The organism is Paenibacillus antibioticophila (assembly GCF_000455265.1).
In the GTDB taxonomy this organism is placed as follows: domain Bacteria; phylum Bacillota; class Bacilli; order Paenibacillales; family Paenibacillaceae; genus Fontibacillus; species Fontibacillus antibioticophila.
In genome coordinates, this window is record NZ_HG005139.1 from 948,676 (window position 1) to 996,663 (window position 47,988).

General features: G+C 43.7%; 45 protein-coding genes, 1 tRNA gene and 3 pseudogenes. 35 read left to right on the plus strand and 14 right to left on the minus strand.

What is annotated here, in order from left to right:
- The coding region (locus tag TX85_RS26225) for a HAMP domain-containing protein (protein ID WP_044477862.1) at positions 1–762 on the minus strand (762 nt) is incomplete at its 3' end.
- A complete protein-coding gene (locus TX85_RS04195) occupies positions 747–1,430 on the minus strand; it encodes a response regulator transcription factor (protein WP_044477863.1) in 684 nt (227 codons plus the stop codon). The genes TX85_RS04195 and TX85_RS26225, both read right to left, overlap by 16 nt.
- A gap of 196 nt (positions 1,431–1,626) precedes the next feature.
- Here TX85_RS04195 and TX85_RS04200 point away from each other — a divergent pair, with 196 nt between their 5' ends.
- The 3 genes and pseudogenes from TX85_RS04200 to TX85_RS04210 form a co-directional block, all read left to right on the plus strand.
- The gene (locus TX85_RS04200; RefSeq protein WP_044477864.1) at positions 1,627–2,337 is read left to right on the plus strand and encodes a YceI family protein; all 711 of its coding nucleotides are present in this window, start codon (positions 1,627–1,629) and stop codon (positions 2,335–2,337) included.
- Between the two features lie 572 nt (positions 2,338–2,909).
- The gene (locus TX85_RS25730) at positions 2,910–3,278 is read left to right on the plus strand and encodes a DUF554 domain-containing protein (RefSeq protein ID WP_262362611.1); all 369 of its coding nucleotides are present in this window, start codon (positions 2,910–2,912) and stop codon (positions 3,276–3,278) included.
- Between the two features lie 255 nt (positions 3,279–3,533).
- Positions 3,534–3,662: pseudogene (locus TX85_RS04210) on the plus strand (transposase); the annotation flags it as partial.
- A 14-nt stretch (positions 3,663–3,676) separates the two neighbouring features.
- Here TX85_RS04210 and TX85_RS04215 read toward each other — a convergent pair.
- Positions 3,677–4,339: an ArsR/SmtB family transcription factor gene (locus tag TX85_RS04215; RefSeq protein ID WP_044477867.1), complete on the minus strand. Its 663-nt coding sequence runs from the start codon at positions 4,337–4,339 to the stop codon at positions 3,677–3,679.
- A gap of 57 nt (positions 4,340–4,396) precedes the next feature.
- Positions 4,397–4,735: a bacillithiol system redox-active protein YtxJ gene (ytxJ, locus tag TX85_RS04220; RefSeq protein ID WP_044477868.1), complete on the minus strand. Its 339-nt coding sequence runs from the start codon at positions 4,733–4,735 to the stop codon at positions 4,397–4,399.
- A 203-nt stretch (positions 4,736–4,938) separates the two neighbouring features.
- Here ytxJ and trxA point away from each other — a divergent pair, with 203 nt between their 5' ends.
- From trxA to TX85_RS04240, 4 genes are all read left to right on the plus strand, one after another.
- Complete coding sequence (gene trxA / locus TX85_RS04225) at positions 4,939–5,259, plus strand: thioredoxin (protein WP_044477869.1); 321 nt, start codon at positions 4,939–4,941, stop codon at positions 5,257–5,259.
- Positions 5,260–5,455: 196 nt separating this feature from the next.
- Positions 5,456–6,136 (plus strand): hypothetical protein, encoded by a 681-nt coding sequence (locus TX85_RS04230; protein WP_044477870.1) that lies wholly within the window; start codon positions 5,456–5,458, stop codon positions 6,134–6,136.
- Positions 6,137–6,178: 42 nt separating this feature from the next.
- On the plus strand, positions 6,179–6,730 hold the full coding sequence (locus TX85_RS04235) for a peroxiredoxin family protein (RefSeq protein ID WP_044477871.1): 552 nt from the start codon (positions 6,179–6,181) through the stop codon (positions 6,728–6,730).
- 97 nt (positions 6,731–6,827) lie between these two features.
- Complete coding sequence (locus TX85_RS04240; RefSeq protein WP_044477872.1) at positions 6,828–7,313, plus strand: PTS sugar transporter subunit IIA; 486 nt, start codon at positions 6,828–6,830, stop codon at positions 7,311–7,313.
- Between the two features lie 70 nt (positions 7,314–7,383).
- Here the strand turns inward: TX85_RS04240 and TX85_RS04245 are convergent, their stop codons facing one another.
- The gene (locus TX85_RS04245; RefSeq protein ID WP_049894785.1) at positions 7,384–8,043 is read right to left on the minus strand and encodes a helix-turn-helix transcriptional regulator; all 660 of its coding nucleotides are present in this window, start codon (positions 8,041–8,043) and stop codon (positions 7,384–7,386) included.
- A gap of 223 nt (positions 8,044–8,266) precedes the next feature.
- Here TX85_RS04245 and TX85_RS04250 point away from each other — a divergent pair, with 223 nt between their 5' ends.
- From TX85_RS04250 to TX85_RS25240, 18 genes are all read left to right on the plus strand, one after another.
- A complete protein-coding gene (locus tag TX85_RS04250) occupies positions 8,267–9,652 on the plus strand; it encodes a PTS transporter subunit EIIC (RefSeq protein ID WP_044477874.1) in 1,386 nt (461 codons plus the stop codon).
- 31 nt (positions 9,653–9,683) lie between these two features.
- The gene (locus TX85_RS04255) at positions 9,684–11,129 is read left to right on the plus strand and encodes a glycoside hydrolase family 1 protein (RefSeq protein WP_044477875.1); all 1,446 of its coding nucleotides are present in this window, start codon (positions 9,684–9,686) and stop codon (positions 11,127–11,129) included.
- A 239-nt stretch (positions 11,130–11,368) separates the two neighbouring features.
- Positions 11,369–12,124 carry an MBL fold metallo-hydrolase gene (locus tag TX85_RS04260; RefSeq protein WP_044477877.1) on the plus strand — a complete coding sequence of 252 codons (756 nt, stop codon included), beginning with the start codon at positions 11,369–11,371 and terminating at the stop codon, positions 12,122–12,124.
- Positions 12,102–12,680: a TetR-like C-terminal domain-containing protein gene (locus TX85_RS04265; protein WP_044477878.1), complete on the plus strand. Its 579-nt coding sequence runs from the start codon at positions 12,102–12,104 to the stop codon at positions 12,678–12,680. Before TX85_RS04260 ends, TX85_RS04265 begins: the two co-directional genes overlap by 23 nt.
- A gap of 917 nt (positions 12,681–13,597) precedes the next feature.
- Positions 13,598–15,178, plus strand: a complete 1,581-nt coding sequence (locus tag TX85_RS04270) for a methyl-accepting chemotaxis protein (RefSeq protein ID WP_158297298.1) — start codon at positions 13,598–13,600, stop codon at positions 15,176–15,178.
- An 81-nt stretch (positions 15,179–15,259) separates the two neighbouring features.
- Positions 15,260–15,970: a LytR/AlgR family response regulator transcription factor gene (locus TX85_RS04275; protein WP_044477880.1), complete on the plus strand. Its 711-nt coding sequence runs from the start codon at positions 15,260–15,262 to the stop codon at positions 15,968–15,970.
- Positions 15,967–17,277 (plus strand): ATP-binding protein, encoded by a 1,311-nt coding sequence (locus TX85_RS04280; protein WP_044477881.1) that lies wholly within the window; start codon positions 15,967–15,969, stop codon positions 17,275–17,277. Before TX85_RS04275 ends, TX85_RS04280 begins: the two co-directional genes overlap by 4 nt.
- A 282-nt stretch (positions 17,278–17,559) precedes the next feature.
- Positions 17,560–20,430, plus strand: coding sequence for a glycoside hydrolase family 3 C-terminal domain-containing protein (locus TX85_RS04285; RefSeq protein ID WP_071784158.1), 2,871 nt, complete (start codon positions 17,560–17,562; stop codon positions 20,428–20,430).
- A gap of 288 nt (positions 20,431–20,718) precedes the next feature.
- Entirely contained in the window at positions 20,719–23,145 is a 2,427-nt protein-coding gene (locus TX85_RS04290; protein WP_049894786.1) for a beta-glucosidase family protein, read from the plus strand.
- Positions 23,146–23,157: 12 nt separating this feature from the next.
- On the plus strand, positions 23,158–23,763 hold the full coding sequence (locus TX85_RS04295) for a hypothetical protein (RefSeq protein WP_044477885.1): 606 nt from the start codon (positions 23,158–23,160) through the stop codon (positions 23,761–23,763).
- Positions 23,764–23,885: 122 nt separating this feature from the next.
- Positions 23,886–24,902, plus strand: a complete 1,017-nt coding sequence (locus TX85_RS04300; RefSeq protein WP_044477886.1) for a glycosyltransferase family 2 protein — start codon at positions 23,886–23,888, stop codon at positions 24,900–24,902.
- 120 nt (positions 24,903–25,022) lie between these two features.
- Positions 25,023–26,627, plus strand: a complete 1,605-nt coding sequence (locus tag TX85_RS04305; RefSeq protein WP_044477887.1) for an alkaline phosphatase family protein — start codon at positions 25,023–25,025, stop codon at positions 26,625–26,627.
- A 310-nt stretch (positions 26,628–26,937) separates the two neighbouring features.
- Positions 26,938–29,040: a 5'-nucleotidase C-terminal domain-containing protein gene (locus TX85_RS04310; RefSeq protein WP_233500602.1), complete on the plus strand. Its 2,103-nt coding sequence runs from the start codon at positions 26,938–26,940 to the stop codon at positions 29,038–29,040.
- Positions 29,041–29,056: 16 nt separating this feature from the next.
- The gene (locus TX85_RS04315; protein WP_071784159.1) at positions 29,057–29,611 is read left to right on the plus strand and encodes a DUF1697 domain-containing protein; all 555 of its coding nucleotides are present in this window, start codon (positions 29,057–29,059) and stop codon (positions 29,609–29,611) included.
- A gap of 562 nt (positions 29,612–30,173) precedes the next feature.
- A complete protein-coding gene (locus tag TX85_RS25230) occupies positions 30,174–30,662 on the plus strand; it encodes a hypothetical protein (RefSeq protein ID WP_148444321.1) in 489 nt (162 codons plus the stop codon).
- Between the two features lie 329 nt (positions 30,663–30,991).
- Positions 30,992–31,840, plus strand: a complete 849-nt coding sequence (locus tag TX85_RS25235; RefSeq protein WP_148444322.1) for a hypothetical protein — start codon at positions 30,992–30,994, stop codon at positions 31,838–31,840.
- Between the two features lie 120 nt (positions 31,841–31,960).
- Complete coding sequence (locus TX85_RS27915) at positions 31,961–32,086, plus strand: hypothetical protein (RefSeq protein ID WP_262362612.1); 126 nt, start codon at positions 31,961–31,963, stop codon at positions 32,084–32,086.
- 181 nt (positions 32,087–32,267) lie between these two features.
- The gene (locus tag TX85_RS25240; protein WP_049894789.1) at positions 32,268–34,337 is read left to right on the plus strand and encodes a glycoside hydrolase family 43 protein; all 2,070 of its coding nucleotides are present in this window, start codon (positions 32,268–32,270) and stop codon (positions 34,335–34,337) included.
- A 51-nt stretch (positions 34,338–34,388) separates the two neighbouring features.
- Here TX85_RS25240 and TX85_RS04335 read toward each other — a convergent pair whose 3' ends face one another.
- Positions 34,389–35,309: an ArsR/SmtB family transcription factor gene (locus tag TX85_RS04335; protein WP_044477890.1), complete on the minus strand. Its 921-nt coding sequence runs from the start codon at positions 35,307–35,309 to the stop codon at positions 34,389–34,391.
- A gap of 449 nt (positions 35,310–35,758) precedes the next feature.
- Between TX85_RS04335 and TX85_RS04340 the strand changes: the two genes are divergently transcribed.
- Positions 35,759–35,846: transfer RNA gene (locus tag TX85_RS04340), tRNA-Leu, on the plus strand.
- A gap of 141 nt (positions 35,847–35,987) precedes the next feature.
- Positions 35,988–36,263, plus strand: a pseudogene (locus TX85_RS04345) (YkvA family protein); the annotation flags it as partial.
- 40 nt (positions 36,264–36,303) lie between these two features.
- Here the strand turns inward: TX85_RS04345 and TX85_RS04350 are convergent.
- Genes TX85_RS04350 through TX85_RS04365 form a run of 4 tightly spaced genes read right to left on the minus strand, consistent with a single transcriptional unit; the run spans position 36,304 to position 39,193 of the window.
- The gene (locus TX85_RS04350) at positions 36,304–36,522 is read right to left on the minus strand and encodes a helix-hairpin-helix domain-containing protein (protein WP_044477891.1); all 219 of its coding nucleotides are present in this window, start codon (positions 36,520–36,522) and stop codon (positions 36,304–36,306) included.
- Positions 36,523–36,564: 42 nt separating this feature from the next.
- Positions 36,565–36,906, minus strand: a complete 342-nt coding sequence (locus TX85_RS04355) for an MmcQ/YjbR family DNA-binding protein (RefSeq protein WP_044477892.1) — start codon at positions 36,904–36,906, stop codon at positions 36,565–36,567.
- Positions 36,907–36,930: 24 nt separating this feature from the next.
- On the minus strand, positions 36,931–38,256 hold the full coding sequence (locus TX85_RS04360) for a replication-associated recombination protein A (protein ID WP_044477894.1): 1,326 nt from the start codon (positions 38,254–38,256) through the stop codon (positions 36,931–36,933).
- Positions 38,257–38,269: 13 nt separating this feature from the next.
- Positions 38,270–39,193 carry an AraC family transcriptional regulator gene (locus tag TX85_RS04365; protein ID WP_233500603.1) on the minus strand — a complete coding sequence of 308 codons (924 nt, stop codon included), beginning with the start codon at positions 39,191–39,193 and terminating at the stop codon, positions 38,270–38,272.
- Positions 39,194–39,526: 333 nt separating this feature from the next.
- Here TX85_RS04365 and TX85_RS04370 point away from each other — a divergent pair, with 333 nt between their 5' ends.
- On the plus strand, positions 39,527–39,763 hold the full coding sequence (locus tag TX85_RS04370; protein WP_044477895.1) for a hypothetical protein: 237 nt from the start codon (positions 39,527–39,529) through the stop codon (positions 39,761–39,763).
- Positions 39,764–40,050: 287 nt separating this feature from the next.
- Here the strand turns inward: TX85_RS04370 and TX85_RS25735 are convergent, their stop codons facing one another.
- Positions 40,051–40,248: an alcohol dehydrogenase catalytic domain-containing protein gene (locus TX85_RS25735; protein WP_081671634.1), complete on the minus strand. Its 198-nt coding sequence runs from the start codon at positions 40,246–40,248 to the stop codon at positions 40,051–40,053.
- Positions 40,249–40,371: 123 nt separating this feature from the next.
- Between TX85_RS25735 and TX85_RS04375 the strand changes: the two genes are divergently transcribed.
- On the plus strand, positions 40,372–41,196 hold the full coding sequence (locus TX85_RS04375) for a MurR/RpiR family transcriptional regulator (RefSeq protein WP_044477896.1): 825 nt from the start codon (positions 40,372–40,374) through the stop codon (positions 41,194–41,196).
- Positions 41,197–41,246: 50 nt separating this feature from the next.
- Here TX85_RS04375 and TX85_RS04380 read toward each other — a convergent pair whose 3' ends face one another.
- From TX85_RS04380 to TX85_RS04390, 3 genes are all read right to left on the minus strand, one after another.
- Entirely contained in the window at positions 41,247–41,435 is a 189-nt protein-coding gene (locus TX85_RS04380) for a Rid family hydrolase (RefSeq protein ID WP_044479799.1), read from the minus strand.
- 75 nt (positions 41,436–41,510) lie between these two features.
- The gene (locus TX85_RS04385; RefSeq protein WP_049894790.1) at positions 41,511–41,792 is read right to left on the minus strand and encodes a branched-chain amino acid transporter permease; all 282 of its coding nucleotides are present in this window, start codon (positions 41,790–41,792) and stop codon (positions 41,511–41,513) included.
- Between the two features lie 585 nt (positions 41,793–42,377).
- Positions 42,378–43,736, minus strand: a complete 1,359-nt coding sequence (locus TX85_RS04390) for a PTS transporter subunit EIIC (protein ID WP_044477897.1) — start codon at positions 43,734–43,736, stop codon at positions 42,378–42,380.
- A gap of 209 nt (positions 43,737–43,945) precedes the next feature.
- Between TX85_RS04390 and TX85_RS04395 the strand changes: the two genes are divergently transcribed.
- From TX85_RS04395 to TX85_RS26470, 6 genes and pseudogenes are all read left to right on the plus strand, one after another.
- Positions 43,946–45,412, plus strand: a complete 1,467-nt coding sequence (locus TX85_RS04395) for a glycoside hydrolase family 1 protein (RefSeq protein ID WP_044477899.1) — start codon at positions 43,946–43,948, stop codon at positions 45,410–45,412.
- A 185-nt stretch (positions 45,413–45,597) separates the two neighbouring features.
- Positions 45,598–46,584: a Gfo/Idh/MocA family protein gene (locus tag TX85_RS04400; RefSeq protein WP_044477900.1), complete on the plus strand. Its 987-nt coding sequence runs from the start codon at positions 45,598–45,600 to the stop codon at positions 46,582–46,584.
- Positions 46,568–46,801: a hypothetical protein gene (locus TX85_RS27275; protein WP_222860694.1), complete on the plus strand. Its 234-nt coding sequence runs from the start codon at positions 46,568–46,570 to the stop codon at positions 46,799–46,801. The genes TX85_RS04400 and TX85_RS27275 overlap by 17 nt, the downstream gene beginning before the upstream one ends.
- A gap of 7 nt (positions 46,802–46,808) precedes the next feature.
- On the plus strand, positions 46,809–47,015 hold the full coding sequence (locus TX85_RS04405) for a hypothetical protein (RefSeq protein ID WP_044477901.1): 207 nt from the start codon (positions 46,809–46,811) through the stop codon (positions 47,013–47,015).
- A gap of 81 nt (positions 47,016–47,096) precedes the next feature.
- Positions 47,097–47,717, plus strand: coding sequence for a PTS sugar transporter subunit IIA (locus TX85_RS04410; protein WP_233500604.1), 621 nt, complete (start codon positions 47,097–47,099; stop codon positions 47,715–47,717).
- A 112-nt stretch (positions 47,718–47,829) separates the two neighbouring features.
- Positions 47,830–47,988: pseudogene (locus TX85_RS26470) on the plus strand (family 1 glycosylhydrolase); the annotation flags it as partial.

Genomic DNA, 47,988 nt, shown 5'->3' on the forward strand with positions numbered 1-47,988 from the left:
CAACTCGTGGGTTACGCCGGCGAGCGCCAATGCGCGCCATTCCTCCAGTTGCTTGAGACGAAGCGCCATGTCTTTAAAGGATCCGATCAGTTCCCGGACTTCGCGCTCCGGCGCGTCGATCTCCAGGCTGACGTCGTAAGAGCCCGCGGCGATTTGCCTGGCGCTTAGGGCAACGTCGCGGATCGGCCGGGACAGCTTGCGGGACAATGCGTATAGCGTAATCCATCCGCATAAAATCAGGGTCAGCAGCAGCAGGACGACCAAGACGATTTCGTTCGGGCTATAGGTAAGCGATCGTTTGGACTGGAGCAGAGCAACCTGCCCTTGCTGCCCGCTTTCGCCCATAATCGGCGCCGTTACCGCCAAAAAGCGGTTGTCCCGCGAACGGGCCAGGTCGTCCGTCAGTTTGTGTTTAAGCTCATATTCGCTGATTTTCGGCTTGGAGAAGACCAAGTGCCCCTTTTTATCGGTAATGATCAGGCATAGCTCGTCCTTGTCCACGTTAAAATAATCAAACCGGCTTTTCAGCAACGGCTCGAACTCGCCAGGAATGGCGAGTTCCCCGTCGGTGGAGGCGATCCGTTCGGAAATCTCCTGGACCAGCAATCCGCTTGTCTTAAGCCGGTTGTCCCTGGCCGTATCCTGGATCCAGTACACCGCGGCCACGGCAATAATGGCCAGGCCCAGGCATAAGATAGCGAAATAGCGTAGCGTCCAGTAGGACAAAAGGGAGGCCGCTTTCGGTTTTATTCTTTGATCCATAATTGATACCCCATTCCCCGTAAGGTACGGATTTCCCCTTCGTCGCCAGACCAGTGCGACAGCGCCTGGCGCAGCCGCTTAATGGAGAGATCGACCGCCCGGTCGCTCCCCTCGTAATCCATTCCCCACACCTGTTCGATCAGTTGCTCGCGGGAAAAAGTCCGGTTGGGGCGTTCCGCCAAAAAGAGCAGCAGCGTCAGCTCGCGGGGATTCAATGCCACTTCGGCTCCGTTGACCAACACCTGCTTGGCGGCTAAATCGATAAGCAGGTTGCCGTAAATCCTTTTGCCGTGACGGTCATTCCAATGGACCGGCCTGCGCAGGACGGCCTTGATGCGGGCGACCACCTCTTCGGGCACGAAAGGCTTGACCATATAGTCGTCCGCCCCTTCGTTCAGACCAGCGAGCCGGTCCGAAATCCCGTCCCTTGCCGTCAGCATGATGACCGGACAAGCCCCTCTTTCGCGAATCGCGGCAAGCAGTTCCATTCCGTCTGCGTCGGGCAGCATCAGATCCAGCAGCACCAAATCCGGTTTATCGCAATCAAACGCTGCGATGGCTTCCGTGCCGGTTGCCGCCCTGACGGGACGGTAGCCGGCTTTTTTTACATAGGCGGCGAGGACGCGCGATATGGCCACCTCGTCTTCGATAATAAGAATGGTCTTCACGAAGTCCTCCTCCTCTATCGTTCAATTTTTAAGCTTATGGTATAAATCATAACCATATGCCGGCCGGGGCTGCAAGTTTTGGTTCGGCAGCCATACCAAAAATGGGAATTTCTATGAAAGTTCAGGTTTGGACATCATCCCGACACATTCGGCTGCTAGATTAAGGGGCAAAAGAGGATAGGAGGCTATACTAAACATGAACAAAAAGACGAGAAACTGGATCGTTGCCGGAGCTGCTGTGGTGATTTTGGTCGGCGCCGGCGGTTACGCCTATATGGATGATTACTTGGGGAACCGGGTGGAAATTACCGAAGCCATCCCGGCAAGCGGCTCGGCGGCGAATGCCTCCGCAAACGAGGGGAACGTGGAGCAAGCCACGGTCGGAGCCGAGCAACTAAACGGAGTATGGAACATCGCCGAAGAATCCAAGGTTTATTTTTCCGTGACCACTTCGCGCGAAACCGTCAATTTTGAAAACGCAGCGGTCGGCGGGTCTTGGACGATCCAACTGGACCAGCCGGAAAATATGAAAGCCGAAGGGACCTTGGAGATGAGTGAAGTCAACTCCGGGAACACCCAGCGGGACGGTCATATCCAAAGCGCCGATTATTTTAACGTGGCGCAGTTCCCGCAGGCAGCATTTACGGCGGCTTCGTTTGAAGGGCTGCCGGAGGCTTGGGAAGAAGGCGCGGTTTACGACTTTCGGATGGCCGGAACGTTAAGCGTGAAAGGGATCGACAAAGAGGCAACGTTCGACGGGCAGGCGCTCTATCAAAATAATCAGGTAAGATTGTCGGGGACGACCACCGTGACCTTCGCCGATTTCGGGATGCAAAACCCGCATTCGGTCGTGCTGGAAACGGAAAACGACATTGCGGTCCGTTTGGAGCTGGTGCTCGAGAAGTAACCCTGCTTCATTCGTCTCGCATGATAGGGGAGTGCCCCAATTAACGCATAAAAGGACCTCAATTCCCTAGTAAGGGAGATGAGGTCCTTCGCATAGAAGAAATGAAATGATCGTTTCATGATCTAACGCTTGCCACGGTGCTTAACCCCCCTGAGATCATCGCTCTGAGATTCTAACGCTTACCCCAGATCTTATACCTCTTTTTCATCAACGAAACCATGGGTTTTTGCAGAAATAGCGCGTGCCAGCGTCGCTAGGATTTCTTAAGCGGCGGATTCGCCGCAATAGCGCTTATCATCAGCGTTAGAGTCAATCATCCGCCATTTCCTATTTTTTGATCCTTCAACTTAAAACCAGTCGGACGAGTACTCCATGTTTAGATGGCAAAAGACACGCCCGTCAGCTCTTCGCTTAACGGTCAGGATATGGTCAAAGGTGTAGAAGTCAATCAGGGAGATACAACAGCTCATTACCTGAGCTGAGGACAGCTTTATAGTTGTATTTTTGATTCTGGCATGAGACATGGACAATATTAGGTAAGTTTTTTTATAAAAGTGTAAAGTTCTAATTTATTGTTTTGTTTCGGAACATTATCCATCTTAGGGGCGATGGAAAGCGCTCTTCATGGCGATAACAACTATTTGTATACAAATGCAGCTTTGGGCTTTGTCACTTCGCTGGTCCTGGCATCGACCTATGGCCTTGGCATTGCTTTATCCGCGATCGTATTATTCTTGTGGCAAGGGGGGATCTATCTTTTTTTCGAATCTTTATCGGCATTTTTAACGGCTGAATTATTAACCGAAATCTCTCTTATAGGGGGCTTCCTCATCTTAAGCTCAGGTCTGGCTATCTTGAAAATCAAGGATTGTAAGGCTCTAAACATGCTGCCGTCTTTACTTGTGCCCATCCTATGGTTCTTGTTAAGAGCAGTATTCTGACTTTCGAGAAGAAATTCCCGTGAGAAATCGCGTTGAATGAACAAGATGGGAAGGGCTCTTGGTGTTTCGGAATGGGCCTGCTTCGTCATGGCTAACATAAATATCCCGGTACACATCGCTAAACTTGAAAATCCCTCCTTCGGGAGGGATTTTGTTGTTCAGGAAAGCTTATAGCAATGAATAAAAATCCCTGACCTATATGATAAGATAATGCCGGTCTGCCAACCGCAACATCAAATCAAGGAGGACAAGGGAATGGACAAGAGCAGTCTAGCACACATGTGCTGGAACTGCACATACCACATTGTATTTGCACCAAAATACAGAAGACAGATGACCTATGGGAAAATGAAGCGAGGATTCGGGGGGATCACCCGAGGACTGTAAGTTCAACAGAATTACTGGAAATGATGCTGCCACTCATTTAAGCCCTCTTCCATCCGATAGGCTTTAAAGCCATTAGCTTGCAGCTTCTGGGCAGCCAATGCTGAGTAGACGCATAATGGTCCTCTGCAGTAAGCGACAATCTCTGCGTTTTTTGGTAATTCTTGAATGAAGTTCTCCAGATCCTCAATGGGAGCAGAGATGGCTCCGGATATATGCCCGGACTCGTACTCTTCTTTAGGCCGCAAATCCAGTAAAATAATGGATCCGGAGCTTAACTTTTCTTGAACCTCATCCATCGTCAAGGTTTGAATATGATCAAGGTTTTCAAGAAAGTCTTGTTTTAGTTTTCCGATATCAGGCAGTTGCTTTTCACTTACTCGCCATAAGGCTGCAAGGAAGTCGACAATGGAGGGATCAGCTAATGAGTAAATTGCATAGGTCCCTTTTTTTGAGAACTTCACGAGCTTCGCCTCAAGCAGGACTTGGAGATGGCGAGATACGTTCGCGATGCTCATGTCTGTGCATGCTGCAAGCTTTTCAACACTCTTTGACCCTTGAGACAACAAATTCATAATCTCCAGCCGCTTATCGCTAGATAAGCACTTTCCGATCCTCGATAGTTGTTTGTAGAGATCTTCTTTGAATACCTTGGCCTCATTCAGCGCCTCATCCATAGTAGCTCATTAACCTCGATTCTTTTTCAAAAATGCTGCTGTTTACCTTTTTAAGTGTCAGTCCAATACCGCTGTCATATGTGCTTTGGTAACCGACCAGTGCGAAGCAGTCCAGTATTTTTCTCCATTTTTCACGAAGATAATTTGAGGTGATTCATGCTTTACTCCTAAATCTTCTGCGATCTGATTGGATACGGGGCGGGATTCAATGACCTTAACCAGCGTGTAATCTATCTGATCATTGGGAGCGGACTCCAGGTATTGTTCATATTCATGCAGTGCATTGGCGCTGACCGGGCAGGTTGTGCTGTGCTTAAGGATTACCTGTCCTCGCTCTGATGATTTCGCAAGGATATCTTTCCATTCCTCAAGGGTAGTTATTTCGTTCCAGTTCATTCCAGTAAACCCCTTTCCTTATATTAAGCTCAGTCAATTGAATAATTGAATTTTAACATGAACTATACAACGATTAGGCGGAAATTTCAAATTTAATCGACTCAATATTCCATATTTGCTTGACGTATTAATAATAACACACTATAATTCAACTATTCAATTGAATAATAAATTACTTGTATGAATTACAGGAGGTTATTGCAATGAGTGCAACAGCATTGACGAAGGAAACGTTTCAAAGCTCTATCCAGTCAGGTGTTAGTTTAGTTGATTTTTGGGCTCCTTGGTGCGGGCCTTGTAAGGTTCAGCTTCCTATCGTGCACGAATTGGCAAGTGAACTGGAGGGGCAAGCTACAATTGCTACAGTCAATGTCGATGAAAATGCAGAACTGGCTTCTCAGTTTGGTGTTCGAAGTATTCCTACTCTGCTGCTCTTTAAGGATGGAAGACTAGTCGATCAATTGATTGGCATTAATCAAAAGCCTATACTAAAAAACAAGGTACTGGGCCTGATTGGTGAATAAAATAGCACCGACCCTTGCTCTTGTTTCCTGATCAAAAGGAATATCTCAGGGCAACAAAGAGGAGTGAAGCATCTCCTTAATCAAATAGCAGCTCGATATGAAAGGGAATGCCTTACCTGTGGTATTCCCTTTTCTATAAGTGCAATAATGTTTATTTTAACAGGCAAATCGTTTAATCAAGGTGGGTTGAGGGGAATTGAATAATATTCAAGTAGGCTCTTTAGTGTTAAATGGACAACTGATATTATATCTAGCTTTTGGAGCAGCAGGCTGGTTGATGCTTCGCTATCGTCTTCGAAATAGGGCGGAGCGGCACGTCATTCTGTCTGTTATGTCCAACGCATTTTGGATGTGGATTGTAGTGTGGAAGCTGAGTTTCTTAATCTTTCATCCGGTCGAGGTCATTCACCGTCCTGCTGTTCTGCTCTACTTTGACGGAGGAGGGCGCGGGGCCTGGATTGCAAGCTCAGTTGCTGCATTCTATATCTGGAAGAAAGCGGCGAAGCTGAAGGGCTTATCTCCATCATGGCTGGATATGACGACCTTATTTTTATGTTCCGGATGGTTCGCCTATCAGATGTTATCGGCTGTCATCGGAGTAGAGCCTGTCTGGTTCCATGCAGCAAGCGCCGGATTAACCGCAGGTTTTCTTTTTCTGCAATTAGCCTTTTCAAGTAAAAGTAATCTGTTAAAATGGCCGGCCTATGCAGTCTGGCTATCGATTGGACATGTTATTCTCTGGTTCTGTGTTCCGAATCGGGAGATCCTGCTTTTGTCCTTCAACAAGCAGCAATTGTATTTTTTAATTATTGCCGCAGCCCTAACCGCATGGAACTGGTTGAATGAGGCAAGGCCTGGCGGAGTTCTCCGGGAATAATATTTTTGGCGGATTACTCTTTGATGGAGGGAGATACATAGAATGAGGAAAAATATAGCAGCCATACTTTTCTTGATCGGTCTTGTTGTATACGGCACATATGATTATTTGAAAGAGTCCCCTTCCGATGCGATACAGATGTCGGAGCTTGAAGCGAATGAAGTAGGAATTCGGAAGGGACAAAGGGCACCGGACTTTACACTTGCGGATTTACAAGGGAACCCCGTAAAGCTATCTGACTATAAGGGTAAAAGAGTAATGCTTAACTTTTGGGCCACCTGGTGTCCCCCGTGCCAAGTGGAGATGCCTCATATGCAGAAATTTTATGAAGACTATCGGCATCAAGATATAGTGGTTCTTGGAGTGAATATGACGGCTATTGAAAATCATCAGGAGGATGTGCAAAAGTTTGTGAACAAAGGGCAGTTTACGTTTCCCATTCTGTTCGATACGAAAGGAGACGTTATGCAGGCATATCAGGTTACTGCGTACCCGACAACGTATTTGCTGGATTCCAGCGGGGTGATCAAGGACAAATTTGTGGGAGCAATGAGCTACGAAACGATGAAGAAATACGCTATGGAAATGAAATAAATTCTATTGACTAAAAAAATACTATCTATATAATTTTAACTATGATCCATCTGAAGCAACTTATAAATTCATTATGATGACATCCGGGAGGAAGCCTATGTTTTTTAAACGCAAGGAAAAGAAGCCAGCTGTAACCTCATTGGTCATCAAATCCCCGCTGAGCGGCACTGTTGTGGCACTGTCGGAAGTTCCCGATGAAGCTTTTTCGGAGGGCGCGATGGGACAAGGGTTTGCCGTTGAGCCTGAGGCAGGCAGACTGGTATCGCCGTTCTCCGGCACGGTAGTACATGTTATGGAAAAGAGTAAGCATGCAGTTATGCTGGAGCATGATAGCGGTGTGCAGATTCTGATGCATATTGGCATGAATACCGTCTCTTTGAAAGGTGAAGGATTCAAGCTGCATATTGAGAATGGTCAGCGGGTTGAGGAAGGGCAGCTGCTTATTGAATTTGACATGGCCGTGATCCGTGAGGCCGGCCTGCCGACCATCACCCCGGTTATCGTTCCTAACGGACTGGTGAGCGTTAAAGGGGTAGAAGTGGTGCTCGAAGGCTCTGACAGCTATATCCGCGTAGACTTGTAACCGTTTTATGAGCAGTAATCATAAAGAAAAGCCCTGTTTAAGGAATTCCTCCGGCAGGGCTTCTTGGCGTTTAGTTGTTTTGTTTGGTTTTGTAGTTTCTGATGTGAAGATAAACGGTGTTTTTGGAAATAGATAGTAATTCAGATACAATAACTACAGAATTTTTGATCTGGAATATTCCGTTGACCAGCAGCTGTTCAATAATCGCTTTGTTCTTCTCGGTAGCTGGAATGGAGGTGTCGCCCTCGATCTGTGCCTTGGCCTCCTGAAGCGATTGAAGGATGATCGATTGCGGATCCTCGGAAAAGCTGTCGATGACAGGCGCTTTCTGTGAAGAGTTATGTTCCGGAAGGAAGGTGCCCATGACTTTTACGAACGAGGTATTCAGATAAAAGTTGATGCAAAGAACCCCAATAATTTTATGATTGGAGCCATCAATTGGCGTGATCATTGATTTCATAGGCTCACCAGAGGAATTTCTGCTGAAATAGACGAGGTGTTGGTTGCCTTCCTCCATTTTTTTTGCCTTTTCTAAAATATTCAGATCCTTATCCGTAATGGAATCCCCGATTTTTCTGGAGCTATGCTCCCCGTTGACAATCATCATAATCGATTGATTCTCAAGGTTGTAAAGGATCAGTTCATAGCCGCTCCCTAAAAAAGCGCCCATTCCTTTCATGGTTTGTATGTATGAGTTCAATATTTCACGATCCGTCTTGGTAATCTTCACGATACCCCTCCGCTAAAATATATTTCATTATTAAATAATACCTAAAAAATACAAATATAACAACTTGTAAAGGGAAAACACAGGTTTTTAGCCCTGTTCTCTCGAAAATCTCCAAATAAAATTATTTTATTGAATGAAAATTATTCTATTGACTAAAAAAAATACTAGCATTATAATTTGGCTGTAACGAACCAGAACCAACAACTTTGAAATGGGGGAGAACATGTATAAGGACTTAATCGCTAGTGTGCTGAATCATATTGGCGGCAGCAGCAACATCGCAGAATCCACACATTGTATGACTCGCTTGCGCTTGGAGATCATCGATGTGAGCAAGGTCAACAAACCGGAGCTTGAAAAAATAAAGGGTGTATTGGGCGTCATTAAGAATGGCAGTCAAGTCCAAATTGTAATCGGTCCCAATGTCTCGAACGTGTACAAGGAATTTGTGGAATATACGTCTGACTCGGCAAATGGCGGTTCTTCAGCAGCTCCAGTGAAATCGGATACAAATACAGAACGTCCGAAGGAAAAGACGCTGACGAAGGTCATGAATACGATTGCGGGTATATTTAATCCTATCGTACCTGCATTAGCCGGGGCCGGCTTGATCAAAGCGATCCTCGCCCTGTTGGTCTCGGTCAAGGTACTCAGCAATCAAAGTGAAACTTATCTGATCCTCAACACAATCAGTGACGGCGTATTTACCTTTTTACCGTTTCTGTTAGCGATTTCATCGGCCAAAATCTTCAAGATGAATACCTATGTAGCCGTTGCCATAGCTGCAGCGATGCTTCATCCGACCTTCTTGAACTTTTTGACAGAGGGGACAACCCAGTTGCATTTCCTGGGGGCGCCTATGAACTTGATCAAATATAACGGCAGCGTATTGCCGATTGTATTGACGATTTGGTTCGCGTCTTACATTGAGAGATTCGTAGACCGGTTCACGCCGTCAGCGCTGAAGATTATTATTGTTCCGGCCGTTACTATTTTGATTGCGACGCCGATCTCCCTGATAGCTATCGGTCCTGTTGCGCAGTTCCTGGGCAATAATATCGCAGGATTTATCAGCATTCTGTTTGATAAGGGCGGCATTTTCGCCGGTTTGATTTACGGCGCACTTTACTCCGTGTTAGTCGTGACAGGTATGCAGCATGGGATGGTGCCGGTCCTGATCGACGGAATTTCCCGAGTAGGCTACAACTTCATCAGCCCGGTATCAGGCAGTGCCAATATGGCCCAAGCCGGTGCAGCATTCGGAGTGTGGCTGAAGTCCAAGGACAAGAACACGAAGACCGTTGCTGCGTCTGCAACCATCTCAGCGATGTCCGGTGTCACGGAGCCTGCGATATACGGCGTCAATTTACGGTTGAAAAAGCCATTCTTGGCCGCTTTAATCGGCGGTGCGGTCGGCGGATCGTTTGCCGCATTCTTTGGAGCCAAGTCTTATGCCATGGGCGGCCCGTCCTTTCTGACCCTGCCGATGTTCATCGGGGAACCGGGAAATGTCTGGTTGGTGGCTGCAGCCTTTGTCATCGCCTTTATCACAGCCGCTATCACCACGTTTATCGTCGGATTTGAAGAAAATCCAGTAGAAGACAACTAAAAAATATAGATAAAATAAGGAGTGGAACAACATGAGAACACTGAAAAACTTTCCTGAAGGATTTTACTGGGGGGGCGCAACTGCTGCCAACCAGATTGAAGGGGCATGGGATGTAGACGACAAGGGGATCAGCATTGCTGATGTAATGACAGAAGGATCCTTCGGAGAGCCAAGACGGATTACCAGAGGAATTGTGGAGGGAGAATATTATCCTGCCCATGAAGCCATTGACTTCTATCATCATTATAAAGAGGATATTGCCCTGTTTGCCGAAATGGGCTTGAAAATGTATCGCCTGTCCATCGCTTGGTCCCGTATTTTCCCGGACAGCAATTCGGATACGCCGAATGAAAAAGGGCTGGAGTTCTACGACAAGGTGTTCAAGGAACTGAAAAAGTACAATATCGAGCCATTGGTTACGATCTATCATAACGACCTGCCTTACCATTTCGTCGAGGAATGCAACGGATGGTCTTCACGGAAAGTGCTGGATCAATATTTGGAGCTATGTAAGGTCCTGTTCACCCGTTATAAAAATGACGTGAAATACTGGATTACATTTAATGAAATCAATGACCTGACCGTGCCGCTCGGCAACTGGAATCATGGCGGTATTCTTCACGAGGGAACCAAATACTTCGTGGACCAGGTAGATGAGCCGAACATGCGTTACCAAGCATTGCACAACCAAATGGTAGCGAGTGCAGAAGCGGTGGTTATCGGTAAAAAGATTAATCCGGAATTCCAATTTGGCTCCATGATCTGTCATATTACGGTTTACCCGCATACCTGCCATCCGGACGATGTGTTGCTTGCACAAAGAGAAGATTTGATCAGAAACTGCTTCTGCGGCGACGTTATGCACCGCGGGGAATATCCTTACTATGCCCTGAGATATTTTGAAGAGAATGATATTCAGATTGAAATGACCGAGGCGGACAAGGCGATTCTGAAGGAAGGCATTTGCGACTTCTATACCTTTAGTTATTATATGACGATTTGTAAAAGCGCCGACCCGAATACAGTGCAAACCTCAGGCAACATCATGGGCGGAGCCAAGAATCCTTATCTGGAAGTCAATGAATGGGATTGGCAGATTGACCCGAAGGGCCTTCGCTATACGCTGAACCATGTCTACGACCGCTACCGTCTGCCTGTCATGATTACGGAAAATGGTCTGGGAGCACGCGACGTGGTAGAGGCCGATGGCCAGATTCATGACGATTATCGTATCGAGTATACGCGTCAGCATATTCAACAAATGCAGGAGGCCATCACAGACGGCGTTGAACTGGTTGGCTATACCTCTTGGGGAATTATTGATGTAGTAAGCTGTTCAACCGGTGAAATGGACAAGCGTTACGGCTTCATCCATGTGGATAAGGACAACCATGGCAACGGAACATTGAAGAGAACGAAGAAGGATAGCTTCCATTGGTATAAAAAAGTGATTGAAACCAACGGACAAGAACTGTAATATCGCAATCATTTAAGCTTTATGGGTACAGAAAGGCCTCCAAAACTACTCTATATAGTAGGATTGGGGGCCTTTTGCTTAGGGGATCCATTCTCCATCGATCAGTTGCGGAGTATTTCCGGGTGATGAAGCAGAAGGGATAGCGTAGGCGCCTCATTCAATATTGGGCTTGCAAAAACTAATGCCCTTAGTTATTATAAAACTAATAGCATTAGTTTTTGGTGAAGGGAGAGCCCGACATGAGAATGATACATGAAAAAACGGTATGGCAATTGACGTGGATGCCGCGCATTTTTCCGGTGAATGCCTATTTGGTGGAGGAAGAGGATGGCTTGACTTTGATTGATGCGGCGCTGCCCTATAGCGCGAAGGGGATTCTGGAGGAGGCTGCGCACATCGGCAAACCGATTGTACGAATCGTGCTTACCCACGCGCACAGCGATCATATCGGCGCGGTAGATGCGCTGAAGCGGGCGCTGCCCGATGCGAAGCTGCACATCTCCGCGCGCGACGCCCGGCTGCTCGCCGGGGACAGAAGCCTGGACGCGCATGAGCCGTCTACAGCGATTCGAGGCGGCGTGCCGAAGCCGGGCAAGATTGCCGTGGAGCCGGACGTTTTGCTGCGGGACGGCGACCGGGTTGGCTCCCTGCTTGCCATCGCGACACCGGGACACACACCGGGCTCGATGTCCTTTCTGGATACGCGCAACGATGCGCTGATCGCGGGAGACGCCATGCAGACCCGGGGCGGCGTAGCCGTGTCGGGGCAGCTCAAGCCATGGTTCCCGTTCCCGGCCATGGCGACATGGAACAAGGAAGAGGCGCTTGCCAGCGCCCGCAAGCTGCAAGCGCTGAAGCCGTCGCTGCTCGCGGTCGGTCACGGCCGCATGCTCAGCGATCCCTCGCAAGCCCTCGACCGCGCCATCGCTGAAGCGGAGCAAGCGATCATAAAGCAAAGGAGTGCACAGCCTCATGTCCCCGAGAATCGGTCTTGATTTGCCTGCCTTGCTCAACGCCGCCGCCGAGCTGGCCGATGCGGAGGGCTTCGAAGCGGTAACGCTGGCGACGCTTGCTCAGAAGCTGAAGATCCGCCCGCCCTCCCTGTACAACCATGTCGCCGGACTGCCCGAGCTGCGCCGCTTGCTTGCGCATCGCGGCCTGGAAGAGCTCGCCGCCTGGCTTGAGGGAGAGGTCGCCGGCCTGTCCGGGGATGACGCGGTCCGGGCATTCAGCCGGGCGTACCTCAGCTTCGCCCGTGAGCATCCCGGCTTGTATCAAGCTCTGCAGGCGGCACCGTCCCCCGGCGACGAGCTCTTGGAGCAAGCCGGGGAAAGGGTGCTGGAGCAAATTTACCGGACGATGGACGGTTACGGACTGTCCGGCGACAGCGCCGTTCATGCGGTGCGGACGATCCGCAGTCTGCTGCACGGCTTCGTAACGCTGGAGCAGCAGGGCGGCTTTGGACTGCCGCTCGACCTGGACGTTACCTTTCGACTCATGGTGGATACTTTTCTGGCCGGTGTCAAAAATCCTGATTCCTTCAAATCATAAACGCATTGGATAAACAGCAGATCAGCTATTTGACTGCTGTTTTTTTGTGTGCTTAAAACCGAAAGCAGTACCTAACGCATGATGGTGGTATTGACTATATTAGTTGAACTATAAAAGCTACGTAGAAAGGGCATAAGAGTGAAGTGTGCTGTAGAAGCGTAAGCGTTCGCCTTTGTGAGTGGATTTCTACCTTATAATAATTCAGTTCAATTAGAGAAATCCGCGAACAACAGCGATCGTAAGCACACTTCACACGTTGCCCCAGAACGTAGGTAGAAAAGTGAGTTTTATACGATATTTCATACAAAGGAAGGTTTTCTTGAGAGAATGATAGGCGGTTTATACGAATATTCGTACAAATTTTCCGTTTTCAGAGGATAAGCCATGCTTTTTATACGATTATTCGTACAACTTGCATAGATTGGGAGAATGGTGAGGGCAACTTGTGCGAAAAAACGTACAAAACTTCCTCGTACTTCAATATGCATGCAACTGCATTCAGCCGCATTCAGCTACGTTCAGCCGCATTCAGCCGCACTCAGCTACATTCAGCCGCATTCAGCTTCGTCCAGACAGAGAATCCCGCGAACAACAGCGCTCCTTAGATCATAATGACAGTTTATGCAGTAATTTATACAGTTCAAGCAAGAGGCCCATGAAAGGGAATTCTTTGTGCTACATTTTCTTAGTATGGGGTAAGAGCGCCTAAGTAAAGATGTATGCGCTTTTATTCAAATAGAACGATCAGGGAGCGTTAGCGTATGCGGAAAACCATTTCGTTTCAGATTAAATTTGTACTTTTATTCCTCACATTTCTCTTTGTCTTAAACACCTTAATCAGTGGAATTACTAATTCTCAAGTGCAATTATCCGCCACTTTATTTTCAAATTCATTCCTGGTATTGGAGAATGAGCAGTTGAAATTAGCTAAAGAGTTAGGCCGGATAGATTTGTCCGTTCAGGCGGCCCTTTTGGGGAACGGAAGAGCAATTGAAGAAGTGCCGGCAACGCACAAGATTGTTGAGCAGGCGATAGCCAGCGCTAATACCATATCTGATTTAACGGAGGAGTTCTCCAACAAGGTGAGGGACGACGCGCTTCGAGCTTCATACCTGCCTTATCAGGCTTCAATAGAAGCCTATTTAAGTCAAATTGCGTTAGTATTGAATCAGATTGCCCAAGGGAACGAGGCATCAGCGAAAGAAAGCTACATCGAGTTGGATCGTCTCGCAGGAGCTATGCAAGAAGCGGAAGCTCAATTTCAGGCCGTGCTGGATAGTAGCATTGCCCATGAGAAAGCACTCATTGATTCCAGACTAACAAGATCCTCCGTAATCATTTATGCGATGGCCATCCTATTCCTGATTTCTGTTGTTGTTGCCTTCAGATTCGTCTTGAAAGCGATCATTCGCCCAATTCATACGGCGAGTAAGAATCTCAATCAAATCATCCATAGCCTGGAGCATAATGAGGGGGATTTGACGGTTAGATTAGAGCATATTTCAGATAATGAAATCGGGCAGATGACCCATGGAATGAACCGCTTTTTAGAGATATTGCAGAGCGCTATGCTTTCGATAAAGCAGGGCTCCAATCAAATTCATCAATCAGCGGAGAACATTAGCAACAATATCCTGGCTTCCACAGATTCTACAACAACCATATCGGCAGGTTTAAATGAAATGACAGCAAGCATGGAGGAAATCAGCAGCACCATTCAGGACATCGATCATGGGGCCCAGCTCGTACTTTCGGCAGCAAATTTAATTGCAGACGATGCCGGCGCCAATTATGATCAGGTTGCCCATATCCTCAATCGTGCCGAGCATATCCATTCGCAGTCCAACCAAAGCAAGCTTCAGACGATGTCTGTAGTGCAGGATATTGAGCAAGGGATGTCTAGTGCTATATCGAACAGCCGCTCTGTGGAAAAAATTAATGAGCTCACCACGAACATTCTGGACATTTCCACCCAGACGAATCTCCTGGCCCTAAATGCTTCTATTGAGGCGGCAAGAGTTGGAGATGCCGGAAAGGGCTTTGCCGTCGTAGCGGATGAAATCAGAAAGCTTTCGGAAAATACGAAACATACCGCGAGCCATATCCAGACGATCAGCGCTTTGGTGACAGATTCGGTGAAGGAGCTTGTCGATAATGCCAATATGATTATGTCTTATATCTCGGGCAGGATACTGGACGACTACGCTAACTTTGTAGATACAGCTAATAATTATAAGGCTGATGTGGAGAACATCAATCAAATGCTGTCGCGCTTTACGAGCCAATCAGAAGAATTAAGGAGCATCTCAACCAATATGGCCGAGGGCATCAGGGGAATCAGTCTGGCTGTAGAGGACGGGGTGAATGTAATGATTGATGCTAATGAAAGCACATCGAGCTTGCTTGAATCGATGACTACCATTTCGGACGAAGTAAGCTATAATCAGGAAATTGTAAATCGTCTACATGACCATGTAAATAAGTTTAAAAAGATCTAGATCGCGTGTGTGGAAAGGTGTGCTTTTGTTTGCTATAATCATGGTATTTTTGTTCCCTGATGAAGGGTAAGGAGGGACAACATGATCCGGATCGCGATTGTGGAGGATGAAGCTCATTACAAAGAGCAGCTTACTGATTTTCTGAAACGGTTCGAGCAAGAGACCGGCGAACATATAGATCTCGCAACCTACGGGGACGGCGATGAATTTGTAGAGGACTTCAAGGCCCAATTCGATATTATTTTGATGGATGTACAGATGCGCTTTATGGACGGCATGGCGGCAGCGGAGGAGATCAGAAGGATGGACTCCGAGGTGGTCATCATTTTCATCACCAACATGGCGCAGTATGCGATTAAGGGGTACGCGGTTGACGCGCTTGATTACGTGCTGAAGCCGATCTCCTATTTTCAGTTCTCCCAGCGGTTGAACCGGGCGATTGAACGGATGAAGCGTCGGGAAGAGCATCACATTACACTTAAGATCAAAGGCGGGGTCAAGCGATTTCAAATTTCGGATATTTATTACATTGAGAGCCTGGGACACAAGCTGGTATTTGTTACGAAAAGCGGCGAGGTGGAGACCATCGGCACGATGAAGGAGCTGGAGGATCAGCTTGCCGGATATCCCTTCTTTCGAGGGAATAAAGGCTACTTTATTAACCTGGAGCATGTGGAAGGAATGGAGGATGTGTTTGCGATCGTCAAAGGAAAGCCCCTGCTGATCAGCCGTCCCAAACGCAAAGCGTTCATGGAGGCGTTGTCCAACTATTGGGGAGAAGTGATCAAATGAATACCGTGCTTCCGGATATCCCCCGTTTATATACCGCGCTGGCGGAATGGCTGGCCTGTATCGTGTACATTATCCCGTTGAGAAAACGGCTGAAGGGTTGGAGTTTATTCGCTTTCGCGGGTGGTTTTCTTGTACTGCAGTCCTTATTCTTAATGCTGACGAAGAATTTTCCCGTTTATTTTTGGATTCCCTGCATGGTTGCCGCGATTGGAATTATGTTTTATTTCATGTATGTCAGTTGCCATATCAGTGCGCTGGAAGCGGGATATTATAGCGTAAGGGCCTTTGTAGCCGCTGAATTTGTCGCTTCCTTGGAATGGCAGGTCCATGTGTTCGTTTGGCAGAACAAGCCTGCTTCGGCGTGGCAGGAATCCCTGCTGTTGCTGCTTATCTACGGGACAGCGTTTGCGATCATTTGGCTGCTGGAGAAGCGGCATATTCCCGAGGAAGGCAAACTGAATATTAGACAGCGTGAGCTGTGGTCGACCGTATTTATCGGCGCTGCCGTATTCGGCATTAGCAATTTAAGCTTTGTCAGCACGCAAACGCCATTCAGCGGACAGTATGCCCAAGAGATTTTGAATATTCGTACGCTTGTCGATCTGGGCGGCTTTGCGATTCTATATGCTTACCACATTCAGCTTAATGAACTGCGCATCCGGCATGAGCTGAAAGCGGTGCAAAACATTCTCCAGCATCAGTACGTGCAATACCAGCAATCTAAAGAAAGCATCGAGCTGATCAATCTGAAATATCATGATTTGAAAAATCAAATTATTGCGGTACGAGCGGAAGAAGATACGGAGAAACGCAACGCTTATCTAAAGAAAATGGAGGAAGAAATTAAATTTTTTGAAGCGCAGAACAAAACGGGCAATCATGTATTGGATACACTGCTGGCCAGCAAAAATATGCATTGTATTAGAAATGGGATCACGCTTACTTGCGTGGCGGATGGAAGCTTGCTCAGTGATATCGATATTATCGACATATGTACGATTTTTGGCAATGCGCTCGATAATGCGATCGAATATGAGCAGCGGATTGAAGAATCGGAAAAGCGCTTGATTCATGTATCGGTCTTCGCGCAAAAGAGCTTCATTATGATTCGTTTTGAAAACTATTTTGAAGGCGAATTGGAATTGGACGGCAATTTGCCGGTTACGACAAAAACGGATACGTTCAATCATGGCTACGGGTTAAAAAGTATTCGTTATTCCGTGGAAAAATACGGTGGTGTCGTCAGCATTGGCAAGCAGGACAACTGGTTTGAGTTGAAAATATTAATTCCGATGAAACAGAAATAGAGCGAATTTGGGAGAAACGGCGGGCAAGTAGTCAGTGGGCCAACTGGCTGCTTGCCCGCTATTTTGGTATGCCGTGATACAGTTTATGCAAAAAAAGAGACAGTTCGTGCGTTTCTCCTTCTTTAAAATAAATAAGTGTTAGAATACCCGTATGTCATCGAAGATTATATAGTCGTAAGCGTTTAAATACAGGAATAAAATGTATGCGCTTTACCCTATTTAAAGTCGCTAACGAGTATGAACTTCGAGAAAAATTCTGATTACTAAATGGGGGTATATTACATGAAGAAAATATCAAAAACGGCCGCAATTAGTACTTATATCGTAAGTATTATACTAATTATAGGCCTAATCGTAGGCAACGTTTATGCAGAAAAGTATTCTCAGATCATCACAACCTATTTAGGTCATTCCACTGACAAGATAGTATCTTCAAAAGACGATACGGAGGTGGATTCCGAATATTATAAGAGTGCATTTACTTCTGCAGACGAAATGCAGACGGAAGGTGAACGGATCAGTCAGGAAATCGTAGAAGAAGGTATTGTGCTATTAAAAAATGACAATGATGCACTGCCACTGAAAGCTGGATCAAAAATCAGTTTATTAGGTCAGAGCTCTGTCGATCTTGTGTACGGAGCAGGCATTTCGGGATTAGTTGATACAAATAAAGCGCCTGATTTATTGGCTGCGCTAACAGGCTCTGGGTTTGAAATCAATAAGACACTTTGGGATTTTTACAAGACGGGTGAGGGATCTTCTTACAGAAAAGAAGTTCCAGACATTTATGGTGAGGGACCTTATGCCGTGAATGAAGTCCCTGCAAGTGTTTATAAAGATGAAGTCATGAAGAGCTTCTCGGATTACAATGACGCTGCAGTAGTTGTGATTGGCCGTTCCGGTGGTGAGAGCTCCGATCTTACGACTGCTGTGCTGCCTACAGGATCACATTATCTAGAGATTGATGACAACGAAAGAGATTTGCTTAAGATGGCAACTGAAACCTTTGATAAGGTCATTGTTTTAATCAACGCCTCCAACACATTAGAATTAGGGTTTCTGGAGGAGTATGACATTGATGCAGCTATTGTAGTGGGCGCTATAGGACCGCATGGCGCTAATGCTATCGGTGAAGTTCTTAACGGGAATGTCAATCCGTCCGGGAAATTAGTTGATACGTATGCTTATGATGCGTTTAGTTCTCCAGCAATGAAGAACTTCGGCAATTACAACATTGCCAACAGCAAAGTTACTATGGGGAATTCCTATATGGTTTACGCGGAAGGCATTTATGTCGGGTACCGCTACTATGAAACCCGATATGAGGATGTAGTTCTTGGTAATGAGAGCGCTGCAAATTACGATTACAGTACACAAGTACAGTTTCCTTTTGGATATGGTCTGTCCTACACGACATTTGAATGGTCTGACTACAACGTAAAAGAATTGGATGACACGTACGAAGTCTCCTTAAATGTAACGAATACAGGTTCTGTTGCGGGTAAGGAAGTTGTTCAGATTTATATGCAGTCTCCTTATACAGAATATGACAAGCAAAACAAAATTGAGAAGGCTTCTGCCGAACTGGTTGGTTTTGCAAAAACCTCAGCAATTGAGCCTGGTAAGTCAGAAACGGTCCAAATTGAAATCGACAAAGAAGAAATGAAAACCTATGATACACATGGCTATGGCACATACATTGTTGATGCAGGCACCTATTATTTTGCGGCAGGTCGAAACGCACATGATGCATTGAATAATATCCTTACAGCAAAGGGCAAGACAGCAGCCGATCATATGGATGATGACGGTAATACAGCGTTGGTGAAGGATTTTACTGTTGATCAGTTGGATTCTACTACGTACAAAGTATCCACAGATACAGGAAATGAAATTACGAATCAGTTTGCTGATGTAGATATTAAAAAATATGATCCATCGTTTGAATACCTTTCAAGAAATGACTGGACAGGCACATGGCCAGTAACCTATGCAGATGGTTCTATGACTGCATCCCAAGAGTTCCTCGCCGATCTTGAAATCTCTCACACAGAAGATCCTGAGGCTGTAATGCCTGCGACAGGAAAGATTAATGAGGAATATGGAAAATTAAGTGCTGCGATGTTTATTGGAAGGGAATATGACGACAAGTTATGGGACGTACTGCTTGATCAGTTAACAGTTGACGAAATGACCGAACTAGTCAGAATGGGAGGATATGCAACAGTGCCTATCCCATCCATTAATCTTCCTGCAACCATTAATAAGGATGGTCCTGCTGGAATCTCCGGTGAGCTTGTTGGTGGTAATGTACAGGCTGTGGCTTATCCGGGAGAGGTCGTTATGGCGTCTACATGGAATGTGGATCTGATTCGCGAATTGGGTGAATTAATCGGTGAAGATAGCCTTAGCAACAAAGTAGCAGGCTGGTATGCACCTGGTGTTAACATTCACCGTACGCCATTCGGAGGAAGAAACTTTGAATATTTCTCCGAAGATAGTTTCCTTTCAGGCAAACTTGCCGCGAGTGAAGTCGCAGGTGTTCAGTCCAAGGGCGCATTCGCAATGATGAAGCACTTTGTTCTAAATGAACAAGAAACCAACCGCATGGGCGGCGCTATGTTTGCAAATGAACAAACGACTCGTGAACTATATTTGCAGCCTTTTGAGACAACCGTTCGTGAAGGCGAAGTACTTGGGGCTATGGCGAGCATGAATCGAATTGGCGCCCGTTGGTCAGGAGGTCATAAAGGCCTGATGACAGAAACACTTCGTAATGAATGGGGCTTTAAAGGTTTGGTGATCACCGATCAGGCATCCTTTCCGGTCTTCGCATACCAAGATATTTTGGAAGGTCAGGAAGCAGGTACTAATCTCTGGTTGAACACGGATGCAAACCTATGGAAATTTACGAAGGATCAGTTAACACCTGCCACAGTAAGCAACATCAGAGAATCAACTCACGCTATTCTCTACACAATTATTAATAGCAATGCAATGAACGGAGTTTCCGTTACTTCTAAAATTGTTGCTGTATTGCCATTATGGAAGTATTGGTTAATTGCTGCAAACATTGTCATCGGCCTTATCGCTCTTGGTGCAATGTTCATCGTCTCGAGAAAGCTGATTAAACAGAAAAGAATCAGTGGGTAAGTTCACTTTCTGATTAAATCAGAGGAATAAATTTTATGGCGGTACTCTCCTATCCGGGGGTACCGCCGAAATGTTTCGTAAATGGACATGAACAGTTCGTGCAGAAATAAATACAGTTTGTGAGTTGGGTCCGAGCACGAAATAGAACCATGCTAGAATGACGGTAGGAAAGCAAGAAAAGGGGATGATTCGATGGAGCCAGCCTTTACACGACGAATGAGCAGTGAGCAGGTAGAAGGGAAATGAATGCGCTTTATTTCAAACTTAAGAATTAAGTGGAGAAGAGACATGAAATATAGAGATCTTATTGAAAAAATGACGCTGGAAGAGAAAGCTTCATTAATGTCTGGCAAGGATTTCTGGCAAACACAGAATATCGAACGGTTAGGAATTCCAAGCATGTTCCTTGCGGATGGTCCGCACGGGATTCGCAAGCAAGCGGAAGCGGCCGATCATCTTGGATTGAACCCGAGCCTTCCTGCTACCTGCTTCCCAACGGCCGCAACCGTGGCCAACAGCTGGAACGTGGAGCTGGGCGAGCAGATCGGACACCATCTGGGCCAGGAGGCGGCAGCGCAGAACGTTCATGTCCTGCTCGGGCCAGGCATCAATATGAAGCGTGACCCGTTATGCGGCAGAAATTTTGAGTACTTTAGTGAGGATCCTTATCTCGCAGGAAAAATGGCTGCCGGCTATATTCGGGGCATTCAGGAGCATGGTGTATCTGCGTGTGTCAAGCATTTCGCCGCCAACAATCAGGAAGAGCGCCGGATGTCCATCGACACGATCGTTGATGAACGAACGCTGCGTGAAATGTATTTAACGGCTTTTGAAATCGCCATCACGGAAGGCAAGCCGCGGACTGTTATGTCCTCCTACAACAAGCTGAACGGTACGTATACCAATGAAAATCTGCATTTGATGCAGGACATTCTGCGTAAGGAATGGGAGTTCGACGGAGTCGTCGTGACCGATTGGGGAGGCAGCAACGATCGTATTGCCGGCTTAATCGCGGGAAATGAGCTTGAAATGCCGACAACCGCAGGTGAGACCAACGCTGAAATCGTTCAGGCAGTGAAGAGCGGCAAGCTGGATGAAGAAGTGCTTAATCAGTGTGTAGACCGCCTGTTACAGCTTGTCTTTACTACGGAGAAGGCATTGGCGGACAACGGCAAGGACAAGACAGAGCTTCCAATCGAACAGCATCATCTTGCAGCGCAGCGGGCTGCGGAAGAGTCGATTGTGCTCTTAAAAAATGAGGACGGTATTCTTCCGCTCCCATCCGAAAAGAAGGTTGCAGTTATCGGGGACTTTGCGAAGGAAGCCCGTTATCAAGGGGCAGGGTCGTCGATTGTTAATCCGTCCAAGCTGGATCAAACTCTGCAATTGCTGGAGCAGTTCGGCATCAACAGCATCGGCTACGAGCCGGGCTTCGAGCGCTACGGAAAGCGAAATCGCAGCAAGCTATCGCGGGCATGTGCACTGGCCAAGCAGGCAGATATCGTATTGCTCTATATCGGGTTAGACGAGGTGACAGAAGCAGAGGGGCTGGACCGGCAGAGCATGCGTCTTCCCGACAATCAGGCAGCCTTGCTTGCAGCGCTTCACGAAGTCAATCCGAATATCGTCGCGGTACTATCCTGCGGGGCAGCCATAGAAATGCCTTGGATTCATCAAGTGAAGGGCCTGGTGCATGGCTACCTCAGCGGTCAAGCAGGCGCGAAGGCCATTCTGCGAGTACTGACAGGACAGGTTAACCCTTCCGGCAAGCTGGCAGAAACCTATCCGCTTGGTTACGAGGATACACCGGCAGCAAGCCATTTTCCCGGCAAAGAGGTCAGTGTGGAATATCGGGAATCGCTATTTTTCGGCTATCGGTACTATGATAAAACCGGGATTGATGTGTTATACCCGTTTGGCTATGGGCTAAGCTATACTTCATTTGCTTATTCCGACCTGTCCGTCGATTCCTCAGGAGCGACGTTCACCATTACCAACAGCGGTTCTATGGACGGTATGGAGATTGCTCAGTTATATGTAGGCTGCACTTCAGATAATATCTTCCGTCCCTACAAGGAATTGAAGGGATTCTGCAAGCTGTTTCTGCGGGCTGGAGAGAGCAAAGAGGTTCATATTCCGTTCGACGATAAAGCCTTCCGCTACTTTAATATCAAGACGAATCGTTGGGAAGTGGAGGAAGCGGATTATGCGATCATGATCGGGGCATCCAGCGTGGATATCCGATTGGAAGCAAATTTGCATGTTAACGGCAGCGGTGCGCCCTTGCCGTATGAGCCGACTAAGCTTCCGTCTTATTATTCCGGCAAGGCAAGCAATGTCACGCAAGCCGAATTTGAACAACTGCTGGGTTATCCGGTGCCTAAGGCGACCTGGGACCGTACACGACCGCTCGGGTATAATGATTCGATTGCACAATGTCAATACGCCAAAGGCTGGGTTGCTCGATTTGCTTTTCGTACGATGACCTTTGCTCATTGGTTTTTGCGGAAAATCGGAAAGAGAAGCACAGCGAATCTGATCATGATGTCAGTTTATCATATGCCGTTTCGAGGAATTGCAAGAATGACCGGCGGCCTAGTAAATATGCCTATGGTGGATGGGATGCTGGTGATGGTTAACGGCAGCTTCTTTAAAGGGTTGCGCCATCTGTTGAAGGAACGGAAAAAGCTGATGCAGGCGGCGAGATCACAATAAGGAGAGCAGCTTATGAAACAACATTCAAGAGGATTAATCGGTTTCTGGAGCAGATATTCGGAGAAGCATCCGAACATAGCGCAGTTTCTTATCTTTTTTCTGTTGAGTAACGGAGTTACGGTTTTGCAAATTGTCGTTATGCCGCTGTTTAAGTCCTTGTTCGCGAAAACAACACTTATTGATACAAGCTTTCAGGTTTTACAGTTAGGGAGTAATTTTGATGGTACCCCTTATTATGTATTTGATTATGCAGCAGGCGCATTGTCAGCCGGTGGAGGAGGCGGACTTGCTTACTTTATTGCCGTACAACTCGCAATTGGAATGGCGCAAATTATTAATTTTTTTCTTCAGCGCAATATCACCTTTAAATCCAACAGTAATATTTGGCAGGCCGCTTTTTGGTATGTTATCGCTTATATTGTGATTTCAATCGGTGCAGCTGCCGCACAGGGCTTGTATAAAGCTCCGATTTACAATTTGCTGATGAATACTTGGGGGATGGGCGGCGCCGGAGAAACAACGGCGGACGTCATCACGATGATCATCAACAGCGCTATTTCATTCTGGGTATTTTTCCCGATTTTTAAAGTGATTTTTAAGCAGGAACCAGAAAAATAACAACATAGAATGGGATGCTAGTGTTGGAGATATTAACCTTCCCTTGAGTGGCAGTGGTTTGAAGTGAAATATGGTATACTGTCACTTTGGAGGAGTGCAGAATAAGTAAAGGTTGTGTGAACATGAAGCTATTATCAGTCGTTGTTCCTTGCTATAACTCACAAGATTATATGAGATACTGTATAGAATCTCTACTTCCGGGCGGGGAAAGCGTAGAAATTCTGATAGTAAATGACGGTTCAGGCGACAAGACCGGAGAGATTGCAGACGAATATGCAGCAAAGTACCCTTCCATCATCAAATCGATTCATCAGGCCAATGGAGGGCACGGTGAAGCAGTCAATACAGGAATCAGACATGCGACCGGCGGCTATTTCAAGGTGGTCGACAGCGATGATTGGGTGGATACCCGTGCGTATCTGAAGATATTAGCCGCACTGGAGCAGCTTGAGGCTGATGGCGAGACCATCGATCTGCTGGTCAGCAATTTTGTCTATGACAAAGAGGGTGCAAAATTCAAGAAGGTGATGAGGTACGATAATGTCCTGCCCGAAAATAAGGTGTTGACCTGGGAGGAGATCGGCCGCTTCCGCAAAGGCCAATATTTGATGATGCATTCGCTCCTTTATCGAACAGCAGTATTGCGAGAATGTGGATTGGTGCTGCCCAAGCATACCTTTTACGTAGATAACTTGTATGTAACAGCGCCCTTGCCGTATGTGAATAAAATCTATTATTCGAACACCGATCTGTACAGATATTATATCGGCCGTGCTGATCAATCGGTCAATGAGAAGGTCATGATTAAGCGCATTGATCAACAACTAAAGGTAAACAGGCTATTAATTGAACAGATGAGCCTGCAAAGCAATCCAAGCTCCAAGCAGAGCAAGTATCTATTCCACCATCTGGAGATTGTTACGATGATTTCAACGATCCTACTGATTCGTGCCGGAACGAAAGAGCATTTACAGAAGAAACGAGAGTTCTGGAATTATATTAAGGAAACAGACCTTGAGCTATATCATCAATTACGGTACGGAATGATGGGAAGGCTGTTGAGTCTGCCGGGACGAATAGGGCGCAGCATCTCGGTCGGGGTGTACAAAATTACGCAGAAGGTCGTCGGCTTTAACTAATATGAGGGTTTGGCTCTTGAATTTGTCCTTAAGGACGGTTCAAGAGCTTTTTGTATGTCAGGTGCCTCGAATAATCCCAAGAACTTCAAGACACAATGTACATAAACGGGGTGAGTTGTTATGAGAAAAAATGGGATTTGGATCGGGCTTTCCATCTTTATCATGATCATGCTGATCGGATGCCAGCACTCCAAACCAAAGGAACAAGATTTGCTGCGGATCCATTCCGCAAACGGAGAACATACCAAAAAGGTCATTTTCCTGATGGCGGACTCTTTGATGGTTCAGGCGATCGATCAAGGCATCAGCCGGCAGGAGCTTCCCGCATTCAAATTCCTTACTGAACACGGGCAATATTATAAAAATCTGGTCAGTTCTTTTCCCACGATGTCCGTCACCATCGACAGCTCGCTGGTTACAGGCGCGTATTCTGACGTTCATCGGGTGCCGGGTCTGACCTGGTATTCCGCAGACAACAAGAAAGTGATCAATTATGGGACAGGTCCGCTGGAAATCATCAAGCAAGGCGTTAATCCGGTTTTGACGGACGCACTCATGGATTTGAACGGGAGCCATTTGAGCAAGGATGTGCCCACAATCTATGAAGACCTGGCCCGTCAAGGGTTAAAGTCGGGTTCGATCAACGGCTTGATTTACAGGGGAGCGTCCAATCATAAGCTGGTGATTCCCGAGTGGATTCAAATCCCTGCTTCTTTACCGAAAGAGATTGATGTAAAAGGGCCGGACCTGTTGTCGCTGGGCTCCTTGTCCAATCCGTTTCAAGGCATTAAAGACCTGCCGGATGGTCTATTGAATCGGATGGGCGTTCAAAACGATTTTGCTGTTGAAGCCGTAAAATATCTGGTTCAATCTAATAAATTGCCTGATTTTTTGTTCGTCTATTTGCCGGATTTAGATCGGGAGCTGCATAAGAAGGGTCCTGCAGGGCTTACCAAGGTCAAAGAGCTGGATCAGCAGCTTTTATCCTTATTGCAAACCTTCGGATCCCCGCAAAAAGCTGTGCAGGAAGCCGTATTCATCATTGCAGGAGACAGCGGCATGACCCGTATCCTGCCGAATGAACAGAATCCGGTTATTGATCTGCCCGCCTTGCTGGGAGATGCCAACATTCTGCGGCCGGGTGAAGCCGTTTCTGGGGAGACGGAGATCATTCTTGCCGTCAATGAAACGATGGCCTATGTATACACATTAAAAGAGGATCGATCTTTAAGGGATTTGGCGAACATGTTAAAAAACGATCAGCGTATCGATTTCATTTCCTGGAGAGAAAAGGAGTGGAATTACGCCTTGCAGGGATCCACTGCCAAGCTGATTAAATTTAAAGCAGGCGGCGACCTGACCGATTCCTATAACCAGGCATGGACGGTCGAACAGGACGAAGAGGTGCTGGATTTAAGCGTAGACCGGGCCAAGCATTCCTTGAAATACAATCTATATCCTGATGTTCTGAAGCGCTTGTCAAGCGCACTCCGTTCTCACCGGGGCGAATTTCTGGTCGTTACGGCTAAACCTGGATATGAGCTTACAGGCGGCAGTTCGCCCACGCACAAAGGCGGAGGCGGACACGGTTCCATACGTAAGATGGAATCGCTTGTTCCGTTGATTATTTGCGGCACGGATCAAAAGCCGGACTATTTGCGGATGGTTGACTTAAAAGCTTATTTGCTTAAACTCTTGACGAAGGAGACTCAGAGAAATCAGTAGACCGGGCACGCAGAGTATTAATAGCAGCTCGAGGAGTTCCGAACATAAAAAATAGACCGTGAAAAGCCCTTGAATTTGTCCTTACGGCAATTCAAGGGCTTTTTGAATGCCATAGCTCTGTTTCTTTGTGTATTTCTATATTGTGAATTCACACACAAATTGACGAACCATGTCAGGATAATAAGAGAATTGTTAAATCAATTGGGTCTTTGTGTTAAATTAGTTTACATAGAAATCTATTAAATTTATAGTATTAGTAGATTCATCGTTCCAAAAATACGAATTGAAAGAAGGAATCCACGCTATGCATTTGGCAAGATCATCTTTTGGCAAGCTGCTGGCTGCTGCACTGGTAGCTTCAGGACTGCTGTCCGGAGCCGCATTCGGCACAGCGAAGGCTGCGGAAACAACGGCTTCAGCAGAAAAGTTTGAGCTTCGGGTATTGCATACGAATGATACGCATGCGCACCTGGATAACATTGCCCGCCGGGTGACGGCTGTCAATGAAGCGCGCAACGACAGCACCTTGTTGCTTGATGCCGGGGATGTATTTTCAGGAACGCTTTACTACAACCAGTTTAACGGGCTGGCAGATTTGTTTTTCATGAACAAGCTGAACTATGATGCCATGACATTTGGCAATCATGAATTTGACAAGGGTCCGGAGGGACTGGTCGAGTTCGTGAAGGCGGCAAAATTCCCGTTTGTGAGCGCCAATATTGATTTCAGCAAGGAGCCGGTTCTTAGTGCCTATGCCAAGCAGGACATCGGTGCGCCTGCTGAAGCAGGGAACATTTATCCGGCTATTATTAAGGAAATTCAAGGTGAAAAGGTTGGGATTATCGGCTTGACCACACCGGAGTCAGCCGTCCTTGCTTCTCCGGGTGAGAACATTAAATTCGCTGATGAGGTCGAGAGTGCCAGGCAGCAGGTAGAGGCGCTGGAGGCCCAAGGAATCAACAAAATCGTTGTGTTATCCCATCTGGGCTATACGGTTGACCAGGAATTGGCCGAAGCCGTGGAAGGCATCGATATCATTGTCGGCGGCCACTCCCATACGCAATTGAATGAGGCGGAAGTCCATCATGCGGACGGGGAGCCGACACTGATCGTTCAAACCGGTGAATACAACAAGTATCTGGGTCAGCTGGATGTCATCTTTGATGCGGATGGTGTTCTGACGGAATGGCAGGACAAGCTGATTTCGCTGGATGCTCAAAATGATGCCGGTGAGTACCTCATCAAGGGGGATGCTGAATCCGAGGCGAAGCTGAAGGAATATGCGGCACCTTTGGAAGAGCTGAAGCAGACGGTGATCGGCAAGACATTGGTGGACCTTGATGGAGAACGCAGCACGGTACGGACGCAGGAGACCAATCTGGGTGATCTTGTTGCTGACGGAATGAGAGCTAAAGTGATGAGTATTGTGAAGGAATCCGATGTGGAAGGCTATGTCACGATCCAGAACGGCGGAGGCATTCGCGCATCCATCGGCACCGGAGATATTACGCTGGGTCATTTGCTGACGACGATGCCCTTCGGCAACAACCTTTCCGCTCTGAAAATGACGGGTGAAGAGATCGTTGCAGCATTGGAAAATGGCGTGAGCGGTGTGGAGAACGGAGAAGGCCGTTTCCCGCAAATCTCGGGTATGCGTTTCTATTATGATTCGACCAAGGCCGGTGATGTGCTTGATGCGGTTACGGGAGCCAAGACTCAAGCAGGGAATCGTATCGTTCAGGTTCAAATTAAGCAGGCGGACGGCTCTTACTCCGATATCGATCCAAAGGCATACTATATTGTAGCGACAAATTCTTATATGGCCGATGGCGGAGATTTCTACACATCCATGAAGCAGGCCAAGAATGCCGGACGCTTCTATGAATTGAACCTGGTTGATTATGAAGTGTTCCGCGAGTATCTGGATACAGTTGGTACGGTAAACGTACAGCCGGAGGGCCGGATTATCGATGTGAAAGGGGCTTCTCTCTCTGTAGAATTTAGCGATATCTCAGGGCATGCGAATGCTGCTGCGATCGAGGAGGCTGCCGCGGCAGGCATCATTAATGGATACGCTGACGGCTCCTTCCGTCCGGATAATAAGGTAACACGTGTTGAATTAGCGGTGATGGTAAGCCGGGCATTGAAGCTTCAGGCTTCGACGAATGTCACGGGGTTCACGGATGAAGCGGCTATTCCTGGATGGGCCTTATCTTCCGTGGCTGCATTGAAGGAGGCAGGACTGCTGGAAGGCGTGATCGCAGACAGCTTCGAGCCATCCAAGCAGGTGACCGCCGGAGAGGTTGCCAAGATTCTTGCGGCAGTAACCAAGGAGCAAGCCCAGGTGGGGGATGTCTCTGCAACGCTTACACGCGGCGAAGTCGTCTCCTTGCTTGTTCAAGCGTTGAACTAATCGGATCGTGATGCATATGGCGAGTAAATATGTATTGCTCATGAGGGGCATTAACGTTAACGGCGTTTCGATAAAGATGAAGGATTTAAAGGATGCATTGATCGGTCTTGGTTATCCAGATGTTCAAACCATTCTGGCAACGGGAAACATCATTCTGACGCAGGATGCTTCCCAAGCTTTCGGAGAGCTGGAAACCGCCGAGATTGCACGGGCATTGGGCAAGGAATTCCAATATGATTGCCATTTATTCTTAAGAACCGGAGATGAAATTGGAGATATCGTTGCCGCCGCCGCCGCCGTTGAGGTTCCTGATGAATTCCATCATTACTGTCTGTTTTGTGATCATAAGGAGGTCGTCTCCGAATTAAGCGGGCTATTCGCTTCTGCCTCCAAGGCGCCGGGAGAACGGTTCATTCCCGTGGGCAGAGAGGCGTTCTGGATGGTCCCCAAAGGCTCCACGCTAGGAACAGACTTCGGTTCAAAGGTGCTTGGCAAGAAAGCCTACAAGAGTCGCTTGACTTCAAGAAACATCAATACCGTTAACAAGATCTATGCAGCTTGTTCCAAGTGACCGGTTTTGTATCCGTTAGAAATAGAGCTCTGCCGCGGCTGCGGCGGGGCTCTTTTCTTTTGGGCTTAAGCCAGTTGTTCTCACGCTCTATCTTTACTAATATATGGATGTTACTTCTATTTCTCCTGGAACCCTTATGTTATGCTCTCTAAGAATCTTTTTAGTAACATTCTTTTTTCCATAATAAGCAACGTTACATAATTATCCTTTGAAGTTTTAGTTGCCGGTTTACATACTCTACCTTTTCATCGTTTCCTTCGTGAAGTTCCTTATAACTGCTTATAACTTTGTTACCTATAAAATGCTTTATACTTGGATATGGTATTTTTTTGCAAATGTATCGTATAATATTTTTGTATTTATTGTACATTCGAATTCGTTAGGGCATATTTTGGACTTGAGAAGTATATGACTTGGGAAGTATATTTTAAAGTTGGGGGGAAATTTGGAGATGGTTATAAATAAGAAAATAATCTGGTTTTGTATATTCATTTTTATGATTACAATGACATCCTGTAGTAATAAACAATCAGAAAGTGGTATACAATCGGATCGAATACCAATGTTAATGATTGAGGATCATCTTTATCTTGATACCGGTGAGCGGATTTCCATTGAAATAGATGATTCCTATTTAATGGGCATAATTACATCGCAAGTAGCTGATTCCGAAATTCCAGTAAAAAATGATCAAAGTAATTTTGGGTATGTTGGGGCCCAATATGCTTCTTATAAGGAGGGTATTGTTGTTATGATAGATAATCAATGGCAACTATTTCGTAAAGAAAAATTGACTTTAGAAAAAGTGATAGAGTTATCTCATAAAGGACAAGAACTTTCATGGAATGATTTTGAAAGTTATGATAGTACGGAAATAGGTAGTGGACTCTATATCTTGCGTTATGGGATAGATGAAAGCTATTACCTTCTTATTGGAGGAAACAATCCACGGGGAAAGCCTGCATATATTAGATTGGTAAAAGTCGATAATTCAGAAAGTTATATAGATATTAGAGAAAATAATGTAGAAGAGTTTATTCAAAGTAATTAAATTGGTATCTGTAATGATTAAATATAATAATATTAAAAAAATACAAAAATAACCAAAAATTATCTGTATAGCAGGCTTAGTAAGAACCTGAGCCTGCTATTTTCACTCGATTTAATTACATTTATAATCTATTTTGTAATTTACTAACATAAATCTTTATGTTATCATATAATTGGATAAAGATGGAATCTGAAACCTATAAAGGGGGGATGCTGAATACCGTTAATGAACCTTACAGGTATAAGAATGGAGACTGCTACGCCTCGATGATGCGACTTGAAATGCAACAAGATGAGTCGTTCAAAAAATTGATCAGAGGAGGAATAGTTATGAAAAAATTTTCAAGCTGGATATTATCTATTGTTTTGATGCTGAGTTTGGGAGTAACTACATTTGCTGCCGGAAATGATGGTGCAGAAATTGATATTAGAAAAAACGTAGCGCCGAATTATAACTACAGCAGAAGTATAAATTCAGATGGAGCTGCTGTGGCAGTACCTGAAGCTACCGTTGAAAGTGAATTTGTTCACAAAATTGATGGCAAAGAATTTGATATTAGAAGAAATGTAGCACCGGATAATTATCAAGTCCGTAAAAGCATAGACTCTGATAAAGCTACTGATCAAGCTGTTAATCAAGCTGCTGTGGCAGACTCTAAAACTACTAAGGATAAATCTCTGCTTGCTTCGATGCCCACAGGCGGCGGTGAATACCCTTATAACCCTTCCTATTGGAATGATCCAGCTAATGTCTTTAGAGCAAATTGTTATGGATATATTTTGAATAGAATTGCAAATGACACAAGTGATCCGTTAGCTGGTTATATGTTTCAACCGGGGTATAGAACTGGAAATTACTACACTTCGCTTACTACAAGTGCAATAATTACTGCGGTAAAATCCGATATGGCAGATTTAGGAAGGACGATTAGGAGTTCAAGCTATAGCGAAACGCCAGGTTCAAATGAATACAAAGTCGCGCTTGTCATAGCGCCAGGCACTGATTATCATTGGTATAGACAGGATTCAGATGGCGGTTGGTCACATAAACCCGGATTAACTAATATTGACTATCGAGATGCATCTGGTAATTATATCTCAGATCCACGAACTTGCGACCGGAACTATTCTTATGCTAATTATAGCACTTGGGGCGGCTATTATATTATTTCCAAGTAGAAGGATGTATACACAAACTACCAATATCTGGTAGGGTAGTGAAGTCTGCGATTATCGCAAGCTTTCCTCTGATAGACAGGCAGGGGTACGCAATTGGAGCAGGTTCAGGACGTGATTTTCATGAGAGAAGGCCAAGAACTAGAGCTGCTGGTTGTGCAATATCTAGAGGAAAGCTGGCTGAAGGCACGGAGAGCAGAGGAACAGCACCATTGTCCAAGTGTCGCATTAGGAGAAATCTGGCGATGAAAAAGTTCATTAGAAGAAGACGTGCCTGTGGTCCTTGGGGTGCGTCTTTTTTATGTCCCGCAAATTTGTGAGAAGAAGGGTTGCGGAGAGGGGAGCTTGGGGTTTAAACTGTTTAATAAACAAATAAATTCATTGATTAACCAAAATGTTAACATAAAATAACTAGAGGTGATTCAGAATTATGCTACAGGAAAATACAATCTTCTTGCCCGTGCTCTCTGACAGCACTTTTGTTAACCCGCTTAAGCTTACCCCTGGAAATGGTACTGACGGTGCCCAGTCCAAGGTTCATCCCGATCCGTATGTACTGAAGCATCAAGGAGAATATTACGCTTTTGCTACGGGAGCTAAGGGGGTGCTTGTCCTGCATTCTATCGACCTGGTGAATTGGACCCACCTCGGATATGCCTTTCAGCTTGAGGGCAGGAAAGGGTACTGGGCACCGGCGGTTGTGTACGAGAACGGCAAGTTCTATATGTACGTCTCCTCCATGCCGGAGGAAGCGGACGATGTCCATTTGCAGCGCCTGCTCGTAGCGGAAGCTGATCGGCCGGAGGGGCCGTATGAAATGCGCAGAACGCTGTATGATACCTTCTCGATTGATGCGCATGTGGTAAAGGACGAGCAGGGCGATTACTATTTATTTTATTCAAATAATGAATATGCCGGAGTGGATGCGGAGCGTCCGGGCACGGTCATTCTGGTGGATAAGCTGGTTGATATGGTCACGCCGTCCGGTCATCCGCAGATTGTTGTGGTGCCTACCCTGGATGAAGAAATATATGAAGAGAACCGTTTTGGCGACGGCCGCGACTGGCATACGATCGAGGGTGCATGTTATGTGAGGAGAGGCGATAAGCATTATGTCATTTACAGCGGCAATGCCTATGTGCGCCCGAATTATTTCCTGGGCTATTCTGTGGCAAAGGGACAGGACGGAGCGGGCTTGCGTGAACTGGTCTGGAATAAGTTCCCGTCCGATCAGGAATATCAGCCGCTGCTTCGTAGAAATGAAGGGGTAGAAGGCGTAGGTCATAATTCGGTAGTTCGCGGTCTGAACAATGTGGATGACTGGGTATTTTATCATGGGCGGGACGCGCATGATACGCTGGACTTTAACAAGGAGCAGCGGACGATGCGGAGTGACCGCTTGCTATGGAGCGGGGATGAAATGTGGATCCCGGGCCCTACCTATACGGAGCAGGACGCCCCTTCTATGCCCGCCGTACGCGACCTTTTCAATAAGGAGCAGTTGGAAGCCCATTGGAAGACGGAAGGCGGGGAGTGGAAGGCTGCTCAAGGCGTGTTGACCCAAAGGGAACGAAGCGGCGAAGCGGCGCTTTTGACCACAGAGCAGTTCGGAGCCAAGCGGATGGAGATTCATTTGTCCTGGAACCATGATCATCGGGGAGGACTGTATGGCGTATATCCATGCTATCAGGAAGTTGACAGCTATACCGCCTGTCTGCTGGACGTGGGGCAGAAGCGGCTTCGGCTCTATGCTGTTGTTCAAGGCGTCAAGCTGCCCGAAGCAAGCAAATTGCTTCCTCCCGGTTTTAACTATGAAGCAAGCCATTTTCTGCGTATTGAGCAGGCAGGCGAGAATTATGCGGTCTGGCTGGATGATGTAAAGATGCTGGAGGCTTCCTTCCCGATTTATGAGGGATATGCCGGACTGTATACGAAATTCACCTCGGCTAACTACTACAGTGTGGAAATTACCCGGCATCTGGAATATAAAAGATCCTTGGCTGCCGGAGCAGCGAGTCATATCCGTCGTATCCATGGGAAGGGGCAGCTTGCCTGCTGTATGGAGCAAATGCTAGGCACCAGTCCTGCATCCCGTTCGGAGTGGCTTGTTGATTTGCCTGCTCACAGCGGAGCTTCGTACCAGTTCCAGCTTGATCTCACGCCAGGACATCGAAGCCGGGAGGCTGGTATTTACGGATTTTATGAATCCGCAGAACACTATGTCGCTCTCATGCTGGATCATTCCTCAAATATGCTGCGGGTGGTGCAGCAGCTGAACGGTGAAGAGTCAATTCTTGAGGCGCGTCAGCTTCCCGGGGATTTCGACTGGAGCCAGCCTCACACCTTAAGCTCCGTTTTTCGTGGGGGAAAGCTTATGCTGCGCATGGATCGTGATATTGTTTATTGCGGGTCAGTGTCTCTATCGCAAGGAACGCCGGGGATTATCCTCACTGGCAATGCCGTTATTGAGTATCTGCAGCTGACCGAACTCGGCAAATAAAATAAACAAAGAAGGCCGGGACTTATTCCCGGCCTTCTTTGTTTAACCCATCTAGGTAGTAATGATCACTTCGATATCCTGCTCGTAATTGCCGAAGGCTCTGCCGAAGAGGCTGACTCCGCCCGGATGCCGGGCCTCCGGAAGAGAGCTGATTCGAAACAGAATATCCTCTGACCGGACAAGGCTCAGCTCGTTCACCCGCACATCAGACATTTTTACACCGTCAACGAAGGTGCCTTCTCCATTGACGAGCAGTGTTTTAAGGAGACCATATTGCGTATTTCCCGCCCCCCACCAGGCAGGAGTCAGCTTTCCGCGTTGCTCTCCGAAGTCACCGGGAGAGGTCCATACGCAAAGCGGATGCCCATTCAACGAAAATGTGATGTCAGATGGCCAGTTCTCTTCATAGCCCGGAGCCTCGGAAGCGATCTCCAGGGAGATGGATATGCTGCTGATCTGTTCGGCTGCGGTCATATAGTTCGGAATCCGATATTCCACAAAGCCGCTGGAGTACCATAGATGCTGAGCCTTGGCGCATTCAGGCTCGGCAAAATAGCGCGGGTCGTCCCGCATGCCGATCAGCTTATGCTCGGAGGCAAGGCCGCAGGTTGGCCTGACTTGATAAGCGGAGTATTGTCCGATTGGTATGGACACGGTATATTGATTGGACAGAGGAAGTGTGCGTTTGTCCGTAAAATGAGAGGGATACCGCAGCATATATTCTTCATCTGCCAAGCGGCATTGCTTCTGCATGCCCCGCTTGGCAGGAATCGCCTCACATCGTACGATTCCGCCTTCCTCCAGCTTCTGGATGTGCTTGGTTATTATAGCGGAGGACAGCCCTAATTGCTCCGCAAGTTCCTTGATATTCCCAGGGCCCTGCAGCAGAAGTTCAACGATCTTCAGCCGGGTATCCGATGCGAGTGCTTCAAATAGAGGCAGATTGTCCGGATGAATCAAGATTTCTCTCATCGGGTATTCCCTCGCTTTCACCCAATTAATTAATGATTAAGATAATTGTATAGCTAAAAGGTTAAGCAGGCAAACAAGGGTCACGATCTCGCTGGCCAGGCCCTTCAGATCGGACAGATCTGCGGATGCTGCTGACTTTTTGTATGGAGTATCGTACAAAAACCATGGATGTAGTGGTCAGACAAACAGTTTTAAACGGAAAACCGTACAAAAACTTTAAGTTATGGCCTGGATAAGCAGATTTTGTACGAATAAACGTACAAATGCTTTCATTTAGGGGCCACAGGCCGCCACTTTATACGAAAGATCGTACAAAACTGGCTACACTTAAAATCGAATCAAGACCACAACCGGAATCACAGCCACAATTCCTTAAATTACTTATTGACTTGCTTCGTGGAGCGTGGTAACATATTTTTGTTGCAGTAAATTTTGAAGTTTTACTACATGCGGTCGTGGCGGAATTGGCAGACGCGCACGGTTCAGGTCCGTGTGGGCTAACCCCCCGTGGAGGTTCGAGTCCTCTCGACCGCACCATACTTAAAAATGAACGAGCTCTTGAGCTTCCTTTCGCGGAGATTCAGGAGCTTTTTGCATACTTGGAATTTGTAAGATGTTGCTTATTACTTGAGCCGAAGAAAGCTTTGAGCTGTATTCAAGATGAACATAAATGTTGCGCTAGTGGTGGCATATGCGTTTAGTCCGATTTATTTAATACCGGATTTTATCCCTATTTTAGGCTATCTCGATGATTTAATCATTGTTCCATTAGGAGTTACGCTCGCTCTTAAAATGATTCCTCAACCTGTTATTGCAGAGTGCAGAGATAGAGCGGAGGAGATAAGGAAGCAGGGAAAACAGAAGAACTGGATGGCTGTTTACTACCCCAGCAAAACGTGTATTTTCGATAGCATTACCGGTCTTAGAAAAACAGGGAACGTAGTCAAAACTTAACTAGAGTTTTGACTACGTTCCCCGCACTCGTACAACGAATTTATGGTTTTTTTGCAAAAGACAGCCCTTTCTCTTTAAGAGCATCATTCAGTATTCTCACTGCCTTCGGTCCAACCCCATGAATCTTCAGAATATCCGATTCCGTAACTTTTATAAATTGCTCAAGCCGATAAAATCCAGCGTTATGGAGTACACGATTCGCGGTCTTACCCATATTGGGCAGATCGTTTTCTGGTGGTGAATGATTAATAATGTCCATGTCTAGCCTACTCTCATTATTAAATTTTATTTTCTAAAATAATTATTTTTTCATTTTACGTTTGGGTTCCGTCAGGTCAAAACTATGTTTTACCATATCGTGAAGATCATCCTCCGGAAGGTCTCCATCTAAGATAATCGTATTCCAATGCTCTTTACTCATATGATATCCCGGCTTAACTTCTTTAAATGCGTTTCGAAGGAAATCAGATCGATCAGGATCACATTTCAGGTTAACGCAAAGATGATCGTCTTTTTCAAATATTAACGCAAAGAGCTTCTTGTTTCCTTTGTGGCGTATAGCTGTCCAACCTTCTCCAAAAGGATGATCCTCATATGAGGCTGGATAAGATAAACAGTATTCTACGATTTCTTCTAATTTCATTTTGGTATTCTCCTATCTGTAAAGCTATTCATGATTATTGTTTCTCTTGTGCCATGCTGCAATTTCTTCCATCCTTTGTTTAATTTTAAATTCAGACCCCTGTGTTGTCGGATGGTAATATTCGCGTCCGATCAGGGAATCTGGCATAGTCTGCATCGTTGTTAGCTTTTCTTCTGTGTCATGGGCGTACTGATACTCTTTACCATAGTTCAGCTCTTTCATAAGCTTCGTTGGAGCGTTCCGAAGTTGCAAAGGAACAGGTTCACTCATGGAATGTAGGGCATCTTTTTTCGCATAGCGATAAGCCAAGTAAGCGGAATTCGATTTGGGAGCCAGGGTCAGATATATAACGGCTTGTGTTAGATGTACATCGCACTCTGGCATCCCTATGAATTGACATGCCTGAAACACCGAAACAGCGATTTCTAAAGCCCTATTGTCTGCCAGGCCCACGTCCTCACTTGCAAACCTGACTAGCCTACGAGCAATAAATAAAGGATCTTCACCTGATTCCAACATGCGAGACAACCAATAAATAGATGCATTTACATCACTATTTCGCATGGATTTATGCAGTGCGGAAATGATATTATAGTGTTCTTCTCCATCTTTATCATACAAAAGTGATTTTCGATGAATAATTTGCAGCAGCCCTTCTTTGCTAATTTCAATATATTCCCCTTGTTTCTCTCCGTTAAGCACAGCCATTTCTAAGGTGTTTAATGCCATTCTGGCATCTCCATTTGAATATTCTGCGATAGCAGAAAGTACGCCTTCTTCTAAACCTATCTTTTGATCTCCGTATCCTTTAGGATTCAAAATTGCTTTTTTTAATAATTCAACAATATCCTCACTGCTTAGTTGGTGAAGGACAAAAACTTTGCTGCGGGATAACAAGGCTGAGTTGACTTCAAACGATGGATTTTCGGTTGTCGCGCCGATGAGAATAATGCTACCTTTCTCCACATACGGAAGAAAGGCATCCTGTTGTGCCTTATTAAACCTATGAATTTCATCAATGAATAAGAGGGTCTTCTCTCCTAATTTCCTGTTTTCCTCAGCTTCTTTCATTATATTTCGGATTTCTTTAATACCGCTGGTTACTGCACTGAAATCAATAAACTTAGACTTGGTTTGATTGGCAATGATTTTAGCTAGTGTTGTTTTGCCAACCCCTGGAGGACCCCAAAATATCATAGATGACACCTGATCATTTTTGATCATATCTCGCAGAACTTTTCCAGGGCCAAGTAAATGTTTTTGGCCTATAAAGTCTTCCAACGATTGAGGACGCACACGACTAGCCAAAGGTCGATCATGTTCATTATCAAATAATGTTCCTTGTATCACAGTATCACTCCCTTTAAAGGTTCTGCTTTCGAAATTCTACAGGTGTATAGCCAGTTTCACGTTTGAAAAATTTACTAAAGTGAGTAGTTTCTTGAAAGTTAAGCATTTCTGAAATGTCGCTAATCAAGTAATCTGTATGCATTAATAAACGTTTAGCTTCGAGACAAATTCGAGCGGATATGAAAGCTTTAGCACTTATTCCAACAGCTGCGACCGTAACCCTTGTTAATGTTTTTTCTGTGCAATTTAAAAGGGCTGCATAGTCACTAACATGATTTAACTTGGTATAATTTTTCTCCACTAATTCTTGAAATTTTAAAAACTTTTGTGAGACCTGAGAAGTAGTCGGGATATTTTTTTGTTTATGGATAATGTTGAGCCAAGCTACGAATGCATAAAGCTGATAGCGTAACAACATATGAACTTCCTCTTTGGCTACTTGAATTAAAGAATCTTGAACCATTTGCTCGATTAAAGTGATTGCCCGATTCAGCTCTGTATTATTTAAAGTCAAACTGTTAGGCGCCCTTCCAATATCAAACGTTAAATTCAGTTCACTCAACGAAGGTGAAGCAGGAAGAAGGAATTCTTTACGGAATAGAATAACCCATCCGTCCCAGTTTTCATCGTGTCCAAAATTATGGACTTGTCCTGGTGTTACTACTATCAGTGTTCCTTCCTTACAAGGGATGGGTTCAAAATCTACCCATTGAGTACACCTTCCTTCCGTGACACAAATGAGCATATAAAATTCATAACGATAAGTAATTTTCATACGTTCCTCTGGTGTTCGCTCTTTGAGAGAAGATACACTGAAAATCTCCAGATCGTATGGGTAAGAAAGCACGGGTTTATATTTAAGAGGTCTTATATTATTTTCCTGTTTAAATGAATGAACGATTACACGAACCTCCTTTAAGAGTATTTGATGAATCAAAATGTCCGTAAAATATCATTGAATTTCCCGTTTTTGCCTTCATCGAAACTTATAAATGACCTAAAATGATCATACCATAATATTGGGACCAAACAAAACCGGCAGCTCTTCAATTTAATTGAGCATCAGCACCCAAAATAAGGAAGGCTAACATGCTGGTTTACAGCACAACAGCTCACACATTCGATAAACCACTTATAGTGGTTGTGCTTTTGGATGTAGGTCACTGATTTCTCCAACGGCATCTAGCGGCAATAGAGATCATGGGGTAAAATAGTAATAATTCTTGCTATACTTCAGTAGGTATATTGTCGTAAACATAAAGGAGACAGCATGGGGAATTATCAAATATGTGATTTTTGTGGAAATTTATCCGAAAAAACAAGCAGAAAAATGTGCAAGAGCTGTGAAGACGGATACATCAAAGTACGTAGCATCGTCGAGAAATACCCGGACACGATGGTGATTGATATTTCGAGGCAGACGGGAATAAGCACCAGCAAAATTTTAGCTTTTGCCAGAAACGGGTTTTTCATTTTGAAAGAAGGCACGATTGAGGGAATGGAGTAGAGTAACTCGGATCACTATATAGTAACAAAACAAGTCAGAGCATGGCGGTCTACCCTGCTGCTGGCTTGTTTTGTTTAGAGGATCCTATCTTTAAGGGGAAGTAATAATCAGACATACTGGGTTCACAGGACGAAGCATCGTTCAAAATTCATTATTATCAAATCGTTGATATCATTAAAGATTCCCCTCCTTCAGGTTTTATCTATAAAGAGGATTATACCAAGGAAAAGTAATACCTACTTTTTTTTAACATCTGTAAATATTCAGCAAAACCACCATTCATATTATTAATCTCTCTTAAGTAAAAAAACTTGATCTCCTTTTTTGAAATTTGACAATTCTTCGCCTACTTCATCTACAATACCAGCAACATCTAAACCAAGAATAGTTACTTGATTTGGGTCTGCTCTATCTAAAAATTCCATCGTTTGATAATCTGAAGGACTTAATCTTACTGCTTTAACTTCTATTCGAACTTCTCCCACATTAGTTTCGGGTTAGCTAAGTTATTATCTATTTTCAAGCCATCTATTGATCCAGGTTGTTTTAACAAATAAATACATGATAAAATAAGTTCATATAAATATAATTATTATGAGGGATAAAAAATGTCAGTAGAAAGATACGGTACCTTTTTATTATTATTGCGTTTATACAATGAATCTGAAGCTTATTCAACTGAAAAAATACTATCAAAATATTTTTTGAAAAGATTTCATAATATTAAAGCCATCAATATACATGACGTATCTGATGAATGTAATGTATCTAGAGCAACAGTACGCAGATTTTTTTCGAAATTGGACTATGATAGTTTTTTGGATTTTAAAAATGAATTTACTATTCCTTATGACATAAGTATGTTTGAAAAAGAGCTAGATAGAAGCGATTACGTTAAAGAACACATCTCTCACGTTGAAGAAGTCCAATTATTTTTTCAGAATAATAAAAATGATATTCTAAAAAAAATACAAAACTTAGCTAGTATTATGTTTAATTCTAAAAATATTTATTGGCTTACCTCAACTTCAACTACAAGAATGGTAGAAGATATGCAAATGCAATTTTTAACATTAGATTCTTTTTGGGATATAATAATAAATTTCAAAAAAAATAGAGGAGTAAAGATACAAAAGGATGATATTATAATTGTTGTATCATCAAGCGCAGTAATGGCACGTACACTAGTTTCAGATTTAGAAGAAATGGACTGTCCTATTTATCTAGTAACTTTAAATAATCAATATACACATACAATATTTACGGATATTATTCGACTAACAGATGATACTTTGTATAATTTGACAGATCAAATCTCTAATAAAACTATAAAAAAAGAAGTAGTTTGCAGAAAGTATGCTACAAATTTATTCTTCGATTTCTTGTATTATGAATACGCTTCATTGTACAAAAGCTCCAAGCGTTTATCTTAGATAATCTCAAACTATAATAATAAAAAGCTAATCTTTGATGAAAAATAATTTCACATCATTTTGATATTTTCCAAAGATTGCTTCGTTTGTTCTTTCAAATTATCACTTGGAAATTCGTTTGTATCAGGATCAATTGGTAACTGACCTGAAATATAAAAGGCAGTTCCTTCTGCAATAATCGCTTGCGAATACGGACCTAATGCTTTTGGTGCTTTTTCAGTTTTGACCTCTTTCTTCATAAAATCACTTCTTTCTTCTATTCTTTTATATAAATATAACTTGCACTAAAAACATATAAATTACAGTTCCTACCCCTAAACTAAGTAAGGTGTTTTTTTCCACTTATAGGAGAATATAACAATCACGCTAGCAATCATTTCAGGTACTCCATGTGATCCTCCTAAAAAATTTGTACTTCTGAAACAAAAAACAACCAACATTGCCATTAAAGCAGAAGGCAGTACTTTGCCTAAATAATAAACCCAATTAGGAACTTTTTCTGCATCCCTGAAAATTAAAAATGGTAAGTATCTCAGTAAACCAGTGGTAATCGCCACCACTGCTATGATAGCAATAGAATGCACAATATTATCCATTTTTTGATCCCCCTCTAACTACGTAACCCCTCTGTTCCATATTGCTTTGTGATTGGAGTTTTAAAAAATAGAAATACTACCATCATAGTAATCATTGTTGGGATTATGAAGTTATCTGGACCAAAAACTAATAAACATAGCAAAGACGAGACAACTCCAATGTATGATGAGATATGAGTTTTTGAACATAAAAGATTTAGATTATCCCCAAGTGTGCGAAAATACATATTATGGTCAAGTAAGTCACTACGATATAATTACAAGAATAGATTTAATAAATCGGGATACTATAATTGAAAAGCATCAATAGCTATTCTTTCTCCCTTTGTAGAAAATGATGTTCGGTGGGGACTTTGGACAGGAATTTCTATTCGACCTGTGATGCCTGCATCTATAAAAATGCTTTTTACAAAAAGTCCGCAAAAAATAGATTTGGATTTAAAAAAGAAACTAATTCTTAGTACGGAAGATTATAAACAAATCAAACATTATAATATGTTTCCTGTTTTTTAAAAAATAATCTAAAAAAACTATTCACGTGCCAATTGGAATAAGCACATAAATAGTTTTTTAGAAAATTTATTATTATCTTCTTTTCAATAAAATAGTTGCAATGAAGCCTGTTAGTCCTGATACCAAAATTACTGCAATTCCCCAATACATGTTTGTTAAACCACTATATGGTGGTACTGATATTATCATGGTAGCTAACCCTGGAATTCCAGAAACGATTGAGTTTTGTGCTAAATCAGTGATACCTGCCAGCATTCCTCCTACTGCTCCTCCAATCATTGAACCATACAATGCTTTTTTATCATTGATTAGTACTCCGAATAGTGATGGTTCAGAAATTCCCATAAGTCCAGTAATTCCTGCCGAGAATTGTGTCCCTTTTTTTGCTGAATCCTTTTCTAAATAAGCAACTGCTAAAGTCGAAGTAGCAATGGCAATGTTTGTACCCAACATTGCTGGAATTAAAAAAGAATCATAACCTTGAGTGGCTAGTGATGTAACCATAATTGGAACTAATGCTTTATTGGTACCTGTTAAAACAGTGAATCCAAACAAAGCACCGACGAGACCAAGAGCAAGCCATCCTATTTTATCATGTATAAATACAAACATACTTGTTAGCCAATCTCCTGAAACTACTCCTAAAGGACCTACGATTAATAAAGTCGTCAAAGTTCCAACAGTAATCACAATTAAAGGAATCAGCACTTCTTTAAGATAACTCGGAATAATATTTTGAATTAACTTATGAGTTTTTGCCATAATAATAACACCTAATAAAACTGGCAATGCTGTGTAAGAATATGTGGTAGCAATAATAGGCAAACCAAGTAAGTTTAAATTTTCAACTCCATTAATATTTTGATTTAACAATACTGCCCCTAAAAAAATACCATACACCGGATTAATATTTAATTGTTTAGCACTTCCATAGCCCACATATAATGGTAGAAAATAAGAACCTGTACTTGCTATTGCACTAATCAACATGTACGTAGGGGATTCTACTGATAAGTTCAAAGCTAAAACTAAAATATTTAAAATTGCAGTGATTAATCCAGCTGCAACTACAATTGGCATGGTTGGTAAGAAAGCAGCTGCTAAAAAACTTAACGCTCGTGAAAACAAGTTTTCTTTACTATCCAAATCTTCACCAGCCGAAATTTCATTACTTTCTTCAGCATTTGATCCGTATACATTCATAACTGAGCTATATACTTGTTCTACATTCGGACCAAAAATAATTTGTACCGTGTCTCCTTGTTTAACAACGCCTAAAACACTATCTAATTTTTTTATTTTCTCTACTTCTATTCCATCTATATTTTTGACACTTATTCTCAGTCTAGTAGCACAGTGGGTAATATTATTTATGTTTTTTTCATTAATAATATCCAACAATCGTTTTGATATAACCTCGTAATTCTTCATACATATCCCCCTAAAAGTATTTTTTCATTTCCATGTTATAAAAGATTCTTCTTTTATTTATCTATCATAATAGCTTTTTATAATTATCGAGTGACAACATCTGCACCATTTTTAGTTAAGGTGACAACATTTGCACCGTAGCACATATTCCATTGATAACAAGTAAAACTTGGACTATTATTGGAACCAACAACAAGGAGGTAATCAAATTGTCAAAACAAAATATTTTTCCTGAAAATTTTTTATGGGGCGGAGCTATTGCAGCTAATCAATCAGAAGGTTATTGGAATCAAGGTGGTCGTGGAGCTTCCATTGCAGATACTGCTCCTTATATCCAAAATCAAAATTATACTCATTATGCTGCTTTTGATGAATTATCTGTTGAAGATATAAAGGCAAGACTAGCAGATAATAAAGGCATTTACCCAAAACGGTGGGGAAATCATTTTTATGAAAGATATGAAGAGGATATCAAACTTTTCGCAGAGATGGGGTTTAAAACTTTAAGAATGTCTATTTCTTGGTCGAGAATATTTCCAAATGGTGATGAAGATACACCTAATAAAGAAGGTTTAGAATTTTATAAAAATGTTTTTAAAACATTAAAAAAATATAAAATAAAGCCTATAGTAACTCTTTCTCACTATGAAACACCTGCACATCTTGCGATTAAATATGGTGGATGGATCAATAGACAAATGCTAGATTTTTTTGAAAGATATTGCGAAACAGTAATCAATGAATTTAAAGATTATGTTGAATATTGGATGGCTTTTAATGAAATTAATGTGATTCAGCATAGTTTTTACGTAGGTGGAGCAGTTCCAAAAGATTTTATTAATGATGAAATAACTGATAGGTACCAAGTAATACATCATTTATTTCTTGCTAGCGCTATAGCAAAAAAAGTAATGAAGAAAATTTCTCCTTCAGCTAAGATGGGAGGAATGATCGCAAGAAGAGAAGGATATCCTGCAACTTGTAACCCATTAGATGTTTTAGAATCTGTTAAGGATGATCAGAATAATCTATTCTTTTCAGATGTATTAGTTAGAGGATACTATCCTAGCTATATAAAAGCATATTTTAATGAAAATAATATTAATATCAATATTGAGAAAAATGATATTGAATTATTAAAAAATAATACTGTAGATTATATATCATTTAGTTATTACATGACAGTTGTATCTAAGCATGATATTGATGAAGAAACAGAACTAACAACAGGTAATCTAGTAAACGGAGTCAAAAATCCATATCTAGAAAGTAGTGCATGGGGATGGCAAGTCGATCCAATTGGACTTAGAATATCTCTTGAGAAATTATACGATCGATATCAAATTCCTTTACTTGTTGCAGAAAATGGAATTGGTCTGAAAGAAATCCAAGAAGGTAATACTGAAATTGAGGATACACAAAGAATCGACTATTTACAAAGTCATATTAAGGAAATGAGAGCAGCTGTTAAAAATGGCGTTGACCTTATTGGTTATACTGTATGGGGGCCAATTGATATTATTAGTATGTCAACTTCAGAAATGTCGAAACGATATGGCTTTATCTATGTTGACGCTGATGATTTAGGAAAAGGTTCCTTTAGACGTTCTAAGAAAAAAAGTTTCTACTGGTATAAGCAAGTAATTGAATCTAATGGTGAAAATTTAATATATTAAAAAACATCAGAAGATTATTTTCTTAATCTTCTGATGTCAGCTCAATATAACTTGTAAGTTGGTTAAATTTAGGTCTTATTTTTGGGCGACAATACTATTCGGTTTATCCATATGCAGGATGCGTTTTTTAGCTATATTTGGAACATACATTGATAAAGCTGATACGCAATGGGAGGTTAACCAACGTGAGATTAGGAATTGTTGGTGCAGGTATGATTGTAGAGGACTTATTGAGTTTCATTGGTGATATACCTTCTATACAATTAGAGGGGATAAGTTCCAAAGCTAGTCATAAAGAAAAGATGGTTTTATTTAAAGACAGATATGGAGTTAAGCAGACTTTCTTTGATTATAATCAAATGCTATTGAGCTCAGAGGTAGATACGATTTATGTAGGGCTTCCAAATCACCTGCATTATTCATATGCCAAAAAGGCGCTGTTATCTGGAAAACATGTTATCTGCGAGAAGCCGTTCACATCAAATCTAAGTGAATTTCTCGAAATTAAAAAAATTGCTCTTGATAAGAAACTGATTTTAGTAGAAGCAATTTCGAATCAATACCTAAATAATTTCTTGTCTTTAAAAAGAATTCTTCCTCGACTCGGAGAAATTAAGATCGTGGAGTGCAACTTTTCTCAATACTCGTCAAGATATTCGGCGTTTAAAAGAGGAGAAACTCCCCCAGTATTTAACCCTGAAATGTCTGGTGGAGCACTAATGGATATTAATTTGTACAATATTCACCTGGTTGTTGGTTTATTTGGTCCTCCTAAACATGTTATTTATTTGGCTAATATAGAACGGAACATTGACACATCAGGGATATTATTGCTTGATTATGTTGATTTTAAATGTGTCTGTATTGGTTCAAAAGATAGTACAGGACCTAGTTTAATCAATATTCAAGGTAATGACGGTTATATACGTGCTTCAAGTTCATCGAATGTAATAGATAGTTTTGATTTTGTTGCCAACAAACAAGAGTCTATTCGGATAGATCAAAAAAGGCATTCTCATCGTATGTTTGATGAGTTCGTTGAATTTAACCGTATGATTGAAGAGAATGATTTGGGAGAAGCAGCCCGCATGTTAGAGCATAGCGAGAATGTTATGAAAGTAATAGAGCAAGCGAAAAAGTCGGCAAATCTCGTATTTGGATCAGATCAGTAAAACTATAGGTATACCAATTTACTTAAAAGGGTCTTCATACCTCTTGCTCGGAAATGAAAATCTAAAAATGGCGAACCACTTCAGGTTTGAGGCGAAAGCCATTCACGTTCCCCATTTAATCAAGAACAAAACAAGTTTTACTGAGCTTCTTAAAGCCGCTAAAATTGAAAACAAGAAGATCGGCGTTGTAGGATGGAAAGTTTTCACCAGTTATTAATTCGTATTTGGTCAGCCAAGATTACCTAGAAAATGTTGCTATTCCATATTACGCAGCCGTAGTGGCGTGGCTGGAAAACGTAAAAATATGCATGAGCGGCAGCGAAATGTATGATTGTACTCAAGCTGCGTTGCTGAAAGAACAATTCATCATCCCTTCTGTGAAAGGATACGGGGAACCGGCGCGGGATCAGGGATTGCTCTGGACGAGCTAAAGTTTAAGGAAGACGATCAAAAAACAACATCCCGGTTTGTGGGAAAGGTTTGATCAATGCAGAGCGTATATCAAAAACGTGTTGAATATCGATCTGCATCCGGAGGTACTGCCGCTTTCCAATACCGTGAGTTATTACAGACCATTCAATTTAGCAAAAGAAAAAGGCTTTAATCAAAAAAGAGAAAGGATATGGGGAGATATGTTATTTGGACGTAAAAAGAAAAACGTTCCCCAAGAGGTGTTAGTAGCCGCACCTTTGCTTGGGAAGGTTATTGCTATTGAGGAAGTGGAGGACGAAGCATTTTCGAGTAAAGCGATGGGGGAAGGAATAGCCATTATTCCCTCTGAAGGAAAGGTAATTGCACCTTTTGATGGAACCGTAGCCCACATTATAGAAAAGAGCAAACATGCTCTTGTTTTAGAACATAAATCGGGAATACAAATTTTAATTCACGTTGGGATGAACACCGTCTCGCTTAAAGGGGAAGGTTTTATAGCTCATGTAAATACGGGAGAAAAAATGAAAAAAGGCCAATTACTGCTTGAATTTGATATCGACCACATTCAAGAGGCCGGTTATTCTGTTGTTACACCGGTCATTGTGCCAGCTGGCCAAGATTTAGTAAAAAGGGTTGTGACTTTTCAGGGTGATGGCAATGATACACGGATAGATCAAGATTTGTTAAGAGTTCTTTTATGATTAATAATGCCTAATGGGCAATTCCGGGAACTCTTTTTTCAGGTGCCGGTGCTTTAGCTGGTGGTATGGAGTCCATTGACTTTTCTTCGAATGAAATGATAATGCACAAATGCGCTTTCAAGCTTTGCATCATCAATTTGTGGCAAGTGCGAAAGCAGTGAAATTAGGTCATTCGATTAACCCTGATTTCAAAATTGGGTGCATGATTGCTTATATGTGTAATTATCCTCATACGTGTAATCCGGATGACATGTTGTTAACACAACAAACC

Bases quoted from the DNA above. Each gene is read 5' to 3' on its own strand.
- TX85_RS04200 (WP_044477864.1), top strand. From the start codon at position 1,627: ATGAACAAAAAGACGAGAAACTGGATCGTTGCCGGAGCTGCTGTGGTG.
- TX85_RS04215 (WP_044477867.1), bottom strand. From the start codon at position 4,339: ATGGATGAGGCGCTGAATGAGGCCAAGGTATTCAAAGAAGATCTCTAC.
- ytxJ (WP_044477868.1), bottom strand. From the start codon at position 4,735: ATGAACTGGAACGAAATAACTACCCTTGAGGAATGGAAAGATATCCTT.
- trxA (WP_044477869.1), top strand. From the start codon at position 4,939: ATGAGTGCAACAGCATTGACGAAGGAAACGTTTCAAAGCTCTATCCAG.
- TX85_RS04235 (WP_044477871.1), top strand. From the start codon at position 6,179: ATGAGGAAAAATATAGCAGCCATACTTTTCTTGATCGGTCTTGTTGTA.
- TX85_RS04240 (WP_044477872.1), top strand. From the start codon at position 6,828: ATGTTTTTTAAACGCAAGGAAAAGAAGCCAGCTGTAACCTCATTGGTC.
- TX85_RS04250 (WP_044477874.1), top strand. From the start codon at position 8,267: ATGTATAAGGACTTAATCGCTAGTGTGCTGAATCATATTGGCGGCAGC.
- TX85_RS04255 (WP_044477875.1), top strand. From the start codon at position 9,684: ATGAGAACACTGAAAAACTTTCCTGAAGGATTTTACTGGGGGGGCGCA.
- TX85_RS04260 (WP_044477877.1), top strand. From the start codon at position 11,369: ATGAGAATGATACATGAAAAAACGGTATGGCAATTGACGTGGATGCCG.
- TX85_RS04265 (WP_044477878.1), top strand. From the start codon at position 12,102: ATGTCCCCGAGAATCGGTCTTGATTTGCCTGCCTTGCTCAACGCCGCC.
- TX85_RS04275 (WP_044477880.1), top strand. From the start codon at position 15,260: ATGATCCGGATCGCGATTGTGGAGGATGAAGCTCATTACAAAGAGCAG.
- TX85_RS04280 (WP_044477881.1), top strand. From the start codon at position 15,967: ATGAATACCGTGCTTCCGGATATCCCCCGTTTATATACCGCGCTGGCG.
- TX85_RS04285 (WP_071784158.1), top strand. From the start codon at position 17,560: ATGAAGAAAATATCAAAAACGGCCGCAATTAGTACTTATATCGTAAGT.
- TX85_RS04290 (WP_049894786.1), top strand. From the start codon at position 20,719: ATGAAATATAGAGATCTTATTGAAAAAATGACGCTGGAAGAGAAAGCT.
- TX85_RS04295 (WP_044477885.1), top strand. From the start codon at position 23,158: ATGAAACAACATTCAAGAGGATTAATCGGTTTCTGGAGCAGATATTCG.
- TX85_RS04300 (WP_044477886.1), top strand. From the start codon at position 23,886: ATGAAGCTATTATCAGTCGTTGTTCCTTGCTATAACTCACAAGATTAT.
- TX85_RS04305 (WP_044477887.1), top strand. From the start codon at position 25,023: ATGAGAAAAAATGGGATTTGGATCGGGCTTTCCATCTTTATCATGATC.
- TX85_RS04315 (WP_071784159.1), top strand. From the start codon at position 29,057: ATGGCGAGTAAATATGTATTGCTCATGAGGGGCATTAACGTTAACGGC.
- TX85_RS25230 (WP_148444321.1), top strand. From the start codon at position 30,174: ATGTTAATGATTGAGGATCATCTTTATCTTGATACCGGTGAGCGGATT.
- TX85_RS25235 (WP_148444322.1), top strand. From the start codon at position 30,992: ATGAAAAAATTTTCAAGCTGGATATTATCTATTGTTTTGATGCTGAGT.
- TX85_RS27915 (WP_262362612.1), top strand. From the start codon at position 31,961: ATGAGAGAAGGCCAAGAACTAGAGCTGCTGGTTGTGCAATATCTAGAG.
- TX85_RS25240 (WP_049894789.1), top strand. From the start codon at position 32,268: ATGCTACAGGAAAATACAATCTTCTTGCCCGTGCTCTCTGACAGCACT.
- TX85_RS04335 (WP_044477890.1), bottom strand. From the start codon at position 35,309: ATGAGAGAAATCTTGATTCATCCGGACAATCTGCCTCTATTTGAAGCA.
- TX85_RS04350 (WP_044477891.1), bottom strand. From the start codon at position 36,522: ATGGACATTATTAATCATTCACCACCAGAAAACGATCTGCCCAATATG.
- TX85_RS04355 (WP_044477892.1), bottom strand. From the start codon at position 36,906: ATGAAATTAGAAGAAATCGTAGAATACTGTTTATCTTATCCAGCCTCA.
- TX85_RS04370 (WP_044477895.1), top strand. From the start codon at position 39,527: ATGGGGAATTATCAAATATGTGATTTTTGTGGAAATTTATCCGAAAAA.
- TX85_RS04375 (WP_044477896.1), top strand. From the start codon at position 40,372: ATGTCAGTAGAAAGATACGGTACCTTTTTATTATTATTGCGTTTATAC.
- TX85_RS04380 (WP_044479799.1), bottom strand. From the start codon at position 41,435: ATGAAGAAAGAGGTCAAAACTGAAAAAGCACCAAAAGCATTAGGTCCG.
- TX85_RS04385 (WP_049894790.1), bottom strand. From the start codon at position 41,792: ATGGATAATATTGTGCATTCTATTGCTATCATAGCAGTGGTGGCGATT.
- TX85_RS04390 (WP_044477897.1), bottom strand. From the start codon at position 43,736: ATGAAGAATTACGAGGTTATATCAAAACGATTGTTGGATATTATTAAT.